At 51.7% G+C, this 56,064-nt stretch carries 57 protein-coding genes and 3 pseudogenes (1 of these 60 only partly in view); 19 read left to right on the top strand and 41 right to left on the bottom strand.

From position 1 onward, the window contains the following. Positions 1-102, bottom strand: the 5' portion of a protein-coding gene (locus tag ACIP6T_RS24545) for a type 1 glutamine amidotransferase domain-containing protein (protein WP_400459881.1). It extends 594 nt beyond the left edge of the window; the window shows 102 of its 696 coding nt (coding positions 1-102); the start codon lies at positions 100-102; the stop codon falls past the left edge of the window. Positions 103-338: 236 nt separating this feature from the next. Here ACIP6T_RS24545 and ACIP6T_RS24540 point away from each other — a divergent pair, with 236 nt between their 5' ends. Then, on the top strand, positions 339-851 hold the full coding sequence (locus ACIP6T_RS24540) for an SRPBCC domain-containing protein (protein ID WP_400460124.1): 513 nt from the start codon (positions 339-341) through the stop codon (positions 849-851). 2 nt (positions 852-853) lie between these two features. Here the strand turns inward: ACIP6T_RS24540 and ACIP6T_RS24535 are convergent, their stop codons facing one another. Beyond that, positions 854-1,720 carry a LysR family transcriptional regulator gene (locus ACIP6T_RS24535; RefSeq protein ID WP_400459878.1) on the bottom strand — a complete coding sequence of 289 codons (867 nt, stop codon included), beginning with the start codon at positions 1,718-1,720 and terminating at the stop codon, positions 854-856. 90 nt (positions 1,721-1,810) lie between these two features. On the opposite strand from ACIP6T_RS24535, the gene ACIP6T_RS24530 reads away from it, so the two are divergent. The 9 genes from ACIP6T_RS24530 (at position 1,811) to ACIP6T_RS24490 (ending at position 10,848) form a co-directional block, all read left to right on the top strand. After that, positions 1,811-2,311 carry a lactoylglutathione lyase family protein gene (locus ACIP6T_RS24530; RefSeq protein WP_039330851.1) on the top strand — a complete coding sequence of 167 codons (501 nt, stop codon included), beginning with the start codon at positions 1,811-1,813 and terminating at the stop codon, positions 2,309-2,311. Next, positions 2,304-3,278, top strand: coding sequence for a zinc-binding dehydrogenase (locus ACIP6T_RS24525; protein WP_400459875.1), 975 nt, complete (start codon positions 2,304-2,306; stop codon positions 3,276-3,278). Before ACIP6T_RS24530 ends, ACIP6T_RS24525 begins: the two co-directional genes overlap by 8 nt. An 18-nt stretch (positions 3,279-3,296) precedes the next feature. Then, the gene (locus ACIP6T_RS24520) at positions 3,297-4,397 is read left to right on the top strand and encodes an NADH:flavin oxidoreductase/NADH oxidase (RefSeq protein ID WP_400459872.1); all 1,101 of its coding nucleotides are present in this window, start codon (positions 3,297-3,299) and stop codon (positions 4,395-4,397) included. Positions 4,398-4,742: 345 nt separating this feature from the next. Continuing rightward, positions 4,743-6,191 (top strand): sugar porter family MFS transporter, encoded by a 1,449-nt coding sequence (locus tag ACIP6T_RS24515; protein WP_400460121.1) that lies wholly within the window; start codon positions 4,743-4,745, stop codon positions 6,189-6,191. 12 nt (positions 6,192-6,203) lie between these two features. Next, positions 6,204-7,217, top strand: coding sequence for a Gfo/Idh/MocA family oxidoreductase (locus ACIP6T_RS24510; protein ID WP_400459869.1), 1,014 nt, complete (start codon positions 6,204-6,206; stop codon positions 7,215-7,217). Then, on the top strand, positions 7,217-7,996 hold the full coding sequence (locus tag ACIP6T_RS24505) for a TIM barrel protein (RefSeq protein ID WP_400459866.1): 780 nt from the start codon (positions 7,217-7,219) through the stop codon (positions 7,994-7,996). Before ACIP6T_RS24510 ends, ACIP6T_RS24505 begins: the two co-directional genes overlap by 1 nt. A 74-nt stretch (positions 7,997-8,070) precedes the next feature. Next, a complete protein-coding gene (locus ACIP6T_RS24500; RefSeq protein ID WP_400459863.1) occupies positions 8,071-8,985 on the top strand; it encodes a substrate-binding domain-containing protein in 915 nt (304 codons plus the stop codon). 792 nt (positions 8,986-9,777) lie between these two features. Beyond that, positions 9,778-10,125: a hypothetical protein gene (locus tag ACIP6T_RS24495; protein ID WP_400459860.1), complete on the top strand. Its 348-nt coding sequence runs from the start codon at positions 9,778-9,780 to the stop codon at positions 10,123-10,125. A gap of 96 nt (positions 10,126-10,221) precedes the next feature. Then, positions 10,222-10,848, top strand: coding sequence for a hypothetical protein (locus ACIP6T_RS24490; RefSeq protein WP_400459857.1), 627 nt, complete (start codon positions 10,222-10,224; stop codon positions 10,846-10,848). 12 nt (positions 10,849-10,860) lie between these two features. On the opposite strand, the pseudogene ACIP6T_RS24485 reads toward ACIP6T_RS24490, so the two are convergent. Continuing rightward, positions 10,861-11,612: pseudogene (locus ACIP6T_RS24485) on the bottom strand (ISNCY family transposase); the annotation flags it as partial. Between the two features lie 361 nt (positions 11,613-11,973). Here ACIP6T_RS24485 and ACIP6T_RS24480 point away from each other — a divergent pair. The 3 genes from ACIP6T_RS24480 to ACIP6T_RS24470 all read left to right on the top strand — a co-directional run bounded on the left by ACIP6T_RS24480 (position 11,974) and on the right by ACIP6T_RS24470 (position 16,256). Then, positions 11,974-13,044 (top strand): hypothetical protein, encoded by a 1,071-nt coding sequence (locus tag ACIP6T_RS24480; RefSeq protein WP_400459854.1) that lies wholly within the window; start codon positions 11,974-11,976, stop codon positions 13,042-13,044. A gap of 2 nt (positions 13,045-13,046) precedes the next feature. Next, the gene (locus ACIP6T_RS24475) at positions 13,047-14,675 is read left to right on the top strand and encodes a hypothetical protein (protein ID WP_400459851.1); all 1,629 of its coding nucleotides are present in this window, start codon (positions 13,047-13,049) and stop codon (positions 14,673-14,675) included. A gap of 555 nt (positions 14,676-15,230) precedes the next feature. Then, entirely contained in the window at positions 15,231-16,256 is a 1,026-nt protein-coding gene (locus ACIP6T_RS24470; protein ID WP_400459848.1) for a tyrosine-type recombinase/integrase, read from the top strand. A gap of 7 nt (positions 16,257-16,263) precedes the next feature. Here the strand turns inward: ACIP6T_RS24470 and ACIP6T_RS24465 are convergent, their stop codons facing one another. The 3 genes from ACIP6T_RS24465 to ACIP6T_RS24455 are packed head-to-tail and all read right to left on the bottom strand — an operon-like array spanning position 16,264 to position 17,520. Beyond that, a complete protein-coding gene (locus ACIP6T_RS24465) occupies positions 16,264-16,848 on the bottom strand; it encodes a DUF2913 family protein (protein WP_400459845.1) in 585 nt (194 codons plus the stop codon). 29 nt (positions 16,849-16,877) lie between these two features. Further along, positions 16,878-17,354, bottom strand: a complete 477-nt coding sequence (locus tag ACIP6T_RS24460; RefSeq protein WP_400459842.1) for a hypothetical protein — start codon at positions 17,352-17,354, stop codon at positions 16,878-16,880. Next, complete coding sequence (locus tag ACIP6T_RS24455) at positions 17,329-17,520, bottom strand: hypothetical protein (protein WP_400459839.1); 192 nt, start codon at positions 17,518-17,520, stop codon at positions 17,329-17,331. The genes ACIP6T_RS24460 and ACIP6T_RS24455 overlap by 26 nt, the downstream gene beginning before the upstream one ends. Positions 17,521-17,729: 209 nt before the next feature. Between ACIP6T_RS24455 and ACIP6T_RS24450 the strand changes: the two are divergent. Further along, positions 17,730-17,867: pseudogene (locus ACIP6T_RS24450) on the top strand (general stress protein); the annotation flags it as partial. A 130-nt stretch (positions 17,868-17,997) separates the two neighbouring features. On the opposite strand, the gene ACIP6T_RS24445 reads toward ACIP6T_RS24450, so the two are convergent. Together ACIP6T_RS24445 and ACIP6T_RS24440 are read right to left on the bottom strand one after the other, a co-directional pair. After that, a complete protein-coding gene (locus ACIP6T_RS24445) occupies positions 17,998-19,305 on the bottom strand; it encodes a type II toxin-antitoxin system HipA family toxin (protein WP_400459837.1) in 1,308 nt (435 codons plus the stop codon). After that, positions 19,305-19,673: an XRE family transcriptional regulator gene (locus ACIP6T_RS24440; RefSeq protein WP_400459834.1), complete on the bottom strand. Its 369-nt coding sequence runs from the start codon at positions 19,671-19,673 to the stop codon at positions 19,305-19,307. The genes ACIP6T_RS24445 and ACIP6T_RS24440 overlap by 1 nt, the downstream gene beginning before the upstream one ends. 488 nt (positions 19,674-20,161) lie before the next feature. Between ACIP6T_RS24440 and ACIP6T_RS24435 the strand changes: the two genes are divergently transcribed. From ACIP6T_RS24435 to ACIP6T_RS24425, 3 genes are all read left to right on the top strand, one after another. Then, on the top strand, positions 20,162-20,461 hold the full coding sequence (locus ACIP6T_RS24435) for a hypothetical protein (RefSeq protein ID WP_400459831.1): 300 nt from the start codon (positions 20,162-20,164) through the stop codon (positions 20,459-20,461). After that, positions 20,458-20,856, top strand: a complete 399-nt coding sequence (locus tag ACIP6T_RS24430; RefSeq protein WP_400459828.1) for a hypothetical protein — start codon at positions 20,458-20,460, stop codon at positions 20,854-20,856. The genes ACIP6T_RS24435 and ACIP6T_RS24430 overlap by 4 nt, the downstream gene beginning before the upstream one ends. Before the next feature lie 542 nt (positions 20,857-21,398). Next, positions 21,399-21,809: a DUF3742 family protein gene (locus tag ACIP6T_RS24425; protein WP_400459825.1), complete on the top strand. Its 411-nt coding sequence runs from the start codon at positions 21,399-21,401 to the stop codon at positions 21,807-21,809. A gap of 31 nt (positions 21,810-21,840) precedes the next feature. Here the strand turns inward: ACIP6T_RS24425 and ACIP6T_RS24420 are convergent, their stop codons facing one another. The 15 genes from ACIP6T_RS24420 to ACIP6T_RS24350 form a co-directional block, all read right to left on the bottom strand. Continuing rightward, positions 21,841-23,349 carry a conjugal transfer protein TraG N-terminal domain-containing protein gene (locus ACIP6T_RS24420; protein ID WP_400460119.1) on the bottom strand — a complete coding sequence of 503 codons (1,509 nt, stop codon included), beginning with the start codon at positions 23,347-23,349 and terminating at the stop codon, positions 21,841-21,843. Further along, positions 23,349-23,714 (bottom strand): hypothetical protein, encoded by a 366-nt coding sequence (locus tag ACIP6T_RS24415; RefSeq protein ID WP_400459822.1) that lies wholly within the window; start codon positions 23,712-23,714, stop codon positions 23,349-23,351. Before ACIP6T_RS24415 ends, ACIP6T_RS24420 begins: the two co-directional genes overlap by 1 nt. Positions 23,715-23,728: 14 nt before the next feature. Further along, positions 23,729-25,183 (bottom strand): integrating conjugative element protein, encoded by a 1,455-nt coding sequence (locus ACIP6T_RS24410; protein ID WP_400459819.1) that lies wholly within the window; start codon positions 25,181-25,183, stop codon positions 23,729-23,731. Positions 25,184-25,191: 8 nt separating this feature from the next. Then, positions 25,192-26,166: a TIGR03756 family integrating conjugative element protein gene (locus tag ACIP6T_RS24405; RefSeq protein WP_400459816.1), complete on the bottom strand. Its 975-nt coding sequence runs from the start codon at positions 26,164-26,166 to the stop codon at positions 25,192-25,194. After that, entirely contained in the window at positions 26,166-26,561 is a 396-nt protein-coding gene (locus tag ACIP6T_RS24400) for a TIGR03757 family integrating conjugative element protein (protein WP_400459813.1), read from the bottom strand. The genes ACIP6T_RS24405 and ACIP6T_RS24400 overlap by 1 nt, the downstream gene beginning before the upstream one ends. A 194-nt stretch (positions 26,562-26,755) precedes the next feature. Then, positions 26,756-27,049, bottom strand: coding sequence for a hypothetical protein (locus ACIP6T_RS24395; protein WP_400459810.1), 294 nt, complete (start codon positions 27,047-27,049; stop codon positions 26,756-26,758). Positions 27,050-27,147: 98 nt separating this feature from the next. Continuing rightward, a complete protein-coding gene (locus tag ACIP6T_RS24390; RefSeq protein WP_400459807.1) occupies positions 27,148-30,009 on the bottom strand; it encodes a conjugative transfer ATPase in 2,862 nt (953 codons plus the stop codon). Then, positions 30,009-30,425, bottom strand: coding sequence for a TIGR03751 family conjugal transfer lipoprotein (locus tag ACIP6T_RS24385; RefSeq protein ID WP_400459804.1), 417 nt, complete (start codon positions 30,423-30,425; stop codon positions 30,009-30,011). Before ACIP6T_RS24385 ends, ACIP6T_RS24390 begins: the two co-directional genes overlap by 1 nt. Positions 30,426-30,436: 11 nt before the next feature. Continuing rightward, the gene (locus tag ACIP6T_RS24380; protein WP_400459801.1) at positions 30,437-31,972 is read right to left on the bottom strand and encodes a TIGR03752 family integrating conjugative element protein; all 1,536 of its coding nucleotides are present in this window, start codon (positions 31,970-31,972) and stop codon (positions 30,437-30,439) included. Further along, positions 31,962-32,876 carry a TIGR03749 family integrating conjugative element protein gene (locus tag ACIP6T_RS24375; RefSeq protein ID WP_400459798.1) on the bottom strand — a complete coding sequence of 305 codons (915 nt, stop codon included), beginning with the start codon at positions 32,874-32,876 and terminating at the stop codon, positions 31,962-31,964. The genes ACIP6T_RS24380 and ACIP6T_RS24375 overlap by 11 nt, the downstream gene beginning before the upstream one ends. After that, positions 32,876-33,532, bottom strand: a complete 657-nt coding sequence (locus tag ACIP6T_RS24370) for a PFL_4703 family integrating conjugative element protein (protein WP_400459795.1) — start codon at positions 33,530-33,532, stop codon at positions 32,876-32,878. The genes ACIP6T_RS24375 and ACIP6T_RS24370 overlap by 1 nt, the downstream gene beginning before the upstream one ends. Further along, positions 33,529-33,894 carry a TIGR03750 family conjugal transfer protein gene (locus ACIP6T_RS24365; RefSeq protein WP_337024505.1) on the bottom strand — a complete coding sequence of 122 codons (366 nt, stop codon included), beginning with the start codon at positions 33,892-33,894 and terminating at the stop codon, positions 33,529-33,531. Before ACIP6T_RS24365 ends, ACIP6T_RS24370 begins: the two co-directional genes overlap by 4 nt. Before the next feature lie 13 nt (positions 33,895-33,907). Continuing rightward, entirely contained in the window at positions 33,908-34,297 is a 390-nt protein-coding gene (locus ACIP6T_RS24360; RefSeq protein WP_400459791.1) for a TIGR03745 family integrating conjugative element membrane protein, read from the bottom strand. A 31-nt stretch (positions 34,298-34,328) separates the two neighbouring features. Beyond that, on the bottom strand, positions 34,329-34,571 hold the full coding sequence (locus ACIP6T_RS24355) for a TIGR03758 family integrating conjugative element protein (RefSeq protein ID WP_265303248.1): 243 nt from the start codon (positions 34,569-34,571) through the stop codon (positions 34,329-34,331). Continuing rightward, positions 34,571-34,906, bottom strand: coding sequence for an RAQPRD family integrative conjugative element protein (locus tag ACIP6T_RS24350; RefSeq protein WP_400459788.1), 336 nt, complete (start codon positions 34,904-34,906; stop codon positions 34,571-34,573). The genes ACIP6T_RS24355 and ACIP6T_RS24350 overlap by 1 nt, the downstream gene beginning before the upstream one ends. Positions 34,907-35,287: 381 nt before the next feature. Between ACIP6T_RS24350 and ACIP6T_RS24345 the strand changes: the two genes are divergently transcribed. Then, positions 35,288-35,968, top strand: coding sequence for an SOS response-associated peptidase family protein (locus ACIP6T_RS24345; protein WP_400459785.1), 681 nt, complete (start codon positions 35,288-35,290; stop codon positions 35,966-35,968). Between the two features lie 224 nt (positions 35,969-36,192). Here the strand turns inward: ACIP6T_RS24345 and ACIP6T_RS24340 are convergent, their stop codons facing one another. Further along, the gene (locus ACIP6T_RS24340; RefSeq protein ID WP_400460116.1) at positions 36,193-37,635 is read right to left on the bottom strand and encodes an IS1182 family transposase; all 1,443 of its coding nucleotides are present in this window, start codon (positions 37,633-37,635) and stop codon (positions 36,193-36,195) included. Positions 37,636-38,342: 707 nt separating this feature from the next. Between ACIP6T_RS24340 and ACIP6T_RS24335 the strand changes: the two genes are divergently transcribed. Continuing rightward, a complete protein-coding gene (locus ACIP6T_RS24335) occupies positions 38,343-41,984 on the top strand; it encodes a hypothetical protein (protein ID WP_400459782.1) in 3,642 nt (1,213 codons plus the stop codon). Between the two features lie 222 nt (positions 41,985-42,206). Here ACIP6T_RS24335 and ACIP6T_RS24330 read toward each other — a convergent pair whose 3' ends face one another. The 17 genes and pseudogenes from ACIP6T_RS24330 to ACIP6T_RS24250 all read right to left on the bottom strand — a co-directional run. Continuing rightward, positions 42,207-42,980: a TIGR03747 family integrating conjugative element membrane protein gene (locus tag ACIP6T_RS24330; protein ID WP_400459780.1), complete on the bottom strand. Its 774-nt coding sequence runs from the start codon at positions 42,978-42,980 to the stop codon at positions 42,207-42,209. Continuing rightward, complete coding sequence (gene traD, locus ACIP6T_RS24325; RefSeq protein ID WP_400459777.1) at positions 42,973-45,072, bottom strand: type IV conjugative transfer system coupling protein TraD; 2,100 nt, start codon at positions 45,070-45,072, stop codon at positions 42,973-42,975. The genes ACIP6T_RS24330 and traD overlap by 8 nt, the downstream gene beginning before the upstream one ends. Next, the gene (locus ACIP6T_RS24320; protein ID WP_400459774.1) at positions 45,069-45,638 is read right to left on the bottom strand and encodes a restriction endonuclease; all 570 of its coding nucleotides are present in this window, start codon (positions 45,636-45,638) and stop codon (positions 45,069-45,071) included. Before ACIP6T_RS24320 ends, traD begins: the two co-directional genes overlap by 4 nt. Then, positions 45,635-46,141 (bottom strand): integrating conjugative element protein, encoded by a 507-nt coding sequence (locus ACIP6T_RS24315; RefSeq protein ID WP_400459771.1) that lies wholly within the window; start codon positions 46,139-46,141, stop codon positions 45,635-45,637. Before ACIP6T_RS24315 ends, ACIP6T_RS24320 begins: the two co-directional genes overlap by 4 nt. A gap of 2 nt (positions 46,142-46,143) precedes the next feature. Then, positions 46,144-46,773, bottom strand: a complete 630-nt coding sequence (locus ACIP6T_RS24310; RefSeq protein ID WP_400459769.1) for a lytic transglycosylase domain-containing protein — start codon at positions 46,771-46,773, stop codon at positions 46,144-46,146. Further along, positions 46,752-47,477, bottom strand: coding sequence for a TIGR03759 family integrating conjugative element protein (locus tag ACIP6T_RS24305; RefSeq protein ID WP_400459766.1), 726 nt, complete (start codon positions 47,475-47,477; stop codon positions 46,752-46,754). The genes ACIP6T_RS24310 and ACIP6T_RS24305 overlap by 22 nt, the downstream gene beginning before the upstream one ends. 10 nt (positions 47,478-47,487) lie before the next feature. Then, positions 47,488-48,255, bottom strand: coding sequence for a DUF2275 domain-containing protein (locus tag ACIP6T_RS24300; protein ID WP_400459763.1), 768 nt, complete (start codon positions 48,253-48,255; stop codon positions 47,488-47,490). Then, positions 48,252-48,899 carry a pilus assembly protein PilL gene (locus ACIP6T_RS24295; RefSeq protein ID WP_400459760.1) on the bottom strand — a complete coding sequence of 216 codons (648 nt, stop codon included), beginning with the start codon at positions 48,897-48,899 and terminating at the stop codon, positions 48,252-48,254. Before ACIP6T_RS24295 ends, ACIP6T_RS24300 begins: the two co-directional genes overlap by 4 nt. Positions 48,900-49,027: 128 nt before the next feature. Beyond that, positions 49,028-49,276, bottom strand: coding sequence for a DUF2442 domain-containing protein (locus ACIP6T_RS24290; RefSeq protein ID WP_224934840.1), 249 nt, complete (start codon positions 49,274-49,276; stop codon positions 49,028-49,030). Next, positions 49,260-49,501, bottom strand: a pseudogene (locus tag ACIP6T_RS24285) (DUF4160 domain-containing protein). The gene ACIP6T_RS24290 and the pseudogene ACIP6T_RS24285 overlap by 17 nt, the downstream one beginning before the upstream one ends. A 60-nt stretch (positions 49,502-49,561) precedes the next feature. After that, positions 49,562-50,170 carry a single-stranded DNA-binding protein gene (locus ACIP6T_RS24280; protein ID WP_400459757.1) on the bottom strand — a complete coding sequence of 203 codons (609 nt, stop codon included), beginning with the start codon at positions 50,168-50,170 and terminating at the stop codon, positions 49,562-49,564. Positions 50,171-50,226: 56 nt separating this feature from the next. After that, the gene (locus ACIP6T_RS24275) at positions 50,227-50,709 is read right to left on the bottom strand and encodes an STY4534 family ICE replication protein (RefSeq protein WP_400459755.1); all 483 of its coding nucleotides are present in this window, start codon (positions 50,707-50,709) and stop codon (positions 50,227-50,229) included. A 328-nt stretch (positions 50,710-51,037) separates the two neighbouring features. Then, positions 51,038-53,101, bottom strand: a complete 2,064-nt coding sequence (locus ACIP6T_RS24270) for a DNA topoisomerase III (RefSeq protein WP_400459752.1) — start codon at positions 53,099-53,101, stop codon at positions 51,038-51,040. A gap of 14 nt (positions 53,102-53,115) precedes the next feature. Continuing rightward, the gene (locus ACIP6T_RS24265; protein WP_400460113.1) at positions 53,116-53,670 is read right to left on the bottom strand and encodes a hypothetical protein; all 555 of its coding nucleotides are present in this window, start codon (positions 53,668-53,670) and stop codon (positions 53,116-53,118) included. Positions 53,671-53,680: 10 nt separating this feature from the next. Further along, positions 53,681-54,394 carry a PFL_4669 family integrating conjugative element protein gene (locus ACIP6T_RS24260; RefSeq protein ID WP_400459749.1) on the bottom strand — a complete coding sequence of 238 codons (714 nt, stop codon included), beginning with the start codon at positions 54,392-54,394 and terminating at the stop codon, positions 53,681-53,683. Between the two features lie 224 nt (positions 54,395-54,618). Beyond that, positions 54,619-55,803: an STY4528 family pathogenicity island replication protein gene (locus ACIP6T_RS24255; protein WP_400459746.1), complete on the bottom strand. Its 1,185-nt coding sequence runs from the start codon at positions 55,801-55,803 to the stop codon at positions 54,619-54,621. Positions 55,804-55,877: 74 nt separating this feature from the next. Then, positions 55,878-56,064, bottom strand: a 187-nt coding sequence (locus ACIP6T_RS24250) for a hypothetical protein (RefSeq protein ID WP_400459743.1), incomplete at its 5' end; no start/stop codon positions are given.

The raw sequence follows: 56,064 nt of genomic DNA, 5'->3' as shown, positions 1-56,064 counted from the left end.
CGGCAAATAAAATCCTGAAATTTCATGTCCGTTGACGATATTACGATAACTGGTCAACACCATTAACACCGGTTTCATCGCTTGCTCCAGGCGCTCAGCCATTATGTTTCCTCAAATATACATAGGTAATTTAGCGCCAGAGTATCCGATGCAGATATTAAGGAAACCGATATTCTCTTATGGGTTCTATAAATTATCGTTATGTTAGGTAAGGTTAACACTGCCCCAAGATATTATTTAAAATAATATCAAAAATTAAAAATGGCGATTGGCCTAATTTCTAGTGTGGCTTGATACTGCTCCTGTTCCTTATCAACCACGAGACAACACTGATGAAAATGAATGCCATCCACTGGCCTGAAGGCTTCGTACCGGGTTTTGCCGATAACTACTGCTCAAATGAAGTGATTGTGGCGGGTCTGTTCACACAAGATATCTGGCCGTTGCTGAACACACCGTCGCTGTGGCCGACCTATTACCAGAATTCCGCTAACGCGCGTTTTTATGACAATAAAGGCCCTCAGCTGGAGCAGGGGGTGCGCTTTTACTTCGAGACCTTCGGCTTCCCGGTTGAAGCGAAGGTCACAGAGTATGTTGCACCAGCAGCAGGTGAAGCGGCGCGCGTTTCATGGCACGGCTGGGCAGGTGAAGTCGGCAGTGATGAGCGTCTGGATGTGTTACATGCCTGGCTGATTGAAGATCTCTCTGACAACCGCGTGCGCATCCTGACCCAGGAAACGCAGAACGGTAAACCTGCTGTTGAGCTGGCTAATGCCAAACCGAACCCGATGATCAACGGTCATCAGGATTGGCTGGATGGACTGGTTGCCGCAGCAAAAGCACGCAAATAAGGCTACATGCTGGCTTCCAGCCAGCGTAATGCCTGCTGCGCACGCGCAGAAAGTGACCATTCAGCCCGGTGAATTAACCAGATGGTGTCCACCAGTGGCGCACCTGCTTCGATGACCTGAATGTCATCCTGGCGGTGAAATGCCAGACGCGCATAGCGCGGTAACACCGTGAAGCCCAGGCCACGTGCGACGGGTTCAAGGATCAGGCTGATCTGATTACTGAACCCACGCTGGGGCAAATTGCGCACCCCCGCATTGCCGGGGAAGCGCCGGCTCAGCAGGCGTGTGGCCATCGCCTGGCCGTCAGGGTGATCGATAAAACCCAACGCGTCGAGATCTTCCCAGCGGGAAGCGTTCTTGCCTCTAGGTGCAATCAGTTCCAGCGGCTCTTCGGCAAATTTTTCGGCAACCAGGCGTTTGTCATCGGGCTTTTGCGTCATCAAACCTATTTCGTATCGATTGTGTAATACCGCATCCATCACCTCACTGTCTGGGGCAAAGCGGTGGCGCAGAGATAAATCAGGATGTTGCTGCTGCAATGCGAGCAGTAAAGGATAAAGGCGAAGACCGATGCTGCCGGGGGATATCAGGCTCACCTCGCCGCAGGTCACATCACCATCACTGAGTCTTAATGCCAGGTGGCGCTGCGCGCGATCCACCTGCTGGCAATAATCGAGCAACGCCCGACCCGCCGGGGTGAGTTCTAAGGGGCGCTTACTGCGCAGGATCAGCGGCCCCAGCTGCTGCTCAAGATGGCGAATGTGCTGACTCACCGCCGCCTGGGTGATGCCCAGCTGTTCAGCGCTGGCGGTGAAACTGCCGACATCAACCAGCGTGGCGAAAGATTTTAACCATTGTGGGTTTAGCATAATGAAATTTTATAATTACCATAATTGAATTGCTGTTCTCATTATACTCCCGCCAACGTAGCCTGTGGATCTTTAAACAGGAGATAAATTATGAGCACCCCGTACCCACGTACCTTTTCCCATATTGGTCTTTCAGTGACGGATTTGGATGCTGCGGTGAAGTTTTATACCGACGTGATGGGCTGGTATTTAATCATGCCGCCGACTGAAATTCAGGAAGACGAATCCGCCATTGGCGTGATGTGCAGCGACGTGTTTGGCGGTGGCTGGGAGAAATTCCGCATTGCCCATCTCTCTACCGGGGATCGCGTCGGTGTCGAGATCTTCGAATTTAAAGCCGCTGAAAAACCAGAAAACAACTTTGAGTACTGGAAGACCGGTGTCTTCCACTTCTGCGTACAGGACCCGGATGTTGAAGGACTGGCTGCCAAAATCGTTGCCGCCGGTGGCAAGCAGCGTATGCCGGTGCGTGAATACTTCCCCGGTGAAAAGCCGTATCGCATGGTTTATATGGAAGATCCGTTCGGCAACATCATTGAGATCTACAGCCACAGCTATGAACTGACTTATTCGGCGGGCGCCTATGTCTGATCAGGCGATTTCTGTTCCTGCTGACTGGCGCGGCTGGGTCTGGCAGGGGGGCGATTCGCCGCTGGATTTGCAGGAGCGCTACCTCAGTGCGGCACCACTCCAGTCGGGTGAAATTCTGGTCAAGAATGGTGCCATTGGCCTCAATCCGGTGGACTGGAAGGTTCTTAACACTCAAGTCAATCAAGTGCCGGGCGTCGATGGCGCTGGCACAGTAGTGGCCGTGGGGCCAGATGTCGATAAGAGCTGGCTCGGCGTGCGGGTGGCATACCATCAAAATCTGCAACGCAACGGCAGCTTCGCGGAATATACCGTGCTGGCAGCACAGGTGGTGATGCGCATCCCGGATGAACTTGATTTCGCGACCGCAGCGGCGTTTCCTTGCCCGGCGCTGACGGCGTGGCAGGCCATTGAAAAGATTCCCTTCAAACCTGGTGCTCCACTGCTGATTGCCGGAGCGGGCGGTTCAGTTGGACACTATCTGGTGCAACTGGCAGTGGCCCGTGGTTTTGACGTCACGACATTAAGCAGCGAACGACACTGGTCACGCTTACACGCACTGGGCGCGCAGCGTTGTTTGGATGTTATCCAGCACAATGCGCAAGCGGATAAACCGTGCTATTTAGCCGTGATTGATGCAGTAGGGCCGGAGCACGCGGAAAGTTTAGCCGAAAGTTTACTGGCTAATGGCCATCTGGTCTGCATTCAGGGGCGTGTTGCCCAGTGGCCTTGTGCTGCATTCGGGCGTGCACTCTCCCTGCATGAAGTGGCGCTGGGGGCGCTGCATCAAACGGGCAATGCCCAGCAATGGCAGGAGCTAACACAGCAGGGCGAATACATGCTGGCACAGATCTCAAGGGGAAGTCTGCAAAGCGAGTTGTTACTGCATTTCCCTTACGATCAACTGCCTGCCCAGTTGTTAGCGTTGCAGCATCGCAATTTCAGCGGCAAGCAAGTCATTTTGCTTTAATCACATTGAGAGGTAGTTATGGGACTGTTTGCACCTTTTAGTCTAAAAGACATCACGTTGCGTAACCGTATCGCGGTGCCGCCCATGTGTCAGTACAGCGCAGTGGATGGGTTAAGTAACGAATGGCATCGCGTCCATTACAATAGTCTGGCGCGCGGCGGTGCAGGCTTAGTCATTGTCGAAGCCACGGCGGTGTCACCGGAAGGGCGCATCACGCCAGCTTGCCTGGGTATCTGGAACGATGAGCAGGCAGAAAAACTGGCGCAAATCGCACGCGAAATTAAAGCGTCAGGCGCGGTACCGGGCATTCAAATTGGCCATGCTGGCCGTAAAGCCAGCGCGAATAAACCCTGGGAAGGTGATGATCACATTCCAGCGGGAGACACCGCTGCCTGGGAAACGATTTCCCCTTCAGCGGTGGCTTTCGGCGCTAATTTATCTCGCATGCCCAAGGCCATGACGCTGGACGATATCAAGCGCGTGCGTGAAGACTTCGTCCGCGCAGCACAGCGTGCTCGTGATGCCGGTTTCGAGTGGCTGGAGCTACACTTCGCCCATGGGTATCTGGCGCAGAGTTTCTTCTCTGTGCATGCCAATCAGCGTACTGATGAATATGGTGGTGATGCAACCGGACGCAGTCGTTTCCTGCGTGAAACCTTTGATGCTGTGCGTGAAGTATGGCCAGAGAATCTGCCGCTGACCGCGCGCTTTGGTGTGCTGGAATTTGACGGTCGTGATGAAGAGACGTTGCAGGAGGCGATCACGCTGACCAAACAGTGGCGCGACAATGGCCTTGATCTGTTAAGCGTCAGCATGGGCTTCTCAACCCCGGACGCCAATATTCCATGGGGAACCGCATTCTTGGCGCCGATTGCCGAACGTGTCCGCCGAGAAGCCAACATCCCCGTCACCTCAGCATGGGGCATTGATGCACCTGCCGTTGCCAATGAAACCATTGAGAAAGGGCAGTTGGATCTGGTGATGGTGGGGCGTGCGCACCTGAAAAACCCGCACTGGAGCTATCAGGCTGCGCTGGCGCTGGACAAAACCGAGCCTTCATGGGTGCTGCCAGCACCTTACGCGCACTGGCTTGAACGTTATCGTGTGAGCGAAGCCTAGACGATTAAACCTGCCTGAATAGGCAGGTTTTTTTTCGTATCACAAAAGAGCTTTAATAAAAGGTAATGAGCCAAGCTCTGTAAGTCCTGGAAACTGTAGTGCCACTCTGAATACGGTAAAAACTCAACATCTTTTTATGCAATCGCATTTGTCGATACTTATGTTGAAAGCTAACTAAAGCAATGTTCACTTTGTTGACATGTAAAGTGTACATGTAAACTTTTCAGACGGATTGTTAGTAAATTATGAGTGAAGCGTCACATTTTTTTTCCTTATGAATTGGCATCGCGTTTGCAATTACAGACGCAGAAACGCGATACATATAATCAAAGGGAAAAAGGCTCTATGCGTAAACATAATTTACGGTTAATCCTGTTTATCTGTTCGATTGCTTCACTGAGCGGGGTGATCCTCGGTTACGACGCCTCTGTGATATCCGGGGTTATCGATCCCCTAACAGAACATCTTAACCTTTCACCCTGGGAGAGCGGTTGGGCCGTTTCAAATGTCATACTTGGTTGTGTATTGGGGGCCTGGGGAGTTGGTTATATTTCAGATCGTATTGGCCGTAAATCAACACTGATCATTACGGCGATACTGTTTGTAATTTCTGCCGTGGGCGCTGCTCTCTCAAATTCGCTTACAGACTTCGTGATCTATCGACTGATTGGTGGTCTGGCGGTGGGCATGGCTTCGGCAATCACCCCGCTTTACATCGCGGAAGTCTCGCCGAAAGATTGGCGAGGGCGCATGCTCGGACTGCAACAAATGTTGATGGTAGGCGGACAGGTTACCGTTTACGTGGTGAACTACCTGATTGCACGTGGTATGTCACATGCCTGGATTGTCAGTGATGGCTGGCGTTGGATGCTGGCCTCGGGTGTAGTGCCCTGTGTGCTCTTTTTATTGCTCGTACCGTTTATGCCCGAGTCACCGCGTTGGTTAGCACTCAAAGGCAAAACCGACGGTGCGCTAAAGGTGTTAACGCGCTTATCTAATGCGCAACATGCTGAACATCTTCTCCAGGAGATCCTCGCCTCTGCTAACGTGCACACAGCACAAAGCCGTCAGAGTGGCATTCTGCGTGATGCTCGTGCGCGCTACATTCTGCTGATTGGCTGTGCCATCGCAATCCTGCAGCAGGTTTCGGGTATTAACATCCTTCTCTACTACGCTCCATCGCTATTACAAAATATCACCGGTAGTACTCAGGCATCACTGTTTCAGAGCATATTTCTGGGCCTGGCTTTACTGGTAGGTGTGGCTATCTGCCTCAGTGTTATTGACCGTATAGGTCGCACACCATTATTGCGCTGGGGAGCAATGGGCTGCGCACTTTGCCTGATGTTTACTTCATGGGCCTTTATCGCGCAGGTCGACGGTGTGATCCCAGTGATTGGTTTGGTGGCATTCGTGTTTATCTTCGGTATGTCATGGAGTTTAGGGGCCTGGCTTTTGATCTCGGAGATTTTCCCTAATCGAATGCGAGCCGTAGCAATGGGCTTCGCCTTCTCATCAATGTACGTGGCGAATTTTATTGTGACGCAAAGCTTCCCAATGATGAATCGTAGCCAGGTACTAATGGCGCATTTTCATGGTGCTTTCCCTCTAATGCTTTGCGCACTGGGCAGTTTAGTGGCGTTCTGGTTTGTGCGCCGCTTCCTTCCAGAAACACGCGGTGTCTCGCTGGAACACATTGAACCGCTGATGCTTTCCAAATCTCATCGTTTTGCCTCTACGGCGCAACGACCTACTGAACAACCTTCAAAACCCGAATGGTCAAATTCTAACTAAAAAGGAGTTCCTATGAATATGAAAACAGTACGCGTTGGCCTGATTGGTGCAGGCCGTATGGGCAGCTTCCATGCCGAAAACCTCGCGTATCGCGTACCGGGTGCTACCCTGGCTGCCGTAGCCGATCCGCTTCCAGGTGCCGCAGAGAAACTGGCCAGCAAATTAGGTGTGGCCAAAGCGTACAGCGATTTGCATGCGCTGCTGCAGGATCCTGAGATTGATGCCATTGCCATCGCAGCACCCGCGCGGACGCACGCCGAGTGGGTGATCGCCGCAGCCAATGCGGGCAAGCATGTGTTCTGTGAAAAACCGATGGCGGTAACCCTGGATGAAGCGGATCGCGCGATTGCGGCGGCCAAAAGCGCGGGCGTCGTGTTACAGGTGGGGTTCAACCGCCGCTTTGATTCCGGCTTTGCGGCGGCCATCGCGGCCGTGAAAGCCGGCGAAAACGGCATCACGCAGTTGAGCCGTTCGGTCACGCGCGATCCGAAGTTGCACGATCCGGCTCCGATCCCACAGTGGACCATTTTCCTTGAAACCCTGATACACGATTTCGATACGCTGCTGCACTTCAACCACGGCGCGAAGCCGGTCGAAGTGTACGCGATCGCTGATGCGCTGGTGCGCCCAGACTTCAAAGACAAAGGGCTGTTAGATACCTCCGTGGTGACGATTCGTTTCGACAACGGCGCGATTGCCATTGCCGAAGCCAATTTCCAGGCGGTGTACGGCTACGATGTGCGCGGTGAAGTGTTTGGCAGCAAAGGCATGTTGCAGGCCGGCCATATCAACGCCAACCACTGCGTGCGCTACCACGCCGACGGTATTGCCATCGATACCTCCAGAATGGATTCCGACCTGCTGCGTGAAGCCTATGTAGCGGAGATGGCCGAGTTCGCGCGCTGCATTCGCACCGGCGAAACACCCCGCGCCACCGGCGAAGATGCGCGCAATGCGCTGGCGATTGCGCTGGCCTGTATCGAGTCCGTCAAACAGAACCTGCCTGTTACCTTAGGAGCGCGCTAATGGCGAACTATCAACTCTCTGTCTGTGCCGAAATGGTGTTTCTCGATCTGCCATTTATCGAGCGTGTAAAACGCATTCATGAGCTGGGATTTGGCGTCGAAATTTGGGGCTGGGCCAACAAGGACATTGATGCGCTGGTGGCGACAGGGGCGCGCTTTACCTCGATGACCGGCTACCTCACCGGTAACCTGACCGATGACAGTGAAATTCAGCAGTTGCTGGAGAGCGCGGAAACCTCGCTGGCGGTGGCTGAGCGGCTTAATTGCCCTGGGCTGAACCTGCACGGCACCGGTCTGGATGACAAAGGTTTACCGGTGAAACCCGTGGAGATTGTCACGGGGGAGATGTGGCTCAAAGCCGTCGAGACGCTGCGCAAAGTGGCACAGCTGGGCGAGCGCGCCGGACGCGTCTTCACGCTGGAAAACCTGAATCTGCCTGTTGATCATCCCGGCACGCCGTTTGCGCTGGCCGCCGATACGCGTGCGCTGGTGGAAGCCGTCAACAGTCCGGCGCTAAAAATGAACCTCGATCTCTACCACGCGCAGATTGGTGAGGGAAATCTCATCGAGCTGATTCGCCGCTGCGGTACGGCCATCGGTGAAATTCAGGTGGCGGATGTGCCGGGGCGTCAACAGCCCGGTACCGGTGAAATCAACTACCGCGCCATCGCCCGTGCGCTGCACGAAGTGGGCTATACCGGCACCGTCGCGATGGAGGGCTGGGCCAGCGGTGACAGCACGCTAGCACTGCAACAGTTCCGCGATCACTTCACGATTTAAGCGTTCTACCGCCGGGTATTTGCCTGTTGCCCGGCGTCATAACAATAAAACCTCAACCCTACAGGAATGAACCCATGAATATCAGAAACATCATGCTGTGCCTGTGCTCGTTGTTACTGAGTCTGAGCGTCAGTGCGAAAACCTTCACCGTTGGCGTCGCCCTGGCCAATTTCGATCTTAACTTCGTCTCCATCCTGCGCACCCAGATGCAGGAAGAGCTGAAGGCTAACCAACTCAACGGCCAGTTTGTCGATGCCAAAGGCGATGTGGCGTTGCAGGTGCAGCAGGTTGATGACTTTATCAACCAGGGCGTTGACGCCATTATCCTCAACCCCGTGGATACCCAGGGCGTGTTGCCGATGATTACCGCAGCGAAAAACGCCAATATCCCTCTGATTTTTGTCAATCGTAAGCCGGAAGTGAAGTTGCCAGGTGACATGGCTTATGTCGGTTCCGATTCGGCGCTGGGCGGCGAGATGCAGATGGAAGCGCTGGCGAAGAAGATGAACTACAAGGGTAACGTGGCGATTTTAATGGGTGCGTTGTCGAACGAGGAAGCGCGTGAACGCACCAAAGCGGTCGAAGCGGTCATCGCCAAATACAAAGATATGAAAGTGATTGAGAAGCAGAGCGCGAAATGGCAGCGCAATGAAGCGGTGGATGTGGTGTCGAGCTGGTTGCTAAACCAGCGTCCGATTGATGCTATCGCCGCTAATAATGACGAGATGGCGATTGGTGCCATCATGGCGCTCAATCAAGCGAAGAACGAAAAGATCCTGGTCGCCGGTATCGATGGCACGCCAGATGGTCAGCAATTTGTGAAAAACGGCAAAATGACCCTGACTATCTTCCAGGATGCCAAAGGCCAGGCAACCGGCGCGGTTCAGGTCACCAAGGCGCTGCTGGATAAGCAAAAAGTGCAGGAGTACAACTGGGTACCGTACAAAACCATTACACAGGATAACTACGCGCAGTTTGCCGCAAAATAATCTTTTAACTAATCCAGAACCGTGCTGTTAATTTTATTTCAAGTATAGGGAGGAGAACTAGCTAGACCTGCTGAGAGCTGGTCTAGCTAGTTCTCCTCAAACCTGTGGAGATCGCAACCCAGTTTTACCAGCTCACCGAGTCAGGTAAGGCTGCTCAATTTTACGGGCACATTGCCTGCAAGGGATCCAGAAGCCTGATTGCATCATCAGTTTGCGCACGGTCACTTTGGATAGCGTCAAGCCGCCAGTCAGCCATCTCCAGCGGGCCTTCAGCACGATAGCGCTGGAGCAGGCGTCGATAGTGTCTTTCGTAAATAGTGAGCCGCAGTGCAGCAAAAATAGGTTGCAATTCGGCACCAACAAAGTCCGGAATCACTCAAAGTAGATTAACTTCGTTAATCATTAAAAAACTTGAACCGGTTGATCCTGCCATCAGGATATTCTAATGCCGTGATTTTTAATAAGCAATTTAGCTATTCGCATCAAAAAAGTATATGATTTTCAATTTTAAAATGGCATTAAAAGGTTGGTAATATTATCACAGGTTATTACATTGCATTTAAATCATTATTCCGGGTTGTGATGATTGAGTGGTGAAAGTGGCTGAAATTATAGATAAGTAAAGAGTCTAATGGTTGATTTTTTGGTTTTAGCGAAATTAAACAACGTTTTTATATTGCTGTGAGTAAAGATAAAGTATTGACGCATATTTTCTGTCGATAATTCATTGTGTACAGGCGTCATGATTGACTGAAGCGCCTGAGTGGATAAGATTATTGAAACATCCTTTGGATGTTATGTGTAATAAAAAACAATGATGAATTCAGGGCTGACTGGACAGAGATTCACGCTTTAATCGATTCTGATAAAACTGATAAATTAGCGACGAAAATTGGTCAGATAATTCAAATGTCATCTAGCCCTGCATCCATGATTGCCACTGAAATCACTCGCTTTACTGCGTCCCTCATATCAGAGTATTTGTCTAAAAAAGGAGATGAACAGTTGGGGTTGCTTTGCTTATCTCTTATACGCGAAGAAGATTATCGCTATGGAGAAAGAAAGTTCAATGGTGCTCAGGATCTTACGGGGAATATGACCGTGGACTATTCACTATTTTCGTATGCGGCACATCAATAGCGCGTGTTGAAAAGTATGGATGAAGTACTAAGGGTAATTATGCAAACTTTACTCTGTTCTCGATATTGATTGTTTAAAATATTCTGGAGGTACATTATGTCAAGTAACCTAATCGGTAATTCAGGTGGGGTTGATATTTATCAAGACAATAACGGCATGGTATATTTCACGGCCAAAGCAGCCATAGACGCTGATGGTGCGAATGGTCAAAACGGCAAGCCTGGAGCTTACAGAGAAAAAGACACTGGACTCGATTTTCTTGCGAATGGAGGGATGAAACTGGATGATAATGGAGTGGTAGTTATCGCTCACGAATGGGGAAAAGGCGTTGCTCTCACTGATAGCAATGGCCAAGTTGTTATGACAGATGATGGTACTGTGATATCAATGACGGCTTACCATTATCCTAATGTTGATATAACAACTAAAGAAGCCTATGTCGATTCTGCAACAGTACCCTATATCGCAGTACCTACGATATTAATAACTAACACGAAGGGAATTGTTCTGGGGTGCCGTGGCCGTGTTACCAGTAATGGAGTATCGGTTGATTGTGTTGTCGCCGATAACAGTGGAAGTAATATTGGTGAAATTAGCATTGCTGCGGCAGAAGCGCTTGGGATCAACGCCAACCCCAGGCATGGTGGCGACGACGAAGTTAGCTATTTTTATGAAATATGGCCTGACGAGGCTGCGCCGGGTTTCAAATTACAGCCCTCGTAAAACTGTATCGTGGCCCTTGGCAGAGCTGGTGTTGGCGCTGATGCCGGTGATGTTCAGCTCGTTCATCGCGCGTCCGAACTGCGTCTGGCCGTCGCCGCCAGCCGCATTTCTGTTGTTAATGCGGAAGACGCTGGCCTTGTCGCTGTCAAACGCCAGCAGCTTACCGTGCTGCTCCATATAGCCGCGCGTGGCCGTCAAAGTAGGTGAACGTGGACTCGGAGCGGACGAAATGAACCTGCATCAGGCGGCTGGTTGCGTCATCTACGTAAACCAGCAGCGTGCAGGTCGGGCAGCGTTCCTCAAACCAGCGGTGATCGCAGCTGGCGATTTGTATCAGCACACCAGCGCAGGTAAGGCGGTAGCGAGGTTGCTGGATTTTTTTGCGCACGATGCCTGCGCGGGATCCAGAGGCCTGACTGCATCATCAGCTTACGTACGGTCTCTTTATATAGCGTCACGCCGCGCAGCTTCATGCAGGCCAGCGTCGGGCCAAAATCAGCGTAGCGCTCACGGATGATCTGAACTGCACGTTCTATCAGTCGATCAGGCAACAGGTAATTGCTGGGCTTGCCGGGGCGGCGGTCATCCATACCCAGTGAAGCGTCTTTACGATAGCGCTGAAGTAGGCGACTACAATGCCTGTCCCAGATGCTGGGACGCTAAGCGGCGAGATGTGTTGTAAGCCCCCGGTCGATAACGTCCTGAATGATTTTAAGCCGGTTAACTTCGTTCATCGTAAAATAGTCTGCATCAGAAGCCGCCATATCAGGGTCCTCTGCTGGTAGTCCGAAGCGGATAGTTAAACTTAGTCAATTATAATAAATTTGTTATTAATCAGTGACATATAAAAGTACGCTTAATGGAAATTATGTTAAATAGCCCCATATCTACTCACTAAGTAACCCGTTGAAGAGATAAGCAATCACTTTAATATCATTAATGGTACGGATTATTAAATCGGTATATTATGGATTTATCCTATTGACCAATCGTGATGGCTTCAAAGGTACGATAGCCGAGATGCAATAGTCTTGATTAAAAAATTTGATATCTTGAACTCCAAATTCGCAGTTGATACTGTATATGCATACAGTTCTTGGCTGTGTCCACACAGGAATGTAAAACATGGCTAAAATAGAAGTATTACAACATGCGCTTTTCAATATTGATATTGATGGAAACTCAGTAACAAGGGCAGACTTGGCTGGTGAAAAAAAAGATTTTGCTGAATTCAGCAATATTATGCTCACAGAAATTCTTGAAAATGAAAAGAGCAAGCAGTATGAATTTACAGACAATAAGGAATTGGTTGCGTCACATATCCAATCATTTATAAAAAATGATAAAATTAATATTGATGACACACAAGATCTTGATTGGGAGAAGCGAACTGAAAGTATTGCTTTGAAGCTTTTAAAAGAAGAAATTAGCGCTCAAGAAAAAATTGCGGCAATGGATAAGAAGATTAAAAAGGGGTCACTCCTACTTTTGCTTATAGAGGAAGACGAGATTTTTAGATTTGTTATACTAAAGATCGACTTTGATTCTTTCTTTGATGAGATTGAAGCCAGAATACGCCGCGGCTTGCCTATGAATAAAAATAGATTACAGAAGTCTTGTCTCATAACTTTATCCTCAGATGGAGAATTCGAATCCATTCTTATTTCTGATAGCGGAAGAACAATTAGAGAATATTGGTGGAGTGGTTTCCTGTCAACTCGGGAACTACAATCATCCGAGTTAAATACTAAGAATTCCTATGATGCAATTGATAACGTCCTTCGCCGTGAAGTAAAAAAGGATTATCCGAGCGATTATGTATATATTAGGAATGATGTTAATGCCTACTTTAGGAACAATGATAACTTTTCTTTTCCGGAGTTAATTGGGAAAATAGAAAAGCATAAATCTGATCATTCTGATTTGCAGGATAAATTACCATCTATTATTGCAAAGCTTAAAGTTCTTCCAGTTAACCCTAGGGCCCCTTTTGATACTCAGTTTGACCTTTCTATTTCCGTCATAAAAAATAGGATTAGAAGTGTCATTTTTCTCGATGACCAAATAGAACTGAGAATTAAAGCTGACGTGCCAAATTTGAAACATAAAATAAAGGCTGAAAAAGATGATGACGGCAAGTATATAAAAATATATACTGATAAAGGCTATGAGATCTTTGGTGGCAAGGAAGAATAAAATTGGAAATTATAAACGACGTTGCAAATAGCTTTTTCAATAGTATCCTTATTGAAATTAATGAGGATTTTCACTTTTGCGAAGCCGTTTATAAAATAACAGACACTGCATTGTTCAGTGATTTCAATGAGAGAGCTATCCGTGCAGACGAACAGCTCTCTTTGTATCACCTTGACTACGATGTGTTCATAACACTAGATCAATCAGAAGCAGTAAGTTATGGCCAATCTCCTGATTGTGTTTTAATTTCTGAGCAGTTATATGATCGATTGAAATTCCTTGAGGATGATGAGAACTACATAAAGATCAAAGTTTACAAAGGTCGTGCACATCGTGAAACTAATTGTACTCACATATTTAATTTTAATAATTACATCTCAAATCCCTTACAGCGACCAGATATTGAATTTGTCAATTTTCTTAAGAATTTTAATATAAATTCTCCTTTACGGTTTAATGTATGGGAGAAAATTTATGAATTTCAAACACCATTGATGAATTTTTTAAATGTAAACTCCAAGTTCGATTCAGCTGCTTTCTCTTGTGAACGAAACGCTATTATTGAAAAGAGAAATAAAAGTTGCCATTTCACAAATGATTCCGATTATAAATTTATCCCCGATGATTTTTATGTTAAAGATGTCTGTTTATATCCCCAGGTTAAGAATAAATTAAACAGGTTGCTTGTGATATTCACGCTTGTCTATTTGAGTGATTATTCAGAAATTACAAACTCAGATTCATCTTATCTAGACTATAAGTTCAAGGGTTACCGCCTGATATCTCATAAGGTAGGATTGAATTCAGTTTCAACAACTAATGCTGAGGAGCTATATCAAATTTATGAATGGGTTTATAGCCAAGGTAGTTTTGTCGATAAGATGGGGTTGGCTAGAAATATAATATCTATTCATATGACCGGTAATGATGTCGCTACATTAGCCAGCGGAACGTTACGATCTATACAGTCTGGTTACGATATTTATCTTAAAGATAATGTTAAACAATATATTGAGATTAAAAATAAAATATCAGAATTGCTTATTTCTCAAGCAGATAAGGCTGCTGATATCACAAAAAATATGTTTGGTTCCTTAAAAACCAGCCTGTGGAGCATCGTTACATTCTTCATTACTGTCGTTCTAATCAAGGTTGTTGCTGCGAAAGGAAACGGTGAGGTTGTTTCTGGAGATATATTATCTATCACTGCTGTATTTGTTATTTTCTCTTTTGTGTACTTGTGGTTATCTCTCAGGGAAGTGAAGGATGAGAAAGAAAGACTATTCTCTCGATATGAAAATATTAAATCACGTTATAAAGATTTATTGAATGATGATGATTTAGTTAAAGTGATTGATACTCTAGCACTAAAAACCCAAGATGGTGATTTCATTGACACTAGGAAGAAGCAGTACAGAAATATTTGGGTAGGGTTCAATATTTTAACAATACTTACTGTTGGCATCATGTACTGGAATGGGAAGACACCCCAAACTTCCGAAATACATTCGCCTACAATATCAAAAACTGAAGAAACACCTCATATTGACGCTCCCATTTCTTCTATTCATAAGAACGAACATTCTGCGAATAACAATAACAATAGTAATGATGATAAAAAATCTCCTTAGTTTAATTGAATTTATAACCCTATAAAAATTCCCTTTGTTATTATAAAGAAAATCAAAAATATATATATTATATATGAATATTTCTCTCTGCTCCTTTCATTAATGCCTGGTTACTATTTCATCAGTGATGAACGTTTCTCAGTTCGTGGAATTATGTTTTGAGAATTAGGATGATAGATTTCTACCTTTTTACAGAAACTCAATATAATCATAAGTTTATATATTAGCCATTTTCAGTCTTACGTTCCGTATCGCTGCTGGTATAGATGTTTTAATCAAGTTCCTAACTTCATACAATAGGTCTTAAGTGGCCCTACCCCTTTACACTGCCAATGATTATGCTCTGAGCAAGATCCTAACTTCATATAATAGGTCTTATATGAAGTTAGGATCCGCCAGAGGATCCGGGTATGATGGGGTTCCTGCGGTCTCGACTGCAGACAAGCGTACAAAATTACGGCGTCGCTGTGTGAAATCTGCAGGGTCACTGCCATGATAATTTCACAGAATGCGCACAGCGACGCCTCACTGAAAGCTGACTGAAAAACGGATGATATGACTGAACTGACGCCCTTCTCCGGTCCGCTGATGCCCGGTGACGCTGACATGGCCGATAGCTTGCGCGAGTTTGTGCAGGATCGGGAGGCGTTTTCCGACAACACCTGGCGCCAGCTGCTGAGCGTGATGCGCACCGGCAGTCGCTGGGCCAACGAGCACGGACGGCGCTTCCTGCCGATGACGCCCGCCGACCTGCGCGACTACCTGCTCTGGCTGCAGGCGAACGGCCGGGCGTCTTCGACCATCACGACCCACGCCGCGCTGATCTCGATGTTACACCGTAACGCCGGGCTGGTGCCGCCGAACCGGTCTCCGGTGGTGTTTCGCGTGGTAAAGAAGATCAACCGTACGGCGGTGATCGGGGGCGAGCGCGCCGGTCAGGCCGTCCCGTTCCGCATCGGTGACCTGCTCACCCTCGACAAACAGTGGTCTGATTCAGATCGGCTGCAGCAGCTGCGCGACCTGGCGTTCCTGCACGTTGCCTACGCGACCCTACTTCGCGTCAGCGAGCTGGGCCGCCTGCGCGTGCGTGATATTTCGCGGTCGGCCGATGGCAGGATAGTGCTGGACGTGGCCTGGACCAAAACTATCGTGATGACCGGCGGGTTGATTAAAGGGCTGGGTGATCTTTCCACGCAGAGGCTGACGGCGTGGCTGACCGTATCAGGCCTGATTACTGAGCCGGATGCGTTTATCTTCGGTCCCGTTCACCGGACCAATCGCGCCCTGCCGACTACAGAAAAGCCGCTGACTACGCGGGCACTGGAAGATATATTTGCCCGGGCGTGGCTGGAAGCCGGCCCGGGGCAGGATGCCAAACCCAATAAAAACCGCTACCGCGGCTGGTCAGGACACAGCACTCGTGTTGGGGCTGCCATTGATATGGCCACGAAGAAATACAGCACCGCGCAGATCATGCAGGAAGGCACGTGGAAGAAGGCGGAAACGGTCATGCGCTATATCCGGCACGTTGACGCGCATGCCGGCGCCATGGTTGACCTGATGGGTCAGCACCGGTCCTGACTCTCTGTTACTTTCCTGCTGAAGTGAAAAGCTGGTGCAGAAATGCATCGTCGTTTTCGGTGCTTCGCGTCCAGCCAGCGCGAGCAAGCAGCTCATCTACTGCGCCCAGCTCTGCGGTAATGCGCACGGCCAGCGGCTTTACCTGTGCACCATCATCATTAAATCCAGTCTCGAGGTCTGCTTTTCTCAGATACAGCCCGGGCACTTTCTGGTTCAGCCTGACGGATTGGCGCCCTTCCCATTCGCTCTCAGTGAGCACGCCATAACTGATGCCGGTAAGCGTGATGGCATGCATGATGTGCTGAAGTCTGAACAGGTCGTTCTGTTCGAGCAGGTCTCCTTTGCTGGCCCGCCAGAGATATTCCAGCTTTCCAGGTAAATCCGCACGTAAACCTTTTTCCCTGCCTTCCTTCAGCAGCCAGCGAATATCGCTGGCCAGCTCACGTCTGAAAAGCCGTCTTTTCTCAGCGACCGCCAGCCACCGGCAAAGGAAAAGATTTTCCTCTGCCGAAGAATTCACGGTTCCGGCCTGACGGGCCATCTTAAGAGCCACGAGTGCACACCATGCGAGGTGATCGACGTAGCTGTCCATAATATTCTGTGTTGGGTAAATAATGCAGGTTAGCGGAAATCGTCCGGGGACTTGTTGCCTTCAATAAGGTCGGTCAGGCGCTGGCGGATCCATCGCATATGGTTAAGATCGTGCTTACGCTTTTTCACGCCAAACATCTCATCATGGATGATCATCGTATGTAAAACGACGGCAGTCTTTGACTCGCCGCCTTCGTCATAATCTCTGAAGGTGACGACTATCAGCGGATCATAGTCAGGTGGTGGCATTACCCGACCGTGGTAAAGGCCGATGTAATAGGGAGAGGAGCCAAGAGTGGAGTTTGAGTCCTTAACTCTGCTGGGAAAACCTTCCGGGGCCAGAGTATAGATTTCAACCTTCTTTTTGGAGTTCCAGATGAACTGAATAAAAGCGAGTTCTTCTTCATAATCATCGACGACATCTGCACTGAAGCCAAAATAATTACAGATATCGTCAAAAAACGGGTTAATCTCAACCCGGTTAATAGGTTTTACGCAAACCGGCATTCAATCCCTCAGAGCCCTGTCTAGCCTTACGGGCGCGGCGAAAGTTTGCGCGCACCTCTTCTGGTGAAGATCCAGAAATCTGAATACCTTCAACCTCTTTGAACAATCTGAAAAGGTCATCCAGCTGTTCTGCATTGGCAGCTATTGCATGCTGTTTCTGGCTCATTTGAACCTCCTTTTGTCACTGAGATCATTATACACGTACGGTAGAGGGATTTGAAATCCCACTGTACGGTTTTCGTACTGGCCCTTTGAGCCTGAGATTCCCCATAAGTGATTTATTCAGAATGAGATTAATGAGCGCCCCGGGACCAGTATTTTTCGCCTTAGGCAGTGCTCAACACGACAACATTAACGTTACGTAGTGGTTAAGAAAATTCTGCGGCCGATTGCGATCGTGCATCAGCAGCATGCAGGAAAGGTGGGCAGAAGAGTAGTGGCAACTTCCGCAACGATACAGAACGCGCGCGCGAAGCGGGTAGAAAGAGTGGAAAGATAAGCCGCAGGGCATGAAGTAATTATTGCAGGTGATTGAAAGCCCGGAGGTTACATTACCGGGCCAGATTAAACGCGGGTCGAGTATTATTTTGGTATCGGAAACGTTGCAAAAGTCATCTTAAATGAGGTTTTAGTATTGTTTACATTACCATTGGAGCCGAAGAGTCTTCCAGATTTCATCTCTAAGTGAGGCCGGAACACCCTCTCTTTCCGCCAGCTCACGCCAGCTGGAAACCGTTTTAATGGTTTCCTTGATAATTTGCTTGGCTTTACTTGGACGTAGACTGGTAATGAGATTTGCCACGCTCAGTAAATCATATATTGTGAATTTGTCTCGCTTACCTGCGAGGGTAAGCTGATGAGACGCCACCCATTCCGAATCTTCTCTGAAACTCCAGGCAATATCGAAGGCCGGTGCAAGCGTCCAACGAAAATCGTTATCGACCATAAATGACCAGTTTTTTGTGTGGTCATCATGGTTTCTGGCGATCACATTGAAAACCATCCTGCGATATATCTGTTCCTGTTCATAGTTCGTTAAACCTATCTCGCGAGCAACTCCGAGCATCTCTTCATAGCTGTACTCACCAGCCTTTCTGAAGTTTGCATGAGCCAATCCGCATAAGCTCAGAACATGAAATTTCTGGTTGTTTTCCCGGTCGAATCGCTTCGTCATAAAGTGTGCCCGCTGGGACCCTTCTTCACGGAGCAATTCACAGTGCGACATGTTGATCCCCACCTGCTTAGCCATCAGATGATAAACATATTCCATCAGGCCATAACCCTTCGGGTCACCAAAGGTTTGACGTTCAGTTTTGTGTTCTTCTACGCCATCAAACTTAAGGAGAAAATGCTCAAATCCTTTTGGTGCCTTAACCTGGCCGGACCGGATTTCCGTTCGATCCTGATTAACTGCAATTACCGCCTTAGCCCTTGCACCACCAGCTGAAGTACCAATCTGCAGCAACTTGGAAAGAGAAGATTCTTCATGATCGTTCAGTTGAAGACCGTTTCGCGTATCCAGAACCTTTTGAGCCATGCTTACCAACTCAGCAATTAACAGAGGCTCGCTATGGGGTGTATCAGGGTTATTGGTGGGTAGGTACTCTAAGGCTCCCATACCCCGGCTACCGGTATACAGTAATCGGTCTATTGCAAGAAATTGGGACTTGTCACGACCTTCTCGTGCCAGCCAGGCATCAATCAGGGTGTTACCAAAATCATCCGGGAGAGAGTCCGCAAAAACCGCGGGCAAACCGCGATATGTTTCCCAAGGTAGTGCAGGGAAAGTAAATATACCCTTCTCAAGAGGCAGATACAGCGGCGATAGGCTGAAACCAGCAGTCCGCCAGTCTTTTGTGTACTCAAAGGTGGCAATTTTGCTGTCACCTGTATACGCCAAATATCCGGCAGTAATCCCATCGAACAGGACCTCACATGAATCAGCGATCATTATTTTTCCCTTCTCCTGAGAGCCAGCATTGCGCCCACTCTGTTCATAACGGGATTTTCTTTTGAGGCCGAGATGCCTGAAACACGCCTGCTGCGGCTTTTCTGAGCCCTGAATACATCAGAAGGGCGTACTTCAAGAGTTGGTACCAGTACGTCAAGCCCTTCAAGCAGCCTCATTTCGCGCAGAACAGCAATGAATGTTGCCATACTGCAGGCTCCATTCTGCAACCGTGCGTAGGTTGGCCGACTAATGCCAAGATTTTCAACCAGGGTTTCCTGGGAAATACCTCGAGACTTGCGGTAAGCCTCCAGGCGTTCGAACAGTTCTTTTGCAATGGCCGTATCTGACATAGCTATTGATATTTTCATATGCATCACTCCGCAACTTATATGTTCCATTATATGCTAAATTAGGCGACTTTGTAATGAATACATTGCGGATATTGTCATCTGGGTTTTGTCCAGCCTTTACGGCTGACTTTAGATGTTCAGACACCCCGGTAATCGGATCCGTAAGGCTCATGAAGGTTTGTTAAAGCAAAGAAGATTAGGTTTCGTATGAATATTAAGTCTGTGAATGCCGAATTTTGGCATTGTATACGTTACAAAATAGTCTAGTAGTGACAATTCAGTATCGTATACGTTACAAGAACCCAGTGTTACTTAAAGTGGTGAGAGCTCAACACGAGAAGAAGATGTGCCCGGGATAAGGCCTTTACAATCACAATTCAAGACATGCTATACACCATAGATGCAGCAATTAGATTACTGGGTGTATATAATAAGTGTATCTATGTATTGAGTGCTAGTCGGCCAACTGCTAAGTTAATGACATCAACATGAAGCAGGATCTAAGAATGAGAACACCTTCTGAGGTTGCAGAGCTTATTCACATTGCAATGGAAAAAATCAACGATGAAAAAGCGATCACTCGCTTTCAGTTGTCATTGAAAGGATTTGGAGGGCTCGCTCAGCGTGAATTCGTTGACCAGCACTACTTGGCCTCGCTTACATCGGAATTAAATGGCCTCGGCTGGTGTATGTTCCAGATCAGTCACACCAGCTACAGTCTGATCCGTCATGAGTCAGCCTCGAAGTTCCGCAAGCTGAGCAGCGAAACTCTACTGTCATACATTAATGGAGATGAATCAGAATGAAAAAACGTTACTACTCCTTGTTATTCGCGACCCGTGGCCTGAGCGAGTCCGATGTTCTGGAGGACTTCGGCAATGTCGTTCGCTTCATTAACATGAAAGTTAGTTCCCGTGGCTTTGCCGGTAATAAAGGTCTTACCAATGATTTTTTCAATTCGATCAAGGAGTTTGTATGGGTCTTTGAAAGTAAAGAGAAACGGAATATAGCGCTGTTACGACTGAAGCGACTCCTTTGTAATAATCTCTTGCACACAATGAAAATCAGAACCTCAATGTCACCTTCACGGGTAACCCGCTGTAATTCGATTCGAGCTCCACAACTGACGCCTAATTTGCAGAAAGTATGGAAGCAGCGTTTATCCACAGTTAAGGGGGCTTCTCTGAACCTGGCTTCTTAAACTACTAACATACAGTGTGGCAGATAACCCCATCACTGCCTGTGCCGCGTGCAGCCATCCCTGTCACTCCAGAGCACATATCAACGTTAAAAGCCACCAGGCTTGTGCACGCGAACGATTTGACCACTATCCTGCTCGACCGCCGTTTAAGCAGCGGCCACTCAGGCGCACTGAAGCCAGACGGTCGCAGACGAAAGAAAGACCCCGCAGCTAAAACTAACAGCCACGAAGAACCTAGTAGTTACAGCATTCATATCGAAGCCTTAAACGACTTACCGGCCCTTCGGGCCGGGCGGCGGCGGCTTTTCCAGGTGAAAATCGGGGCTGGAGCGGGGAAATGGGCGCGTTTTTGGTTTATGCGGAGTTCTGGAATCAATGTTCGCTGTGAAGGTATGTATGGAGGGGCTGGATGGTGAGGTTCGCTACTCTCCTGAGTGAGAGGAAGATGTATGCTGTAACTAATGGCGTGCTTGATTTGGCTTAATGTGCATTTCTTCTGAACATTTAGTATGGTCTGTAAATGAATAATGATTGAGGTTTATATGAGCTCATCAGCCTACAACCACGGAATCAAAGCGGCTTCGGTCTGGAGGCGTCTGACAAGCGTCTATAGCGATGTTGATTTTCGCTTTACTGCATGGGCAGAGAGTAAAGGGATTCCGGTAGCGATCGGGAAATCATTAGTCCCCTTCTCGGCCCTATTACTTCTGGCCATAGCTCTAATAGCAGGGTCTGCAGCTGGTGCCATAATTATTGCAGTCGCTGCGTTCGTTTATATGGTTCGCTACATCCAAATGAGTCACGCAACTTCAGCTGATCCCGAAGAGTCACCCCCAGCGCACGGGCCTGAGTTTAGAAATGGTCGCGATGGGTACGGTTATTATTACGGTTCAGATGATTCAATTTTTACATCAACTAAATCAGTTGATAATGATGAAGATAATAAGACTTGAGGACAGAACTGCCCTCAAGCTGATTGAACAATTACAGTTTCACAGCACCTTTCATTTTACTCACTGCCTCCCCCCCGCTCTGCTCAACTTTCGCTGTGCCATTTCTGAATGCTCCATCTAGCGCGCCACCTATTCTGATGCCTGCCCATGAAAGCGCCCCCATCCAAACCGCAGGTAGTACCAAAAACATCGTGGCCATCACAAAGTTCATGATTAAATCATCCGAACTGTTCTGGAAACCGGCCATGTTAAAGCTGGTGTGCGTGTCAGAGCTGTAAAGCGCGGTCAGCAGCCAGCTGTCGAGCCAGCGGGCCAGCTCCCACCAGAACGTCAGGAAATTCAGTGCAAACAGCACAAATGTAAGTGTAATGACGGTCTTAATCTCATAGGCGGAGAATGCGAGAATAAGCGGCAAAATCACCACAATGGCCATTAACAGCACGGCCTGGACCATTGGCAGCGCCTGCCGCATCGCATCGAAGGCCGGGAATGCGGCCAGACTGCCTAATGCGGTGCCGCCTATCGCCGCCACACGGGCAACGGAGTTATCCAGTGTGAAATCAGCATTGCCACCATAGCCGGCGTAAACGTGTCCACCCTGCGACACGGTCAAACTCTCCGGGCTGACTAGACGACGGATAATCGCTTCTTTGTAGTCAGCTGTATTGCCGCCGATCATGGTCATGGCAGCTGACAGACGGGTCCATAATCCCGGGTCAGCCTGATCGACGACGCGGGCCTGCAGTCCGGTATCCGCCTTGCTCCACCATTCACTGCAGGTCGGATAGCCACCCCGGCCCGTATCCGGCCTTCCACTGTCACGGTTTTCACTCCAGGGGAAATCTGCCCGGGGGGTCTTCGACTGCAGGCTGCCGTAATAATTGCTGAGAAAGGTTTTACTGCCGATCCATTCAATATCCCGCAGCGTAGCTTTGTCTTTCGTCTGCCCCTGATCCTGACGTTTCCACATATACAGCGCGAGCGAATAACAGTCGTTAGTAAAGTCCTGCAGCTCCTCTGCGAGGGCTTTATTGTTAATTCGCGTATGTTGAACTTCAAACCGGAGCTGACGCATGTCCGGACGGCAAGGTATAGTGGCAACGGAAGCCTGCGTGATCCCTTTTGCAAGCTTGTGAACCAGATACCACCACACCGGCGCGGCAGCTGTCTGATCGTTAATGCTCGATATGACCGGGGAGTAGCCTGTGTCATCCGGTGCTTTTGGCGTCCACGTACCGCAGGTTTGCGCGCGCGACGTGTCATATTTGATGGTACTCATGTCCACATTCATCAGCGGCATACAGCAGGCAATCATGACCAGAAAAGAGGTGTAAATCGCATGCTCCATGCGGGGTATAGACAGCGCCCCCTTGTTGCCCTCATCTTCACCTTCTTCACGTACCTTCAGCCAGATGCCGATAAGACGGAAAGCGACCGGTACGGCAAACAGTCCTGTGGTGATAAGGATATTCCAGAGGCCGTTGTTAACAACCCAGCCGAGTAGGGTAAGAAAATATTCCAGATAACTGTTAGTCAGCATCATGATGCTCCCGTGCCGCTGAGCAGCACCAGTTCACAGACAACGGCAAAAATGACGCTGACTGCCGCAATGCGGATCAGCGGCTGACGGTACTGTGGACTGAAGCCCGGCGCACGGAAAATTTTCATAACCCCCCACGCCAGCGCACTATACACAGCCAGGCGCCATACCAGCCAGCTATAGCGAGCGTGATCCATCCATTCACGGAATTCAGCTGCCTGAGCCGGATTTTTGACGGCTTTATCCGCAACAATTAGCCCTGCCAGCAGGATTGCAAGCAGAGCGCCGGCGGTACACAGCACGCGGAACAGCGCCGGGTGGCGGCGGAAAAATGAGGGGCGTTGCGCCCCGCGTTCAGTTTTCATCGGCAGCGCCCTCATCAGTTATTTTCCGTTTCAGGAACGGCCAGACGGTTAACGCGGCTGTCGGTGCTGTCATCACTCTGCGTCTGAGGGTTGCTGTTAACGCGTCCGTTTTCACGGTCGATGATGGTGAGGACAGAGTTACGTGACAGCTCGCGTTTCAGCTCCATTTCATTTCGTAATGCCGTGATCTCGCGGTCGATGGCCGTTACGCGACGGTCTCCTTCCTCGATGGCGGCGTTCTGTGCCGCAGCGTTAGGTTCAGACATGCCGGTCACAATCATGCGGCGCATAATCAGTGCGGTTTCAACCGTGTCTGCCATTGCCAGTTCGCCGGCAAGGCGGCCGGTCAGAGCGGCATTGTCAGGATCTCTCTGCAGTGCCCTGATGACGCCGGCGGTAATGGGGAGGCTGCCGGTTTTGAGTTTTGCCAGGTTTGTCGCGTTGGGCTGCTCGGTGCCGTTGACCAGTTTTACCAGCTGTTCCGTGTTCTCTTTAGTGGTCTCTTCCAGAATGGGGGCAAAACCAGTGCCCGCCTGCGTCGCGCCGGGCTGCTGTTCGTCATCGCCACTGGTGCATTGTGAGGCATCGCTGCAGGTGCGCAGGGAGCTGTCCCCCACGACCTGAACCACGGCTTTAGCCGCTTCTTCGGCGCTGGCATACTTGCCGCAGGCCCCGCCGTTACAGCTGTTCGTGCTGACAGAGTCCGTGCTGAGCACCGGCAGGCTGTTCATCATGTTGAATCCAGCCGCCGTTAAATCATGCGTCGGCCGGATAGCCTGCTGTCCCTGACCGCCACGTTTCTGCCCGCCAATCCAGTTCTGTCCTGAATTACCCTGCAGCTTGTCCGCCGAATTGTTCACGCGGACAGCATCGGCGTCACCGCTGTTCACCAGTGAACGGTATTCATCCATGACCGCTCCCTGTGTCCATTTGTTGTTGCCGGCAAAATCCATCATGCGTTTCGACATGTTCTGGCAGTTGAGCTGGGCTTTATCAAAAGAGACGTTTGCCTGCAGCACGCCGTTGGTGAGCATGTCGTACAGGCCGGGATTGGCACGCTGAATAATCATGGCCGGCAGACTAGCGACGGCACCGGTGGCGTTCTGCACCACGTCGCCCATGAGGTTTTTAAAGCCGCTGGTGACCCCGTTGAGCTGATTGCCTACGGTCGTTTTCAGGTCAAAATTTCCGCACATCAGGTCGCTACTCCAGCCAGCGTTCATGCCGAGCTTCCGCATGCTGCTGCGCGTTGCCGGCTGTGAGATCACAGAGCCGCCGCCGAGCGTGTAATAAAGCTTATCCGAGACCGCGCCGCTGACGTCTTTGCCATAGCCAATGGCGCTGTTATTAACGGAGGGAAATGAAATACCGAATGCGCCGGACGAGTCATCATCGGCCGCCTGTACGGATGTGACTGCTGCGGAGACGCACAGTGCAAGCGCGGCAGATTTAAATTTAACGGGTGACATGGTGCCTCTCAGAAATCAGTTGAATAAAGGAAGGTCTGGCCGCGTCGCTTGCAGCAGCTGTAGGGCTGCCAGAGTGCGTATGCTTCGTTGCCGTCCTGAGCGATGGGATATGCGCCATCCGGGAATACCGCGCAGGATGCGGAAAGCGTGGGCGACAGGCGCTGCCATTTATGGTTCGCCGTGCCCGTGTTTTCCGTTACTTCACCGGGCGGCCAGTAACCGGCTTTGTGCGTGCCTTTAAGCACCTGATAAACGTGGGGCTGGCCTGAACGGGTGATAATGTCGGCGACACGCTGCGCGACAACCCCTGATGCTTTGTCGTCGTCGGTCTGGCTGACAAAGCCGGACCGGGGATAAATATTTCCCCACATATTGGCGCTGGCCTGACTTCCCAGTTCGCGTTGCCCGGGAACCAGCGCCTCCGGATACAGCGATTCAGGCAATCCTGAACGCCAGACAAGTGAATCCAGGGTGCTCAGAAAGTAAGGATTGAACGGCGTGGCCGCTGTGTCACACGAATAACCCCCAATGCTGCCGCCAATAACTGAAGTCGCAGGGTGACCGATTGCATCAGCGTATTTGAATTTGATGTTGGACTTACGACGTCCCGGGTCTTTTATGTCGCCGGCGTTACCGCCCCCGGCTGGCGCTCCGCTTGTCAGAGCGCTGTCTACCGTACCGGACGCACCGCTCATAAACGCCATTTCAGTCCAGGGATTTCCCCCCGGTCCGGTGTAGGTGGAGACCACCACCTCGGGGATAAAGTGCGTCACCTTCACTGAGGTTTTCACTGAACAGCCAAACGGCGTACACATCAGCCAGTAGCAGATGCCGCTGACGCGCCAGCTGATACACTCTTGGGTGATGGCGCTGGCAATAATGCCGGCAGTATTAATGGCGGAAACCGTTGCAGGAGACGCTGCAACGGCGAGTACGGCGGCAATACCGGTCGTATTCAGTTGATTTTTGAGGGCGAAGTTCATCAATTGCCCCCGTGTTTGCGCAGCGTGACGGCACGGGCTACGTCGGCGGTGCCATAAACCACGTCCCGATCATCGAAAACGACGGCAGGATATTTATGCAGTCCGATTTCCCAAGCATGGACGACCTGCCGGTACGCCTGAGCAATCTGCGCCTGCTGGCCGGGCCATTGCGGCGACTGGATTATTTTGCGGGCCTGCTGAGCGGCCTGGCGGGGATCTGTCGGCAGTTTGCCGAAAATTGAATCCTGCAGGCGGTCGGGACCATCAAGCCAGACAACTGATACATCGTCAGTCAGATTCTGAGGAGGGTGTTCAGCATCGGTATAAACAACGATGCCGGCCATCAGCTGGAACGGTATAAACAGAAAAAGTGAGTGCAAAAGCCTGAGTCGCATAGCGGATCTCCGTTACGGTAACAGGCCGTCAGAGTGGCAGTACGCGTTCAGGGATTCAGCCGTAAACTCTTTTCCCGAATTTAAAAATTTCTGATGTGGGGCTCTTGATATCTGAGGGTTGCTAAGAGCTGGAGGGTATGGATAAGCGGGATGAATGAAACCGGCTCAGAGAGCCGGGAATAAGGAAGGCCTGCTTAATCCTTGAACAGATCGTTAAGCCAGAGGGTCACAAAAATCATATCTGCGGCATCTGGTACGTTCACATACCAGCGCGGCGAATCAAACTCATGATCAAGGGGGAGTCCAGCGCGACCTACCTGCGTCAGCAGAATGTCTGCACGTTTCCCCCTGCTGTCCTCAAGATGCACTGAAACACAATTGCTCTTACCGATACGATGAGGGTTACCGGTGATAGTGACCGGTGGCTTTAGCCGTGACCTCAGCGCATTCTTCAGTGCTGCCAGACGCTCAGATGTCGTTACTGTCATTGCAGGTTCACCCTGCGGATGCAGACTGAACATAACGGGGGTAGGCGTTTCATCTGGCGCTGGCCGCTGGATCACAGGTTGCGCATACTTGAGCTTAATCATGCGGTGAGCATCTCTCTCTTGTCGTTGTTTTCGGTCATCCCAGTCGCGTCAGCCGTCATGAGTCCACGAAGACGATCCAGTTTTTTCGCGACCAGAATGGCAGCATCCAGCTCAGAACAGTTATGTTGACGCATAATGGCCTTACGTTCAGCTTTCTCTTCTTTCTCCGTCATCCCGAGCGCGAGGTAAAGGCTGGGGGGTACAGCGCGGAAAAGCGCTTCAATTTTCTTCGAGAGAACAACTCCTTCGGTGTAGCATCGTGAGAGCTTGCTGGCAGAAAGCAGCACAGCTTTTTGCTCCTCTGAAAGCGTCCGGAAACGGGCGATATCTTCCACTTCTTTTTTCGGCATAGTCAGGCAGATCCACCATTCTGCCATGTTAAGCATCTTGCCTGCAGCGTTCGGGTAATCCTCAAGGTTCTGCGTGGCGAGCCAGAGCCAGGCACCCAGCTTTCGCCACATCTTAACCACTTTGGTCATATAGGGCGCTAGGAGTGGATTAACCGTCACAACGTGCGCCTCATCCACGGTAAAAACAATATCGCGTTCAAGGTACTGGTCCCGCTCGGCTATATTGTTAATGGTGTTCGTCAGCGACACCATGGTCAGCGCCATCTGCGCTTCGTATCCCTCGCGGGCAAGGTGCGCCAGGTCAATCAGCGTCACGTCAGCCTCCGGCCAGAGAGAACCTTCCTGGTTGAACAGTTCAGCTTCAAAGCTGCCCTGCTGCGTAAACATACCGAGCGACTCGGCCATTTCAGCTGCTTTTGCCCGGCGGGATTCGTTACGCACCTGTCCGCTTTGGTTCTCAGACTCCACTGAGATGGTGTTGAGCGCATTCTGCAGATCACCGGGCAGCATCTGCCGACCTTCTTCCAGGGTTTTGCGTGCGGCCATGATCAGCGCTTCGCGGATCATGGCGCGGTCGGCACGTCTCAGCGCGGCATCCTCCTTCGGATCACCGCCGGTGATCATCATTCGGGCAGAAATTTCCATTTCGCCCAGAATGTCGCGCTTGCCGTTTTCATCATCTTCCGGGTCGTCTTCAATATCCGGCAGATCGCTCTCATTAATCGCCGGCGCGGGCGCGTCGCTGTCAAACAGCTTATGCGCGTCAGCAAAAGGCGGCAGTGACACACCGCTGCCGGGTTTGACGCTGACCTTATTGACCGTCAGGCCCAGACTCTCGAAGTAGTCGGCGGTCAGCCCGAAGCTGTTACCGGCTTCCGCGATGAACAGGCGCGGGCGGTGAACCGCCATCAGCTGACAGAGCATTGAGCACAGCGTGGCTGATTTACCTGCACCCGTGGGTCCGAACAGCAGCATGTGTGCATTCTGAGAGCGGTCGTCTTTGTTCAGTGGATCAAACTCCAGCACGTCGCCGCCACGGTTGAAAAAGCTGAATCCGGGATTGCCGGTCCCCGTCTCGCGGCCGGTGACGGGCAGGAGCCCGGCGATATGCTGGGCCCACGTCAGCCGGGTATACCAGTTTTTCTTGTCGTGCTGCGGGTTAAAGCACATCGGCAACGCCCGCAGCCAGATGTTTAGCGGACCGGTATCATGCTCGGCGCGAACCGGCTGCAGCCCTTCGTTCAGCAGTACGGTGCTGAGCTCAATACGTTTACGGTTCATTTCGGGCATGTCTTTTGCCCGCAGAAAGAAGGTGATGGCCGCGCGATACAGTTTGTGGCGGTTACCCAGCAGCTCTTTAACCGCTGCGACGTCCTGACGGACGCGGCCGGATTCGGTATTTTCACCGATGGCGTTTTTCGCCAGGCGGTTAAACTTCTCCTCCAGCGTATCCTGCGGCTCAGCCACAACCGTCATGCACAGCATGGTGCCTTCAGGAAACGTGTCCATCAGGGCATTAATTTTCTTTTCTCCGCGACTCTTTTCGCCGGTGAGCGTGCCGGGCTCAGGCGGCTTACGCAGGCGCTCAACGGAAATGGCGGAGTGCGCAATGTTGTCCAGCCACCATACGCCGTTTTCCACGTCAGAACGCGGAGGCGTGAACAGCAGGGTTTCTGCAAAGTCATTCTCCGTCGGGATCATGCCCGCAGGCGTGTCCCGGCTGTCGTGATAGGCGGCAGCACGGTAAAAGGCTTCTTTGTCCATGCCTTCAGGGGCAGGATTGAACATCCGCAGCAGCCAGGAGTGTACCTGCAGGCCATTCTGACGGGTGCAGATGATGTTCACGCTGGAGAACGCGCTGCAGAGCCGGTCACACGCCTGATTCAGCATGCCAACCGGTGACATTAAATCACCACTGTTTTTAGTCGCCCAGCGGTATATCACCATGCGCGTACGTCGCTGCTGACCGCGCCAGGGCTGGCCGGTGATCAGCTTGTCTTCAAACAACCCTTCAGGGCGGGCAATGCCGCGCAGGTGCTGTTCAGTTTCTTTAAGCCAGGCTTCCGTAAATTCACTGTCCTGCGCGTGCGGTTTGACGTAACCGCGCAGACGGTCAAGGCAGGCATCAACATTATTCTCATCCTGGCAGAAGAACTGAACAATCCAGGGGTTGTTCGCCAGGTCGTCAAAGCTGTCCTGCAGCGCATCTTCCACCACGTCGCGGATCTGCTCCAGGCGCTCATCCGGACGGCCTTCGGTTGCCGCCGGCGTCACTTCATACACGGCACCCACGGATATCCCGTCATCGAGCAGCAGACACTGCTCTTCATCCAGAAACTCTGCCCACGGCAGATAGTCCACGATGGACGGATTGTGCGCGTAAACGCGCTTTTCATCAGACTGAGACATCTTACCCGGGCGCGTAACCGGCTCCGGGCCGGTCTGCTCAGAGACGTCGGACAGATGAGCAGGCTTACTGGCTGATTTCCCTTTAAAGAGTCCAAACATTACAGGGTCTCCGTACGTTCACCTGGCATGGCGTACTGCGTCTGGTCATAGAACGGGAAAACGGTGCTGTAACCCGGCACGGGAGCATTACCCAGCGCCAGATGCGGGAACACGTACATCACCATGTCAGGGTTAGGCAGGCGCGGAAACTGCTGGCTGATTTCCGATTCCTGCGTGCGGCTGTAGCTCCGGTCGTCGCTGAGCGCAGCCTGCAGCTCTCCGTCCGAAAGCCCACGGCGCAGCGTGCTGCGGGCTTCACTGCCGCGTGTCGCTCCCGATTCACCGTCGGTGCCTTTCCACAGCTCCAGCATATTGCTGTTGCCAGGCGGCAGCATTTCATCTTTGTTCGTGGAACAGCCGGCAAGCAGGCTGGCTGCAACAATCATGAAAATCCCGAATTTTGAAGTCATACTCATGGTTATTCTCCTCAGTCCAGTCCGCCGGTGCTGCCGTCTTCGCCTGGCAGGGTAAAGTCATATCGCACGCGACGGCCCTTATCTTCGTAATCGATCGCCAGCTCGCGGGTAATGTGTACGGCCAGTTTCGCCCCCGGCTGCACGTAAATCGCGTCAAACGTCTGGCCGTATCGCTGTTTGACCCACTCGGTGATTTCATCCGAGCTGCCTGAAATCGCCTTGCCCAGCACGGCCTGCCCGGCGTCGCCGGTCAGCGTCGAGGTCACCCCGCCGTAGGCGTTTGTCTGACTTGTCGTCTGGTTCTGACCGATGGCATCACCCGCCGCGCCGGCTGCACCCAGAAGCCCGATCGTTGGCAGATAGCTTGAGGCATTCGATTTGCGCGTGCCGGAGATGCAGGGGATCCCGTTTTCATCTGAAATCCAGCCGATGCCGCCGCTGGTGCCGGTCTCTTTCCCGCCGTTCTGGTTGCTGTTATTGCCGCCTTTGCCGCTGCGGTCCGGTTTGGGCAGAGTACGAACCGTGCCATCGGTGAACACAAAAGTGACGCTGTTGACCTGACCGCGCACGCAGGACAGGGTCCAGTCACCTGAGGCGGTTCCGGAGACGATTGCCCCCTCCACGTCCGGCAGCTCGATGCCGTTGGCCGTCAGGTTGTCTCTACCAATCAGCACCTTGAAAGGATACGGGTCGGTGACGGTGCCATTAATCGGCACGCGGCCGAGCAGCGCCGTCATCGCACGACTGCCGATGAGCGTGGAGTTTTCAGGCAGCGTATAAACCGGTTCGGCTTCGTCTTCAGCGCCTTTTTCAGCCGTCGAGCCCTTGACCTGCTGCTCGTAGCTGGCTTTCTGTTTTGTCAGGGCGTTTTCGCTGAGAAAGGATGTCGGGAATCGGGACTCTCCGGCGCTGTTTCCGGCACTGCCGCTGTTTTGTGCTGAAGAGGTGGCGGGGCTGTCCTGCGGCGTCACCCACATCAGGCCATCGCTGCCGGAGGCCGGGGCACTTCCGCCGCCGGCCCCCATGCCGTCGAGACCGAGCCCCAGCGGAATATCGCCGTCCTGACCTTTTGCCTTGTCAGCAAGACCTTTGCCGGCATTCTGCAGTTTATTTGTGAGCTCGTTGAGTTTTGACGTCAGGACGTTCTGCTGCTGACGCATCTGGTTCTCACGCTCGTGGTAATTTTTTTCCACACCCTGCACGGCTTCATTTACCTGACCGGACACGTTGGCATTGCGCTCGCGCAGCTTTTCATTTTCGTCCAGCAGCCTTGCATTCTGCTTGTTGAGTGAATCCTGCTGCTGACGGACGGCGTTAAGCGAGCCAACGATCGTTTTCAGCGTATCCTGTGGGGTGTCGCCCTCGATGCCGAGCGCCTTGAGCTCCTGGGGTGACAGGCTCTTCAGCGCATCATCGGTCTGCGCATGGGCTGCCTGTGCAGCGGGCTCCTGCGGCTTACTGCTATAGCTTTTCAGGGCAATAAAGCCGCCTCCGACCAGAATGGCCGGGATCATCACTTTGACCAGCCCGTTTGACTTAATTTTCATAACGGATCACCTTCTGAGCCGGACGGGAAGCGGCCTTGCGGACAGTGGACGGCTCACGCACAAAAGCGTCATCAGGACGCCCTGACGTGACGAGGTAGAGCGTGGTGGTATCTTCCGGTGTACCGGCTGCACCCAGCCAGCGATGCTGAAAAGTGGCCGTGACAAACTGGCCCTGCAACTCACGCGGATCCAGAATCACTTTACCGGAAGAACTGTTGCGGATCCGGAGGGCAACAACGGTGCGCCCCGCCACGCCCCAGCCGGCAACCGGTGACACGGTCACGGGGGCAGAAGGGTACAGCGTGGTAATGCGTGATGGCAGGTGCGGATTAACAGGGTGTATTCCAGGCACGGCTTCAACGGTGCGTACCGGGGCATAGAGGTTCTGGGCTGCATAGCGCGTCAGCAGGACCGGAATCGGTGCCTTGTAGCTTTTTTTGCGTTTCGTCTGCGGGGTGCTGCGCTCCCCGCCGGATTTCTCACCCGTGTTGCCAGCTGCGCTGCTGACCGTGCTGACGTCACCGCTGTAAATGATTTTAACCGGCTCGGCAGACGCAGCAGCGGTCGTGCGAACGTCGAGCAGGATCACTTCACCGCTCTCCATGTCCTGCAGCTGCAGGCGGTTTTGCGGAAAATCACTGTCGGCTTTGAGATACACCGCGCCGCCGGTGCTCTGCACGCGCAGCTTGCCGTTCAGCGCCGGGGGAAACCCGACGCGCACGTTTTTATCAACGAAGATCACGCGCTCCTGACCGGTTTTCAGCGGTATCTGCAGCGGCACGCGTTCCCATTTCATCAGTTCATCGGCCTGTGCCCGCGAGGCGTGCATTGCGACTGCCGGCAGCAGTGAAAGCGACAGCGCGACAAGACAGGCGCGGGGGCTAAGGGTAAATGATGGCGTCATCAGAACATCCCCTTATTCTTCTGTTTTGGTTCTTCAGGCGCGGCAGACAGGCGTTGCGGAATACCCTCATAGCAGTCCAGCGCCATGCCAAACGGATTCGTTTCAGAGTCACCGTCCCAGCGCACGACTTTCAGGGGATAACGCACCATGGCGCGTTTTACCGGTTCGGTGAGGTAATATTCATCAGCAACAAGATCGAGTTTCACGGTCCAGTTATCGCGGTCGATAACCTTCACGCTGTCACCGGAATAGCCGCGACCAGGAATTTCGTACACCACGCGGACTCGATCGGTGAGCTCATTTTTTTCACCGCGTACCTTTGCGTCCTCCTCAAGAAACGCTTTGCACTGCGGCGTCAGATACGCAGAGAGCGACTGAATGCGGGCGGGATAATCCGCCTTACCGTTCTTAGGCCAGGCGTTGAGCTGCTGGAAGATGTAATACGCGAAGCCATAAACGGTTGGCGGCGGGATCTCCCACCACGGGCGCGTACTCCCTTTGCGCAGGTCTGGCGGGTTATGGATGGTCAGCTTTTTAGGCGTTCTCATCCAGCCGCCCATTGCGGTCACCAGTAAGAGCAGCAACACGACGCACGCCGCCCGCAGGGTGAAAATATGCTGATCGCGGCCCTTAACCGCGTGGCGAAAACGACTCATTTGCTACTCCTGAGGTTTTTGCTGCGTTGCAAGGACCAGCCCCGCGAGTGAATGATTAAACTGATATCGCCCAGCCCCATGCGGCACTTTTTCAGTTCAAATTGCTGCCAGAGATAATTTTCCGGTTTTCCCCTTTTTTTGCTGGCGAGCCATTTACCGCCAAAAGCAATAAAAACAAGGGGAAAGAGCAGCGTGCCGGTTGGAATAGCAAGCCAGCCAAACAGGAAGGCGAAGGGCAGTGAAAGGACAAAGCCGGATAGCACGCCAGTCAGCGCCGCCAGACCTAACTCGGGGGTATTAAACCCCCGAAATACGACTGGCTCAGCGTTCAGGCGATCCGGTAAGAATTTAATGGTCGCCATCGGGATATCAGCCTTACGCGATGACTTCTGCGGACTTGCCCAGCAGCCAGATAACCGCAACCAGCATCACCACGCCGACGACAACAATGGAGCCAAATTTAGTCCAGGAAGCGCGGTCATTGCGCACCTCACCGAAGGTAACAAGGCCCGCTTCCGCCACCTTGAAGAATGCAAATCCACATAACACAAGCCCGCCCAGAACCAGCCCGTCCTGTACGTGACCGCTGAGCGTGCCCATCAGGCCCGTGCCCGTGCCGCTGGAGGTCGGACCTTCCACGGTCGGCAGGTCGGCTAAAGCCGGTCTGGCGGCCACGGCACTTAACATGCCGGCCGTCAGGATACGCGCCCGGGCTGATTTAGCTTTAGCGGTTACGCGGGTTACTGCAGATTCAAATTTAGACATGATTTCACCTGTAAATAGAGTGGGTTAAGGGTTAACTGCAAAACATCCAGATACTGACGACTAACAACAAAACTGAGCGGACAATGGCTCTGCCCATGACACCTTCCTTCAGCCGCTGACTGGTCCAGCCTGAGTAAACGTCAACGATTGCCCATGCTGCCCAGAAGAAAAGAAAGGCGATCAGCAGCCCGAGACAGAGCAGGTGCAGCAGATTCGGTTCCACATTTCCCGACGCCGCTTTAAAGGCGGCTTCCTGTGCAGCGGTCATCGCCATCAGGGGCGCTCCCGGCGGTAATTTCCCGCCACGCCAGATAAATCACGGGGCTGAGCACGCGTGGGTTCCAGATAGCGGTCAATGCCGGCGCTGATCGTTTTAAGGTCGCCGTTTGCCCTTTGGTAATCGAAGAAATAGCGGCCACGTTCCGATGGATCAGCCTGTGCTGCGGCAACCCGCGCCCGTTCCAGAGAAGCCTGCACCTGGACGATCATCCGCTGCGCGGATGCCAGCTCGTCTTTCTCAGATGCTGATACAGGAGAGGACGCGAGTGTGATCAGGCCCAGCACACCGCCGCATAACAGAAGTCGTGTTGCCGGCCGAAAAGATTTCATATGTACCTCCAGTGGTTATTGAATGCGGTAAGCATGCGAAATCCCGGCGTCGGGTTCAGCCGTTAACTCTTTTTGGAAAAATAAAAATTTAGAGGTCAGCGCGAATGCTGACTGAAGGGGTGCCAGATACTCGTGTTTGTTATAACTAAAATGAATTACTGACGCGGCGCTATGCGCCTCGCCTGCTGACGGCCGGCACCTGAAAACCATTTTCAGGTGCCTCCGTCCAGCTCCGATGTAGAAAACGGGAGAACATTAAATTAATTACCGAATGAAAAATTAAAAGCGGGTTCACTCGCTGATTTCGGCAATAGCTCAATGCATAGTGAATCAATGCGCAGCATGCCTAGACCGCTATCATTTATAGAGGGGGAAAAGTCTATGTGTGGAAGGTTTGCGCAGTACCAGAGCCGTGACATCTATTTTGACGCTATCGGCGTTAGCGACACCGATTACATACAAGACCCGGAATCTATCGCGCGTTATAACGTAGCGCCGGGCACAAACGTATTGCTCCTGAACGAACGTGAGCAGCAACTGTGCCTCGATCCGGTTTACTGGGGTTACGGTCCTGAGTGGTGGAATAAGCAGGCCCTTATTAACGCGCGCGTCGAAACGGCAGCATCAAGTCGAATGTTTAAGTCGCTATGGGCCAATGGCCGCGCGATTGTTTTTGCAGATGGTTGGTTTGAATGGGTAAGAGGCGAGGAGAAGAAACAACCTTACTTCATTTATCATAAAGACCACGCCCCGCTGTTCTTCGCAGCGATCGGTAAAACGCCGTTTGATGACCCGCACGGCCACGAAGGTTTTTTGATTGTGACGTCGGCCAGCAGTGATGGCATGCTGGATATTCATGACCGACGTCCACTTGTTTTGTCGGCAGATTCCGTCCTGGAGTGGCTGAATGAAGACACAACACCAAAGCTGGCTGAGGAAATTGCGAAGGACGCGGCATTACCGGTGAGTGATTTTAACTGGCACCCTGTCAGCACCCGCGTTAACAGCCCCAAAAATCAGGGCAAAGAGCTCATTGAACGCATTAAAACCAGCGACATTTAATTGTAGATAGCCTGTAAACTTCCGTTAGAAAAAGTCCGCTATGTGCCCAGGCTGTGTATAAACTCGGTTTTTGCAGTATCTGGGGACTAACACTAGCCAGGGATGCAAGATATTCCTGATATGGACCGTATTCGCAGTGATTTGTATGTAGAGGCAAAACGAGGCTTTGTGCTGGAAATTGAGTACTAATGACCTGTTATTAGGGGTTAAAGCGGCCATTGCCGCTAGTTGCATCGTTCTCGCAGCATAATGGCCAGTCCTTCGGTACCCCAGATGGACATCATTCTTTTCAGGTTATAAGCCAGTACATGCAGACTGATTTCTGTGCTGACGTTTTTAAACCTTTGCGTCAGGAAGTGAGTCGCTCCCATCCACATTTTAATTGTCCCGAACGGATGCTCTACCGTTTGCTTTCGCACGACAGCTGTTTGTGGCGATGCATTAAGCCTGGCTTGCATGTCTTCCATTTCTGCTTCATGAACCCAACGCCTTATCCGTCTTGGATCGCGTTTTGATGTGGTGCATCTTGACCGCTGACTGCAATCGCGACAGGCAATATTGTTAAAGTACATTTGCTGTTCTAAACCATCCTCAACCATCGTAAATCGGTTCTGAAGCTCGTTACCCATCGGGCAAATATAAATATCTTTTTCCTGGTCATATTTGAACAATGAACGATTGAAAAGACCTTTACGGTCAGCGCCAGAGGTATCGCCTTTTGGTACTAAGGCTACGGCACCTAAGTCCTGCGTTGCTTTAATATCTCCCCGGCTGTAATAACCTTTATCAGCCAGTACGGTAATATCCGCTTTGCCAACAGCGTTCTGCGCTAATTTTGTCACCGATGTTAGCTGCCCACGGTCTGGTGTATTCGTTACTTCATGCGCAACAATCAGGTGATATTTAGCATCAACAGCAGTCTGAACGTTATAACTAACCTGGCGGTTAACATTGTTTATCTTCATTAGCCGGGAATCAGGATCTGACAGTGACAGCTGCTTATCAGGGTGCTGCACAACATCATGCTGGATTTTCTTGAGTTCTTTCAGTCGTTTTTGGAGCCATGCCAGTTTTTCAGCGGTTGAACCTGCACCTTTATCGGGCTCCGCAGCCTTGTCAGCTTCATCGAGTTTATTCAGGTAAAGAGCGATACTTTGCTCAACCCTTTCGATGTGGCCTTTTGTTTTCTGGGGCGTGAAGTTGTTCGATTTGCTGTTTACCGCCTTGAACTTACTACCGTCAATGGCAACCACTACATCGGTGAACATCTGCATCTGCCGACACAGATCAATGAAAGCCCGACAAGCATTTTTGATGCCTTTACCATTGTTTTTTCTGAAGTCTGCAATGGTTTTAAAATCAGGCGTTAATCGTTCAAGTAACCACATTAATTCAACGTTGCGATGGGCTTCTTTTTCTAACCTGCGGGATGACTGAATTCGGTTGAGATATCCATAAATGTACAGCTTCAGCATGGTTGCGGGGTGATATCCAGGCCGCCCAGTTTGTTTTGCATTAACGCGCTCGAAGCCAAGTGCATCAAGTTGTAATTCATCAACAAAGACATCAATAACCCTGACAGCGTTGTCTTCTGTGACAAAATAATCAAGCACTTCAGGGAGCAACGTCACCTGATATCTGCCTTGGCCTTTAATATGATGAGTCATATCTGCGCCTGCAATATTTAATCGTATGATTATAATTTTATTAAATAAAGTATGCTGCTGCATGGGTTTATCAAGAATGGTTGATCATATTAAGCCACTGCTTAGACCAAAACGTGATCAGCAGTTTTCACACAGCCTGTGCCAGGAGCGGACGTTGCTGACAACAATCTGTATTGTTCAACGGAGGAGCTGTTCATAGACGTTAATATCTCAACTTTAAAATCTTGGAGATCAGTTAGAAATATCAAATATGTCACACATCCCACCATTGCAAAATGATGCCCATAATTTAACTACTCTGTATCTCTAATTATACATTTCCACATTTGTCTGGCCACCCCATGTATTGCCAAATACTTTACATGATGGATATATCGTCGACGATGTTAATGACCTGTTCAACAATATTTCACCGTCCTTAGATAACGATTGCCACGTAATGAGATTGAGCACACGTTATAAAAATGAAGTGTTGATTTCCTATAGCAACATGCGATTATAAGAGTAGGAAATTGACGCATAGCAAAACATTGACTGGAGACTTTTTCCATCACACCGTGAGAAAATTATCATGTTCTAAGGTACTGCCTTTTCCCAGCCTAACCTGCACGACTGAAACTAATAATTAATGAAATATTCGGGTGTAAGGGCGACATAATTCTTTTCACCGGCAGTGGACGATGTTTACATGGAGAAAATTTATATACATGATTTATAACAACAATTCCGCATCTGATAAGCCATGGGAACTGATTCCTCTCACGCCTGAATACATAGAGGCAGAACATTTTAGATATGTCGCCGCTATTGAAGAAGCACTTGCATGTAAAGATATTCGCAATATTGCGTTATCCGGTAACTATGGAGTGGGCAAGAGTAGCATATTGCAAGAAGTTGCTCGGCGCCAAGATGGTCGTGTAGTTGAGATCTCTCTGTCTACGTTATCGCCAATTGAAACCTCAAAGCTTGATGATTCAGTGCCAAAACAGGCGACAACGCCAACGAACAGGATCCAGCAGGAAATCGTCAAGCAAATGCTGTATAGAGAGAAACCCAGTAAAACACCCGGTTCACGGTTCAGACGAATTGAGCGCTTTCGTTGGCAATGGGAGTTTGGTACTGCAGCGCTACTGGGATTTGTTTTCAGTATTATTTTTCTGCTGACAGGTTGGACAGCGCAGATTGTCTCCGCTGTTCCGCCAATGAAAGACCTCGGCACGTGGGTGCATGCAATCATTTTTGGAATGGCGACAGGAAGTTCATTCCTGGTACGAAAACGCTTTTATGGGAAACTGCGTATCAAACAGTTTTCTGCTGGGGCAGCGACGGTTACCTTGGATGACAACTCCGTTTCATATTTTGATCAGTATCTCGATGAGATCGTCTATTTTTTTGAGGTATCGGAACGTAATGTAGTTATTTTTGAAGATATTGACCGTTTCAACGACTCGCATATTTTCGAGACACTTCGTGCGTTGAATACCTTACTCAATTCTTCTCCACAAATAAAAAAAACCATTCGCTTTATTTATGCTGTTAAAGACAGCATATTCGATGCTATTGCCCTGAAGGAGGAAGGTAGAAAGCTTGAAGCAAGCGATATTGTATCCAACGATCCTGTTCTATTAGAGGTAGTCCGTGCGAACCGCACGAAGTTTTTTGACTTGATAATTCCGGTGGTTCCCTTTATCACACATCGGAGTGCCCGCAACTTGGCCATGAAGCAGCTGGGACAGACGGGGCATAAAATTGCACCTGAACTCATAGACTTGGTGGCTCAGTTTGTACCGGATATGCGTCTACTTAAGAACGTTCGCAATGAGTTTATTATCTTTCGAGACAGAATTTTTTCAGGTGATGGCGAGAAACTTAAACTTAATGAAACCGAACTCTTTGCAATGGTGCTCTATAAGAACACGCATTTGACAGACTTTGAGGCGATAAGACTCGGAAAGAGTAAGTTGGACACTCTCTACAAATCCAGCCGTGAGATAGTCACCAATAATATTAGGAAACTGGAGGATGAACGAACAATCCTGCGTCAGAGGCTTGAGATGGTCGATGGAACTGCCTCACGCTGTGAACAATTAGGTGAACTTTTACTCGCGCATATAAAGCGAACAGCTGAAGCAGTTGAGTTCCCGATCCAAAATGCGTCATATACATTCAATGGCACTGCATTAAATCCAGATGAACTGAAAGGTGCTCAGTTCTGGAAAGAATTCGCTTCAACAGAAAGTAACGTTAAACTCAACTTCCGCAATCGGCATGGGCAAACCATGAATTTTTCACGGAATAGCCTGTCAGCAGCGTTGGATAACACACTTGACGTAAGGCTCTGGGATGAAGCAGACCGTGAAATGTTGTGTGAAGAAATTCTACTAAGAACTAATAACATCAGATTCTTACGTAGCGCTGACCTTAATGCTTTAATTAAACGTCCTGAATTTCTAATTAATGAGCAAGAGACAGACCAGTCACTTGAGAAAGTCGCGAGGTCGCTGTTGAAATCGGGTCTAGCCTATCAACTCGTCCGCGCGGGTTATATCAACCGCAATTTTACCCTATACACATCTACATTCCATGGTGATCGTGTCAGTACTGCCGCCACTAACTTTATCATCCATCATGTAGAACAAGATCTGATGGATGTTTATTTTGAGCTTGAACCTGAAGATGTTGACGCGGTGGTTCGTGAGAAGGGACAGGAGTGCCTGAAAGAGTCAGCTTTGTACAACATAGCCATCCTCGACCACCTACTGGCCACTGATCCCAGTCTTGCTGATATCATGATTCAATCTTTGCTGGATTTCCGTGAGAATGCCGAAAAATTCATACAAGCATATCTCGAGAGCGGAGAACGCCGCCCTCTATTTATTCAACAGTTTACGGCTTTTTATTCCAAGATAATCCCTTATCTTGTGAATCAGACAATGCTTGATGATCTACACCGTTTGCAGTTTGTGAATATTGCTTTGTCATATCTTCCATCAATTAAGCAGCGAACAGATTCCTCTGCATCGACTTACCTTCTGAGGCACTATACTGAATTCAGCATAATGACGTCTGAGTCTGCTAATAAGTCACAAGCAGAACGGATAGGTACTCTATTCTCTGACTCTCATATAATTGTTCCTCGTCTGCATCCTTTGAGCAGGCAAGTTCGAATATCTTTGATATCACACAACTTATATGAGGTCACATTTGAGAACTTGACAATTGCTATCAATAACACGAGAAGTGTCGCACTTGACGTTATCTTGTCCGAAAACCAGAAGGTTTATCGCTATGTACTCGTGCATTTAAGCGCCTACCTAGAGTGCATCAATGATTTGTCAGCCACAATTGATGACACCGGTAATTTCATTGAAATAATCCAGGACGTTCTTGAACTGCACCCAACTCTACTGAGTGATGTTATCGAGCATTCATCTTCTAATTGTGTAGTTGAGGAACTCTCAGAAGTATCAGTAGATGCATGGCCGTTGCTGGCTAGACATTGCCGATTCCCTGCAACGTTTAATAATGTGAGTTGTTATGTTGCGGCTTTGGAAAAGGTCGATGAAAATCTGGCAAAGATATTGACGGCATCGGGAAGTATTACCGAAATTAATTCAGATGACGAAGATGCAAAAAACGCACTGGCAGTCGCAATTTTGGGAGCCAGTCAATGGTTACCGTCTGCATCTGTAAGAGTTGAACTGGTCAGGAGTCTGGAGTTAGAGGAATATATTGATGTTAATGATGTCATGGCTGAAACCGGTGAACTGTTCGAGTTATTGCTCCAACAAAACATGATTCTGGATGATGTGAGTGCCTATGAACACCTTTCTGAGATGGACTGGCCTACAAAAAGTTCTTTCATTTGCGCGTCCCAAAAATTCTCAGAATATATGACACCAGAATTGATTCATAACGATCTGGCAGCGCTATTACAAAGCGATGCTGTCGATCTCGAAATAAAAAAACGTATTGTCGAAGAAGCTTCTGCATACTTAGAAGTAGCCGGTCCGGAAGGTACTGACGAACTAGCTCGGTTCGCCTCGGAAAATGGCCTAATATGTCAGCCATCCGTAGTTAACATGATGGCGCAAGGTGGAGCATCAACGAATTTTATCATATTGCTTCTGGAACCTCATTTAGACTCGATGAGCCGCGAGTTACTCTTTTCAATCCTTAAATTACTTGGTGGCGATTATCCTGATTTGACAGAAGTTGGCCATGATAAACCGCGCATTCCAAATACGCCTGAAAATCGCGCATTACTTGAGCATCTTAGACAGGAAGGTATTGTCGGGAAGTATGATGTGAATGAGTCACCGATCAAGGTAAACAAGAGGTATAAATAATGATGACCTTTGCTCATTCAAATGCTGGCTGAAGGTAACTGTCAGCCAGCAGAGATGTAAAGTCGCAGATAATCCTGAACCTGCGTCCCGTTGATACACACAGAATGCTTTTAGCAATGTCCGCAGATCGCTCATTACCGCCGTTCACTGCAACACAAACTCTGTCTAATTTATCTTCGTTAAAACCCAAGCCTGCATTACGCAGGCCTGGGTCTTAGTTGGTCATATATATTTTTTAAACGATGCGGTTGTGACCGTAATGGTGAGCCCCAGCATTAACGCGGCTGGCAGCAGCAGCAGGTTTGGATAGACCGCTGAAGGCCATGACAGGTAGGCCATTACCGGCAGATACACGGCTGGTTTAATCAACCTTTTCGCACGGTGGTAAAGAAACGACGACTCATAGCCGGCTCCGAACCGACGCAGGTCTCGCCGGCCGAGTCCTTCAACCAGAGCGACACAAATCACCAGAACGAAAAGCGGCACAGACAGTGCAATGATAGTCACGCGGATCAGGGTCACGATGGAGACATATACCGTTGCCAGCATGTACTGCTGAAGATAGTTCCCCAGCCAGCTGCTGGCCCCTTTAAGGTTACGCGATACCTCGTTTCCGCTATTCATCTCAGCCTTATAGGTATCCTGTAACCAGCTGATGATTCCACTGTCAACAAACGCCCACTGATATGCATAAGTCACCCAGCGCGTTACCGTTGCAGCTGGCTCGGAAAGTAACAGGCTGCGTGTAAAATCAGAAGACAGATAGCCAAACTCGGTATTCATCACCGTCTGGCTGTGCGTAGCCCCCATTTCAGGCCAGAAAAACGCGATCCCGACGTATTCAATGACAAGACTCAGCATCAGTGAGGCCAGAATCACGCCGATGAGTTTCCACGGCCAGCCCCATGCCAGGTTATAGAGCAACCCGTGCTCGCGAGGCTGCACGGGTTGTTGCTGCGGATATTGTTGCGGTGCGGTACGACGTGCCTCAGCCATGATTATCTCCCTTCACTGGTGCGATTGCTGAACTGCGGCTGTCCCACCATCCTTCACTGCTGTGATAGTTGCGTCGCATATCTTCGGCCAGACGCGCGATATTTTCAGGCATATGAATGTCACCGGCATCACCCGCCGGCAACGGCATCCGGATTTTCCAGAGCTGACCGCCTTCAAGCAGCGCGAACGCCTGGCCTTTTGGCAGCGTAACGATGTCGGAAGGCTCCAGCAGCGGCACTTTGATGGTGCCCACGCGGTCCTGCGTGCTGGAGGTAAAATCATGGTTTACGGTAACGTCAGCTGAATCCTGATGACCTGAGACCAGCGTTTTACTGTAGATTTCAACCTGCGGCAGCTGTGAGGTCAGCAGCTCGGCCGTCCGGTTCTCCCTGACGCGCAGCATAATCAGGTTGTTGAAGTTACCCTGAACCTGAGAGGTTTTGGCGGCGCTCCCGATCCGGGCTTCAATATCGGAGGACGTCTGCGTATAGGCCGTCACCTGCATGCCCGCACCGCCCCCTTTATTGATGAGGGGGATAAACTCATTGCCCATCAGTTCGTTAAACTCATCGCAGTGCAGATTGATGGCGTCCTTGCCCTCTTTAGATCCGGGCAGGCCGCCGTTGATACCGTGCTTGTAGATATGGCCGGCCACACTCACCAGGTCGGCAAACATGCTGTTACCCACGGCGCTGGCAACCTCGCTGTCGCTGAGCGCATCGAGTCCCACGTAAACGATGCCTTTTTTACGGATCACCTGTTCCCAGTCAAAAATGGGGCGGGGATCGTCCATATTCAGGTAATCAGGCGAGAGCAGCTCTGCCGTTTTGCCGGTGGTCAGTTTTTCCAGCAGCGGCAGCAGTGACGCGACAATTTTATCAAAATAGGTACGGTCATAGCGTACCGCAGAGCGTAGCCCGTCCAGTATCGGGTCATAAAGCTGATTGCCGGCGTCCGAGCTCAGCGCCACCTCAACGGCCCAGATACGTACGGCTTCCGGCTGTCCCTGCATGGCACGCGGTACGTCATCTTCACTGAAGGCATTGGCATTATTTTCGATCTGGCTGTTCAGTTCCGGCAGCTTCTCGGTGATAATTTTTTCGGCGTAACGCAGATAAAGGTCAGCGATGTTGTTCACGTAGCGGGTAATGAGGCTGTAATCCGGACGTTCCCCAAGCGCGACCAGCGCCCGGGCAACAATATTCACGAATCGCCAGGCGAACTCGCGAAACGCGGCGCTGTTCCCTTCGCCGCTGAGCTGGCCGGCTACGCGGGTCGCGACTTCCGATACGCGCCCGAAGCGCCCCACGGCGTTATAACGCGCGGAAATGTCAGGCCAGCCGAGGTGGAAAACCGTCAGCTCATCGCCCCGCCCTGCCCGGTGCGCTTCCGCCCAGACCCTTTTAAGCAGGTCCGCATCCCCTTTGGGGTCAAATACGATGGTGACGTCCCCGCGCCGTATATCCTGGGTGATCAGCAATTCAGCCAGACGCGTTTTCCCCACGCGGGTGGTGCCATAAACAACCGTATGGCCGACGCGCTCACGTAAGTCGAGCGTGACGTCACTTTCATCCGGTTCAATGCCATGAATGGCCGGATTACCCCCGACCGGCGGGAGCGGGCGAACGGGATTGAGCGCCGTATCGGCACTGAGCAGTTTACCGATCGCCGGCAGACTGTTTTCCGTTGCCTCCTCAAGCTGGCGGGTAAGTTGATAGAGCCTGGAGGGTTTCAGATAGTGGGCCACCTCCGGGCGCAGCGTATCGCGCAGGCGCTGGGTGTGTTTCTGAGTCCAGCGAAACCCCCTGCCCATGAAGAGCCGGCGCTTACTGACGGGGATCTGCTTTGACGTCATCACATAACGCGGCAGACGGCGCAGATTACGACGGTAGCGAACGACTTGCATTCCCTGACGCGCGCGCACGGCAGACAACACCGCAAATCCGCCGGCGGTCACGTAGCTGACGGAGGGCGCGAGAGCCACCGCCCAAGGCGCTGTGATGCAGACCACGGCGGCGGTGCCGGCGGCGACGGCCGTATTCAGCTCCACGGCGGGGCGCAGAAGCGCTTCAATAACGTATTTATCACTCACAGAGAAAAGTCCTCGAATGGTTTGCCTGCCAGCAGCGCTAAAAGACGGTGCCCGCTGATAATCATCAACTGTTGTGACCCCCTGCTGACAGCCCGGCTTTTCTGGCCCGTACGGCCGGTATGAATAAACAGGCCTCGCAGCCCCATACACATCAGTACCGCTTCAAAATCTCGTACGTGCGCCGGTGTAATGGACCGACTGTAGCGTTTGGCCTGAATCAGCCAGCACTCGCCGTTAATATGTACCTTTCCGTCAAGGCCGCCGTCTCCGCTGTACGACGCATTACGCTGTACGGGATACCCCTGACGTTCAAGCGCCAGCAACAGCAGCTCCTCAAAGACATACGGATTAATTTTGCGCAGATAGGCCATGCGCTGCCCGTCACCGTTAAGTTCGCCGAGACGGATATACACGCGCTCAGCCGTCGCGCGATAGCGCTGGTGCCGGCATTCACTGGCCGTCTGCCGGCGAAAGCGCCAGAGAAGATAAATAATGACCGCCAGCAGAGCAGCCAGCAGAACCGGATTCCCCATCAGCAGGGCAGCAACATAAGGGGCAGATATCACTGCGGCACCTCCTGAGACAGTCCACTGTCCGTGATAAGCACAGGGTAATGGGTCAGCTGCAGGCGGCGGGCGAGTTCAGATCCCGATGAGGGGGCCAGCTGAAGGCCGGGGACCAGGCGACGCAGTTCAGCAAGCGACGCCGGGTTATCGATGTTCACAATCATTCCCGCCGCGTTTCTGGCCGCAAGCTGCTGTGCGTTGTGCGCCAGCCACTGACGTGAATAGCCGTCATCGCCGATGATGAACAGCGAGCCGATACCTGGCAGCGACAGCGCCCGGGGGGCAACGTTGCCCGGCGACATTTCAGGTGTTGTCACGGGCAGCATGGCCGCTTCGCCCTGCGCCGTTGGTGCGGCAGGCGGTGGCGGCGCGTCCTGCCGGTTGACGGCGTCAAAAACGGCCTGCGTGCTTTGCCCGCCCAGGTCTGCGATAACGTTGAGCTCAGCGAGCGCAGCGGGTGAGAAAACAATAATTACGGTAATGATGAGTGTGTTCAGCGTCATGATCACTGACTCCGTGGGTTTATCCAGACGAGGCCGGTATCCGGCACCGATGCGGATGCTGTCTGTTCTACGGCAGTCGCCGCCGGCAGATGCGGCGAAGACTGAAGCAGGGCGAGTTTGGTTTTAACGAATGCGCGATACCGGGCTGCGGGTGCGCCGCCTGCGGGATGGTGATAGCAGCCGGCCGCGTCAAGCCAGCTGCCGGGCTTTCTGTCCCAGCATTCGCGCAGAATGGTGGCAGCGGCGTTGAGATTCTTGTAAGGATCCAGCGCCTCCCAGGTAGAGGAGAATCGCTGGCCGTTCCAGCCGAGATTCACTTGCGCAATGCCGACATCGATACGCTTGAGGGAGTGCGTTTTGATGAAAACCTGCAGTGCCTGCCAGGCTTCCAGGCGGGTTTTATAACGATATCCCTTCCCCGCGACGTTGAGTGTCCACGGCCACGGGCGTTCGCCCTGCGGCAACCTGCGGGAAGACTCCTGCAGGCTGACCGAATAGAGCGACTCCGCCGGCACGTTGTGAACCTGTGCCACGCGCACGTAACCCTCAGGAACAATCTGTTTGTCATCGCCGAATGAAGAAAGTGAAACCAGCAGCAGCGCCGCGCCGGTCAGAATGCCGCGACTTGCCATCCGTTTTCCCCTTGCTGCAGAACGACCGGCATCATACCGTTACCGAACCGCATCCAGCGGCCGCCGTCATGATTCAGCGTGACCTGCCGGCTGCGTACCCTGTCCAGCGGGATATGATGATCTTTCGCCCAGCCGCGCAGTTTCCCGTCATCCCCCTGGCTGTCCACAAGGTAGATATCAACAGGCCTGTTATCGGCTAACACCGCCGCCAGGCGGGCGTCACACTGCCCGCAGCCAGCGGATTTCACGAACAGTGCCAGCCGCCCGCCGGTGTCGTGGGCAATACCGGCCGCATTGCCCATGTTGACCGCGAGGGTTTCAGGGTAGAGGCGCTTCCAGGCGGCGGTGACTTCACGCTGAAAATCCAGCTCTTTTTGCGTGCGGGCAAACTCTTCCCTGACCCATTTTTCTGCGTATTTTTTACGTTCAGCCAGACTCCGCGCCTCAATACCGAGTGTTGAAAGCGGGTCAAGCCCCGGCGACTGCGTACCGCGCGGACCTTTCATCAGGCTCTGATAGCGCTGATAGTCATCCTGACTCAGCCCCCACTGACCGGCCTGCTGCTGCAGTTCCTGCACGCTGCTTTGCTGCACGCTCTGATTCGAAGCATCAACCGGTTCGCCCCTGGCATTCACAACCTGGATATTTGCCTGTGCCGAACAACACAACATAATCGCCGCAAGACTGAGTATTTTTAGCTTCATATCACCTCCATTAGCGAACGTTGACAGTAGTTATGCGTCCGTTCACGCGAAATTGCGCCTGCCCGTAGCCGGCATTGACCAGCGTCCAGCCATTAACGGTCTGCCCCTCACCAATAAGGCGGATTTCAGACAGTGAGCTGAATCCCGCCGGCGCAATTGCCGCAAACGACGCCGCCCCCCGCTTTTCTACGCCGGTCAGCACAAAGGGCGCTTTACGCGCCACGTTTCTGACGGTTTTATGCGGATTAGCGGGTGCCGGCTTTTTTACGACTTTTGTCGCTTCAGGTTCCGCCGTGGCCTGCTGCGCTTTCTGAGGTGCGTTTTGTAGCGCGGTAACGGCCTGGTCCAGTTCAGCCTGCCGGCTCTGCAGTGACGTCTGCGCCTGATTCAGCTCACTGAGCGACTGGCGAATCTGACTGACTTCCTCAGGTAATCCTCTGGCGGACCAGGCTTCGAGAGACTTCTGAACGGCATTAAGCTGATCCTGCTGTCGTTTGATCGCCTCACCCTGCGCGTTAATGGTTGCCTGAACAGGTTCAAGGTCAGTCTTCGCCAGTGCCTGGGTGTAAACCACGTTTTGCTGCTTCTCGACGTGGCTGAGGCGGTTTTCCTGCGACACGCCGCTGCGAAGAGAAACAAAAGCCAGAAAAATTGCAGCAGCCGAAAGCGCAAACTGTCCTATTGCAGGCAGGTGATGCTTTATGGTGCTGAACCGGCTACCTGATGACGGAATAACGTCATCAGCGTTCTCATCAGGAAAGGAGGTTTCTGTTGTCATTTTGTCAGCCACCCTCCGTGAGCAGGCTGCGCCTGAATGGGACGGGGACCAATGACCTGAGAGGGACTGGTGGCGGATGACGTGGCTGCAGCCGGTGCGTATGCGCTGGCAGGGCGCGGCGGCAGCTGCGTCGCAGGCAACTGATAGCCGGCACGCAGGCTGTGGCAGACCACGCGCTGCACGTCATCCACTTCCAGCTCCCATGCGGGCCCCGCCAGCACCTGCAGCGCGGTGCGAAGACGCATCGGACCCAGCTGGAACTGGACGGCCGGCAGCGGCTGACGATACAGCACGCCGTTGGCCGGTCCTGTCTGACACAGCGAGTAGCCAGACTGCTTCAGCGCATAACGCATTGCATCGGCTACGGTTGGCTGAACTGAGGAAGGAATACGCACATCAATAATCTGCGAGAGGGGGTCGCGTTGTACGGCCTGAGGATCCGTACTGACAAGCAGGTAGCGATCGTAGCGAACCACCTCGGGCGTCCGCGCGTAAACATCATCAGCAGATGTCTGGACGTTGCGGGTGACGCTGACCGGGGCAACCGGTTCTGCAGGTGTCCGATCCTGCAGCTTCTGGGGCTGCTGAATACACCCCGTCAGCAGCGCAAGCGGTAAAGCGGCAAAGACGGCATTAAATTTCATCTGAAAAGTTCCTGTACAGTGTGAACAGGCATCACTGTGCGCAACTCTTCAACAGGCTTCTATCAACAACTCTTTTTGCTTTTTCAAAAAAAAACGCCGACCGGAGTCAGCGTTTTTTATCAGCACTTTCAGGCAACCTGATGGGGCGGGTGCGTGATGTCACCACGGCCGCTTAACAGGCCATCAATCGAAACATCTTCGTCCAGTGCGTCCCAGTGGATCCCACGGGGAGACAGTTCATAGTCATTCAGCTGTTCGGCAGACGCGTTGCAAAGTCGGGGAAACCAGGACAGCGGCACACCGATTATTCGCTCGTCTGACAGTTCGACCCACATGATGCGGTCATCGAACCGAACTTCCTTAGCTGAAATAGTCATTCCAGGCCTCCAGAAGCAGGGGTTGGTTTAGCTTTATCAGTATTAGCAGTTCTTTTACTGTCCGGGAATCAAATCCGTCATTACGCGCCAGTTCACAACGGGTTCCAGCCAGAACTTTGCTTCAGTGCCGGCCTTCATCACATGAATGTGAGCAGGTTCGCGCGGATTGCCTTCGTTGGAATAGAAAAAGAACCGAAAACCGTTCAGCCTAAGTATGACAGGCATCGTCAGTAACCTTTAAGGGATTTGGTGAAATTAACTGCAGCGGCAAGAGGCAGCGGCGGTTCAGAGAGCGCCTGCGGCATGTTTTGCGATACCGTAACCGTGTCCGAGGAAAGGTATGTCATCATCCCACCCCCCTGCAGGTTGCGACTGTGACGCAGGCTGCTGCGGAGCGGATTGAGGAGCACTGTGACGCTGCGATCCCCGTTTTTGGTTTCCCTGCTCTCTGCCGCCTTTCGGCTGCTGAGCGGAGGGTGGCTGTGACGCCGGCTGCTGTGGCTGGCCCCAGCCACCGCTGTGTTGTGGTTGATCGCTATTCTGTTGACGTCCCCCTAACATCTGCAGGGTGCCGCCCACGTTCACAACCACTTCCGTTGAGTATTTGTCTTGCCCGCTCTGGTCCTGCCATTTGCGGGTGCGCAGCTGTCCCTCAATATACACCTGAGAACCTTTGCGAAGGTATTCACCGGCAACTTCTGCCAGCTTGCCAAACAGCACCACGCGATGCCATTCAGTGACTTCCCGGTTTTCACCGGTTTGCTTATCGCGCCATGACTCTGACGTTGCCAGTGAAAGGTTAGCGACCGCGCCGCCGTTAGGCATATAGCGGATTTCAGGATCCAGTCCGAGATTGCCGACCAGAATAACTTTGTTTACGCCGCGAGAGGGCATAAGCATGCTCCTTCAGGGAAAGGCCTGCTCAGAAGAGAGCAGGCTTTGGTGAACAATCAGAATGAGTTTTCGGCGTAAGCTTGCTGCTGAGAAGCGGCATTCTGCGTCGGATGGGGTTCAGCGCGTTCAGTCTTGAAGACCATGTCCTGGCCTATCTTGATCCAGTCCACCTTAATCAGGCGGGCTTTCAGGCTGACACGACTTTCACCGGCATGCTCACCATTTTTCAGCTGAAAAATGTCGGTTGACGGGTTACTCAGTACAAAGCCAATCAGCACTTTCTTGTCTTCATCCACCGCCTTCTGACAGCGGTTAATGAGGCTGCTGGCTTCTTTGCCGGCAACCGTGACGTCGAAACGCACGTAAGAAGGGCTGTCGGCCGGACCTGACAGTGCGTTGATCACGCAGCTGATAAAGGTGCCAGACTGAGCATTGACCTGCCGCACGTTGCTGAGATAGCCCAGTCCGTTGATGGTCAGGTTGAAGTAGTCTTTTGATTTACCGGTGTTGCTGGCATTTGAAGTGTTGTTTACAGACATGATGTTTTCTCCATGGAGGTCAAAAAAGGTTCGACGGAGAAAACTTCTGCCCGGACGGGAGAAGAATTCCCGTCGGGGAGTCAGAATCAGCTAAATTCTGACTGTCTTGATAGTTGAATGAACCTTCATCGCCAGGCAGTAGGAGCCGTAATTGACGATATCTGCTTCCAAAGGCGAGCAGATGTACCACACTAATGTGTTCTCCCTTGCAGGCTACAGGAGTGTTATGTTCAGCCACCCGAAGGCGATTCTCTCAGGCCAGGAATCATTGGTGGTCGTCAGAGACGACAGGTAAGCCCGTTCATTTTTAAGCCAAATATCGCGGCTGTCAACCTTTCTGACTCGTCAGATTGAGACTTGCTGGCGCAGAAGCCGGCGCTTTTCGACCCCGGCCAGCCCCCCGGGTTTTACCCGCCGCCTGACGACGGTTTTTACGGTTTGCCTCACCAATGATCCCCTTACAGTCCGGATACTTCATGCAGCCCCAGAAATTGCCCTGTTTGTTCTTGCACAGCCGGGTCGGGCCACCGCAAATCGGGCAGACAGGGCCGGTCAGTGCCGTGACGTTGAAGGCAGTCGCCCGCCCTTTTTCGATAAGATGCCGGGTCCACTGGCTCTGCTTTTGCATAAAATCGCTGAGCTCACTTTTCCCCTGGGCGATATCATCCAGCGCCTGCTCCCAGAGGGCCGTCATGCCGGGGCTGGTCAGTGTTTCAGGCAGTGCGGCGATGAGCTCGTGCGCCATCTGAGTGGATAGGATGAACTTCCCCTTTCTCTCCAGGAAGCCCCGCTTAAACAGCGTCTCCAACACGCCGCTGCGCGTCGCTTCCGTCCCCAGCCCGGCATTCTCACGCAGCACCTTCCTTAGCTGGGGATCCGTGACCAGGCTTGCCGCGTTTTTCATGGCCGCTATCAGCGTGCCTTCGGTATGGTGCGGCGGCGCTTTGGTCATATTATCTTTAACGACCGCACCGGTAATCGTGCAGGCAGCGCCCTGCTCAAGTGCAGGCAGCTGCGCTGACGACTCTTTATCACCGTCAGCCTCCGACTGCTCTGCGTTAAAGAGTGATTTCCAGCCGGTGTGGATAATCACGCGCCCCCGCGTGCGGAAAAGCTGATTACCGATGTTGAAGGTGGCATCCGTCACATCGGTTTCCTGCAGCGGCATAAACTGTGCCAGATAATGCAGCCGGATAAGCGAATAGACTTTGAGCTCTTTTGCATTCAGTTTTGCTATTTCGAACGGCTGCCGCGTGGGAATAATCGCATGGTGCGCCGTAATTTTTTTGTCGTTCCAGACGCGCGAGTTGAATGCAGTATCAAGTTGCGCAATCTCAGCGCTGATTGTCGGGTCCGAGCGCTGTATCGCATCCAGCACGGCGCTGGCCTCCGCCCGCATCGAAAGCGGGAGATAGCCGCAGTCGGTACGTGGGTAGGTCGTCGCTTTGTGTTTTTCATACAGTGACTGGGCGATAGACAGGACCTCATTAGCCCCAAAGCCCCATTTGCGGTTGCAGGCCTCCTGAAGATCGCCAAGAGAAAAACAGAGCGGTGCCGGGGTTTTATCGCGCTTTTTCTCAACGGAAATCACGCTGCCGGATCCGGCTTTCTGGCAGAGCTGCCCGACAGCCTGTGCAACCTGCTGATTCACGCAGCGATTTTCACTGTCGCAATATTGCCCCGCCGCAACCCATTCGACTTCAAAGGCAATCCCGTCCTTTTCCAGCTGTGCCCTGACCTTCCACCACGGCTGTGGCGTAAAGCAAGCAATTTCATGATCCCGGTTAACCACAATGGCGAGCGTGGGCGTCTGAACGCGTCCAACGGAATACACCTCTGATACGCCGGCTTCACCGGCTTTCACGGTATAAAACCGGGTCAGATTCATCCCGATAAGCCAGTCAGCCCGCGCACGACCGATACCGGCCTGGTAGAGTTTTTCGGTTTTTTCACCCGGCAACATTTCATTCAGCGCTTTTTTAATGCTCGCTTCGTCAAGCGCGGAAAGCCACAGCCGGCGCACGGCACCGCTGTAGTGGCAGTATTCCATCAGCTCACGCGCAATCACCTCACCTTCCCGATCGGCGTCGGTTGCAATGACCACTTCACTGGCCTGCTTCAGCAGTTTTCTGATGACGCCAAACTGATCGGCAGTGTCTTTCTTGACGGTCATCTGCCAGCGATCCGGAATAACGGGCAGCACTTCCGTGCGCCACGGTCGGCCAAACTGTTCACCATACGTTTCAGGACTGGCCGTTTCCAGTAAATGCCCCACAGCCCACGTCACCGTGATGTTACCGCCGGTGATACATCCCTGCCCGCGCTGGCTGACCCCCAGCACGCGGGCAATATCTTTGGCCTGAGAGGGTTTTTCACACAGATAGAGCTGCATGCGGGTCTCCGGTATTAGCGTGTCTGACCAGAGGCAACCTGGCGGACCTGATTCAGAACGTTATTGAAATTGCTGCCGGTCAGGTGCGACGGGACGGGCGATTTGTACGTCACATACACCCGCGTTCCTGTACCGTTCTTTTCGAGCTCGATGTCCATATGATCGTTGTCGCCAACGTCGCTACCCATGCGATAAGAACTTCCCGGAACGGCTTCCCAGACCGGATGTGCATCCTGAATGGCTGCCGCACTCCACCGGCTGTTACGATCTTTTGAACGGATGCGTTCAATCTCCTCAGCGCTGACATAGCCATAATGTCGCTTCAGGCGTGCAGCGGCCGTATCGATATCAACCGGCACGCTGAACTGTTTGCTGGTACTCTTCCCGGCAGAGCCAGAGGCTTTGGTCAGCACCGGCATGCCGTTGCCGGAGTCCATTGAGTCCACGTTATCGCCGCGCAGCGTTTTGCTGATGCTGAAAGCGGTATCGCTGATGTTTTTATTGATGCTGGCTAAATCAGAGCCCGCACAGCCGCTAAGCAGGACGCAGACAGCGCCTGAAATAATCATCCGTTTCAAATTAGTTGTCCTCAGAGGTATCAGCAGTAAGTGGAGAAAATGAAGAGCGTTTCTCACCAGACATCACTGCCGGATCGGGTTCACCCAGACGCTTGATGGCCGCCAGACCCCGCGCGGTTTTATTACGGATATCCTCGTAGGTCACCGGCATGCTCAGGTAATTCTGGATAAGGCCGTACACCACACGAACAGCTTTACTGCCTGTTTCAAGGAACTGATCGCGCTGCGAGCGGTTAATCAGACCGTAATGGAAAGCCCCAAACGCTTTTAACGCCAGCTGGTCGTAATGAACCAGCAGCCAGACGCAGCGATACCCCAGGGGTGACCGGCTGAACACATCCAGATTGAGCGGTTCGGAAGAGGTGACGTCTGAAATGGTGATGCCGGCCGGAATGGCTGCGGTAATTTTTGCGATAATCCTGACCTGCTCCTCCACCTTTTTAGTCGCCAGCCTGATGGCCTCTTCAAGGTTGACCAGAAACTCGTCACCGTAGGGATTGCCTGCCGCTGCATCGCGACCTGCATATCCAGCCCGCGCGATAGCTTCCGGCATGCCAGGGATTTTGTGGCGATATTCCTTATTGTCTTTTTCATCAGAGCGATTTCGCCCTTCCCAGAGCCTGATTGCATAGTGTGAATGCAGCTCAACAGTCAGTGTGGATACCAGTCCGCCAGACCGCCGGGGCGAGGTTTGGGGAGATGTCTGTTCGGCCATAGCTGTCTCCTGATAGGCAAAGGCTTCTCTTTAAGTCAGTGGCGATCCTCATTCCTGAAAGGACCGTAAACAATGCGAAATCAGATTTTCAAAAATGAAAATTTGTTTTCTAAAAAAACCAGTTCAATTAATAACCAGTGTTGCACGGTGCAACATTGCCTATTTTTTAACCAGTACTGCACGGTGCAGCGCTGTATATTTTATATACACCTGCCAACGCCAGCTCATTTCCTCTGAGGTCCAACAGACTCACGAAGACTCTGTAATATCACTCTGACGCGCTCGTCACTGCAGGACTTCCTGTTTTCAGAAGCAGAAGGCCTGAAGGGCCGTAATTCCGGGCGTGACGCATGGCCGGGGTTATCTGATACTTTCGTCCCGCTTTCAGCAGGATAAAGCGTCCCCTGCCGGGCCTTTTTGAGCACGGTCAGCAGCCAGCCAAGCGGGTTTTGCAGGCTGCCTTCACGCTGCGCCCGGATAATATTCGACAGGACCAGCGCAGATCTCTCAGCCGGTAACGCCTGCAGCTGGCGATTAACCATCTCCCGATCTTCAGGTTTCAGCAGGGATGCGAAATTGTCGGGCAGACAAACCGAATCGTTTACGTATGTTTTATCTGTATTAGTAGTAAAGCTACGTACGTAACTGTTCGGATTCCGAACCCGGCCGTTATGCCCCTCGCCACCTCTGAGTTCGGATACCGAACCCGGCTTCTGAGCCTGCACATTTAAGCTGAGTTCGGAATCCGAACCCGGTAAATGACTCGTCGGTTCGGGTACAGTCCGGCAGGCCAGCTCTTCAGGACTCTGAACGGCACCCAGCCGAGCATTTAACATTTGAAGGTGGCTGCGGTGGTGAGCCATTGCGGGATCCAGCCGAATTTCACTGATGACTGATTTCGCTGTGGAACTGATGGTGCGGTTGCTACTCAGGCAGGCTTCCGCAACGGTTTTGAGCCAGTGCGGATCGAACGTTTCTGCGTCACAAAATGACAACGGCTCATCGTGTTGCGCATAGATGTTGCCTCTTACCCTACCCTTTTCATCCCTGACGCGTTTGCAGAGGCTTAGCCAGCCAGTGATGCGAAGCATGAGGAGTATGCGGCTGATGGTCTCTCTGGACGCTTTGCCTTTTCCCGGCGTTGCCAGCTGCAACTGCAGCTCTTCATAGGAGGGAAAAACGGCACCGTCATTGCTCAAAGCGTGCAGGCGGATGATTATCCAGCCCATTTTGTCTAGCGGAGAGAGGCGTGGGTCCAGAAGCAACCGGCGCGGCATGGAATCATGTATGTTACCCGTGAATAACAGACCACCACGGACACAGTTGTTTTGCTCTTCCGGCAAACACGCCAGCCGATCGATTAATTTATTGACTGCCTGATGGATAAGGCTGTCATCCGGTAATGTCATTCTTCACCTTCTGAATACAAAAATGCTGAGCACTGTGCCACTCAAGGGGCAACGCTCAGCATTCTGGCTATATTTCAGTTGCGCATAGCCGTGTTATAGCGCTCATGATTCATCATCTCCCAGGTGCGCCCTTCATCGCGGCTGATCAGCCGCCAGAACGGACCAAGATCGATCTTGTAATAGCCGGTTCGGTTTTCATTCAGACGTTTATAGTTACGCTCACCCTGCCAGAATCGAAGCACCGCGCGGGTCGCTTTTTTT

This window comes from Pantoea sp. NPDC088449, assembly GCF_044753225.1.
Taxonomy (GTDB): Bacteria; Pseudomonadota; Gammaproteobacteria; order Enterobacterales; family Enterobacteriaceae; genus Pantoea; species Pantoea floridensis.
The sequence above is the reverse complement of the archived record's forward strand: the minus strand, read 5'-3'. Positions and strand labels throughout refer to the sequence as shown.

Bases quoted from the DNA above. Each gene is read 5' to 3' on its own strand.
- ACIP6T_RS24540 (WP_400460124.1), top strand. From the start codon at position 339: ATGAATGCCATCCACTGGCCTGAAGGCTTCGTACCGGGTTTTGCCGAT.
- ACIP6T_RS24535 (WP_400459878.1), bottom strand. From the start codon at position 1,720: ATGCTAAACCCACAATGGTTAAAATCTTTCGCCACGCTGGTTGATGTC.
- ACIP6T_RS24530 (WP_039330851.1), top strand. From the start codon at position 1,811: ATGAGCACCCCGTACCCACGTACCTTTTCCCATATTGGTCTTTCAGTG.
- ACIP6T_RS24525 (WP_400459875.1), top strand. From the start codon at position 2,304: ATGTCTGATCAGGCGATTTCTGTTCCTGCTGACTGGCGCGGCTGGGTC.
- ACIP6T_RS24520 (WP_400459872.1), top strand. From the start codon at position 3,297: ATGGGACTGTTTGCACCTTTTAGTCTAAAAGACATCACGTTGCGTAAC.
- ACIP6T_RS24515 (WP_400460121.1), top strand. From the start codon at position 4,743: ATGCGTAAACATAATTTACGGTTAATCCTGTTTATCTGTTCGATTGCT.
- ACIP6T_RS24510 (WP_400459869.1), top strand. From the start codon at position 6,204: ATGAATATGAAAACAGTACGCGTTGGCCTGATTGGTGCAGGCCGTATG.
- ACIP6T_RS24505 (WP_400459866.1), top strand. From the start codon at position 7,217: ATGGCGAACTATCAACTCTCTGTCTGTGCCGAAATGGTGTTTCTCGAT.
- ACIP6T_RS24500 (WP_400459863.1), top strand. From the start codon at position 8,071: ATGAATATCAGAAACATCATGCTGTGCCTGTGCTCGTTGTTACTGAGT.
- ACIP6T_RS24495 (WP_400459860.1), top strand. From the start codon at position 9,778: ATGTTATGTGTAATAAAAAACAATGATGAATTCAGGGCTGACTGGACA.
- ACIP6T_RS24490 (WP_400459857.1), top strand. From the start codon at position 10,222: ATGTCAAGTAACCTAATCGGTAATTCAGGTGGGGTTGATATTTATCAA.
- ACIP6T_RS24480 (WP_400459854.1), top strand. From the start codon at position 11,974: ATGGCTAAAATAGAAGTATTACAACATGCGCTTTTCAATATTGATATT.
- ACIP6T_RS24470 (WP_400459848.1), top strand. From the start codon at position 15,231: ATGACTGAACTGACGCCCTTCTCCGGTCCGCTGATGCCCGGTGACGCT.
- ACIP6T_RS24465 (WP_400459845.1), bottom strand. From the start codon at position 16,848: ATGGACAGCTACGTCGATCACCTCGCATGGTGTGCACTCGTGGCTCTT.
- ACIP6T_RS24460 (WP_400459842.1), bottom strand. From the start codon at position 17,354: ATGCCGGTTTGCGTAAAACCTATTAACCGGGTTGAGATTAACCCGTTT.
- ACIP6T_RS24455 (WP_400459839.1), bottom strand. From the start codon at position 17,520: ATGAGCCAGAAACAGCATGCAATAGCTGCCAATGCAGAACAGCTGGAT.
- ACIP6T_RS24445 (WP_400459837.1), bottom strand. From the start codon at position 19,305: ATGATCGCTGATTCATGTGAGGTCCTGTTCGATGGGATTACTGCCGGA.
- ACIP6T_RS24440 (WP_400459834.1), bottom strand. From the start codon at position 19,673: ATGAAAATATCAATAGCTATGTCAGATACGGCCATTGCAAAAGAACTG.
- ACIP6T_RS24435 (WP_400459831.1), top strand. From the start codon at position 20,162: ATGAGAACACCTTCTGAGGTTGCAGAGCTTATTCACATTGCAATGGAA.
- ACIP6T_RS24430 (WP_400459828.1), top strand. From the start codon at position 20,458: ATGAAAAAACGTTACTACTCCTTGTTATTCGCGACCCGTGGCCTGAGC.
- ACIP6T_RS24425 (WP_400459825.1), top strand. From the start codon at position 21,399: ATGAGCTCATCAGCCTACAACCACGGAATCAAAGCGGCTTCGGTCTGG.
- ACIP6T_RS24420 (WP_400460119.1), bottom strand. From the start codon at position 23,349: ATGCTGACTAACAGTTATCTGGAATATTTTCTTACCCTACTCGGCTGG.
- ACIP6T_RS24415 (WP_400459822.1), bottom strand. From the start codon at position 23,714: ATGAAAACTGAACGCGGGGCGCAACGCCCCTCATTTTTCCGCCGCCAC.
- ACIP6T_RS24410 (WP_400459819.1), bottom strand. From the start codon at position 25,183: ATGTCACCCGTTAAATTTAAATCTGCCGCGCTTGCACTGTGCGTCTCC.
- ACIP6T_RS24405 (WP_400459816.1), bottom strand. From the start codon at position 26,166: ATGAACTTCGCCCTCAAAAATCAACTGAATACGACCGGTATTGCCGCC.
- ACIP6T_RS24400 (WP_400459813.1), bottom strand. From the start codon at position 26,561: ATGCGACTCAGGCTTTTGCACTCACTTTTTCTGTTTATACCGTTCCAG.
- ACIP6T_RS24395 (WP_400459810.1), bottom strand. From the start codon at position 27,049: ATGACAGTAACGACATCTGAGCGTCTGGCAGCACTGAAGAATGCGCTG.
- ACIP6T_RS24390 (WP_400459807.1), bottom strand. From the start codon at position 30,009: ATGTTTGGACTCTTTAAAGGGAAATCAGCCAGTAAGCCTGCTCATCTG.
- ACIP6T_RS24385 (WP_400459804.1), bottom strand. From the start codon at position 30,425: ATGAGTATGACTTCAAAATTCGGGATTTTCATGATTGTTGCAGCCAGC.
- ACIP6T_RS24380 (WP_400459801.1), bottom strand. From the start codon at position 31,972: ATGAAAATTAAGTCAAACGGGCTGGTCAAAGTGATGATCCCGGCCATT.
- ACIP6T_RS24375 (WP_400459798.1), bottom strand. From the start codon at position 32,876: ATGACGCCATCATTTACCCTTAGCCCCCGCGCCTGTCTTGTCGCGCTG.
- ACIP6T_RS24370 (WP_400459795.1), bottom strand. From the start codon at position 33,532: ATGAGTCGTTTTCGCCACGCGGTTAAGGGCCGCGATCAGCATATTTTC.
- ACIP6T_RS24365 (WP_337024505.1), bottom strand. From the start codon at position 33,894: ATGGCGACCATTAAATTCTTACCGGATCGCCTGAACGCTGAGCCAGTC.
- ACIP6T_RS24360 (WP_400459791.1), bottom strand. From the start codon at position 34,297: ATGTCTAAATTTGAATCTGCAGTAACCCGCGTAACCGCTAAAGCTAAA.
- ACIP6T_RS24355 (WP_265303248.1), bottom strand. From the start codon at position 34,571: ATGGCGATGACCGCTGCACAGGAAGCCGCCTTTAAAGCGGCGTCGGGA.
- ACIP6T_RS24350 (WP_400459788.1), bottom strand. From the start codon at position 34,906: ATGAAATCTTTTCGGCCGGCAACACGACTTCTGTTATGCGGCGGTGTG.
- ACIP6T_RS24345 (WP_400459785.1), top strand. From the start codon at position 35,288: ATGTGTGGAAGGTTTGCGCAGTACCAGAGCCGTGACATCTATTTTGAC.
- ACIP6T_RS24340 (WP_400460116.1), bottom strand. From the start codon at position 37,635: ATGACTCATCATATTAAAGGCCAAGGCAGATATCAGGTGACGTTGCTC.
- ACIP6T_RS24335 (WP_400459782.1), top strand. From the start codon at position 38,343: ATGATTTATAACAACAATTCCGCATCTGATAAGCCATGGGAACTGATT.
- ACIP6T_RS24330 (WP_400459780.1), bottom strand. From the start codon at position 42,980: ATGGCTGAGGCACGTCGTACCGCACCGCAACAATATCCGCAGCAACAA.
- ACIP6T_RS24315 (WP_400459771.1), bottom strand. From the start codon at position 46,141: ATGACGCTGAACACACTCATCATTACCGTAATTATTGTTTTCTCACCC.
- ACIP6T_RS24310 (WP_400459769.1), bottom strand. From the start codon at position 46,773: ATGGCAAGTCGCGGCATTCTGACCGGCGCGGCGCTGCTGCTGGTTTCA.
- ACIP6T_RS24305 (WP_400459766.1), bottom strand. From the start codon at position 47,477: ATGAAGCTAAAAATACTCAGTCTTGCGGCGATTATGTTGTGTTGTTCG.
- ACIP6T_RS24300 (WP_400459763.1), bottom strand. From the start codon at position 48,255: ATGACAACAGAAACCTCCTTTCCTGATGAGAACGCTGATGACGTTATT.
- ACIP6T_RS24295 (WP_400459760.1), bottom strand. From the start codon at position 48,899: ATGAAATTTAATGCCGTCTTTGCCGCTTTACCGCTTGCGCTGCTGACG.
- ACIP6T_RS24290 (WP_224934840.1), bottom strand. From the start codon at position 49,276: ATGACTATTTCAGCTAAGGAAGTTCGGTTCGATGACCGCATCATGTGG.
- ACIP6T_RS24280 (WP_400459757.1), bottom strand. From the start codon at position 50,170: ATGCCCTCTCGCGGCGTAAACAAAGTTATTCTGGTCGGCAATCTCGGA.
- ACIP6T_RS24275 (WP_400459755.1), bottom strand. From the start codon at position 50,709: ATGTCTGTAAACAACACTTCAAATGCCAGCAACACCGGTAAATCAAAA.
- ACIP6T_RS24270 (WP_400459752.1), bottom strand. From the start codon at position 53,101: ATGCAGCTCTATCTGTGTGAAAAACCCTCTCAGGCCAAAGATATTGCC.
- ACIP6T_RS24265 (WP_400460113.1), bottom strand. From the start codon at position 53,670: ATGATTATTTCAGGCGCTGTCTGCGTCCTGCTTAGCGGCTGTGCGGGC.
- ACIP6T_RS24260 (WP_400459749.1), bottom strand. From the start codon at position 54,394: ATGGCCGAACAGACATCTCCCCAAACCTCGCCCCGGCGGTCTGGCGGA.
- ACIP6T_RS24255 (WP_400459746.1), bottom strand. From the start codon at position 55,803: ATGACATTACCGGATGACAGCCTTATCCATCAGGCAGTCAATAAATTA.